Raw genomic sequence first — 57,671 nt, 5'->3', positions numbered from 1 at the left:
CACTTTTACCCGGAATATCTGGAAAACCTGTCCACCTGCAAATCTCCCCATGAAATGTTCGGAGCTCTGACTAAAACTTATTTTGCCGGGAAGCAGGGACTCGATCCCGAAAAAATCGTGGTAGTGGCAATCATGCCCTGTACGGCGAAAAAATTTGAGGCCAGCCGGCTGGAAATGGGCACCGGCAAATTTAAAGATGTGGACTGGGTCATAACTACCAGAGAACTGGCAAGAATGATCAGACAGGCGGGAATAGATTTCCGTGACTTGCCGGATGAAGATTACGACACTCCCATGGGGATTGCCAGCGGCGCCGGGGCGATCTTCGGTTCTACCGGAGGGGTGATCGAGGCGGCGGTGCGGACAGCGTATTATCTTACTTCCGGCCGGGAGATGGATGTTCTGGATTATGAGGAATTGCGCGGCTTTAGCGGATTAAAAGAAGCCTGGGTGGAATTGAAGGGGCGGCGGATCAAAGTGGCTATCGCGCATGGCACCGGGAACGCCAGGAAATTAATGGACAGGTTGAGAGCCGGCGAGCAATTTGACTATGCGGAAATCATGGCCTGTCCCGGCGGCTGTGTGGGAGGAGGCGGTCAACCGATATTCGGCACCAGGGAACATAAAGAGATATCGTTGGATTACCGCCACAACCGGGCTGATGCCCTGGACCGGATCGATTATTCGAAGAAGTTGAGGCGCGCCCATGAAAATCCGGCAGTAAAAAAAATTTATGAAGAATTCCTGGGCCGCCCGTTAAGCGACATGTCGAAAAAACTGCTGCATACTTATTTTACACCGCGTGGCGAGTCGCCGGGCTTTGATTTTGGAGGAGAGAAAGGTCGATTTGCCGGTCATGTAGAGGAGAATTTGCACCCGGTAACTTAGGATGTTTTTTATCTTTTTTGTAAATTAATTTTCATTTTATGACAGACAGGGGAGAGGAATTTATCATAAACCATCGAATATACTTTATTCGTAACCACTAAGGAGTCAGGAGTCTGAAGTCAGGATAAGAAATGAGGAGTTATCATCTCGAAATATTCTGAATTCTGACTATTAAATTCTGAATACCGGACATTAATAAATATTAACCTTATTTTTTAAACATCTTAATTTGAAGGGAGAAAAAAGTGGATTATAATTTGGTCAACAGCCGAATTGTTTTCGATTCAGATGATATTGTTGAAATACTTGAAGACTTGATAGATGATTACATTCTGATTGAACATTATTACGAGGAACAACTGATCGAAGCGCAAATAATCTATTTTGAAGATGTGGAGATTGATTATGAGCCGGGAGAAGCCGGCCAGTTTTTTAAACCAGAGTATGTAAAAGATGATTCCGGGAATCCGGAATTTTCATCCTTACTTAGAAATAATTTTGCCACCAGTTTATATATCAACGGTTCACTGGTGGAAATAGAAATAGAAAACGGGCGAATGGTGGGTTTTGTCGGAAGCAGGGGGGAATTTATCCTGCGGACCGGGGATGATAGCTATGTATTTTCCGCGTTATACAATCTAAAAATACCGCCTGAAGACGTGCCGGTGTTATTAAACGCTGTTATTGGAACACTAACGAATATACATGGTGAAGTTACTAGCAGCAAAATTGAAAACGAGTTGTTTGCTATTATCTCCGGCGTATGCCTTATGGCGATTTCAAAAATAAATGAACTTCCGCTAAATGACTATGAGCTTTATCTTTCGCATGACGAGATGCTTCTATTGGGATTGGCGTTGAATCTTACTATTGAAAATTCAGACAAGGATACGCAAAAAGTTATTCGATCCGTGATGGAGCAAATCAAATCCTACTTTCCGGAAATTGAACACATTTCACCGGAGAGTTTTGAACCACCCCCCAATATGGGGCAATTGCTTGATTTCAAAAAGCCCGAAAAACCGCCGGGAAAGTGAATCGAAAATATATTAGAACTAAAAGCCTTGTTATGAGAAATATGTAATATTAACCGTTGGCCCCGGAGGTGTAAGACCTGTGGCGACATCCTTATATGAGCAATACCAGGAACTGGGCGCTTTGGAAGCGGTATGTGTAGCTTTTTTTGATCTTGTTGATTCAACACATCTGAAAAAGCAGATGGGGCAATTACGTGGAGTTGACCTGGCCTTAAAGCACAATCAGGTTGCGGCAGAGGTCTGCCGGCGATTTAATGGTAGAATAATCAAACATATCGGGGATTCTATCATGGTTGTATTCAAAATTCCACTGGAAGGTATTCTCGCCTCCATCGAATTTGTTCAAACGATACATTTGAATCAATATCCCTTTCGTACCAAGGTTGGATTAGTGCATGGCATTGTCAAAAAAGTCGATATTAACGGATTGGATTATTTGGGAAACACGGTTGACCGGAGCGCCCGGCTGACAAGTCAATCCTTACCGAATCAAATATTAACTGACGAAACAACAATGGACATGATCAAACCTTTCCTGATGGACTTTGAACAATTGATTTCCCGGTATGTCGGCATGCGTGAGTTAAAAGGACTCGGGAGTATTCCTGTTTATGAGCTTGCTCTGGCGACCACCGGTTTTATTAATGAAGAGACCCTTGTTCCTGAAGTACAGTTTAACAACTCCAATGCCGTTACTGGTGTGGTGGGTAAAAAAACACGAAAAGCCGCCTCCCGTGCCAGAATTGAATTGCCCCCGTTGGCAGAACTGACGTCGGCGGCGTGCGAAGTTAAAGATGCGATGCTTGGTAAGATGCTGGAACAATGGACGCTGACAAGAGAAGATTTAGATAATATAGCTATAGGATATGAAAATATATGTCATACATTGGAAAAAGCTTATGATTTAAATATCGCCAGGCTGTCTTTTAGCGGCGCATTCGCGCGAGGTACGATGGTTAAACCGTTGGAGCCGGTAGAACTGATTGCGGTAATGACACCTCCTGCGGACCAGTACCGCGAGGTGAAAGATACCATGCAGCGTCTGGTTTACTTTCTGTCCCAAGGGTACCTTGATTCTGTAACTGTGAATAATAACAATATAGTTATTTCACTACAGGAAATAGAGTATATGATTACACCGGTACTGGCTGTGATAAATGACGGGCGAGGACAATTTATGGTTCCCAAAAGTGATTTCTGGATATCCGCCAACCCGGCCATCCCCGAACAGTGGATGGAGCAGGCGGTTAAGCGAAATGGTCCGACATTTTTACCGTTTATTCGCTTGCTGACAATGTGGCAACGGGTAAACTGCACGGTACTAAATCCTTTTCACCTGGAACTGCTAACCGATCTTATCGCTTCGCAGATTAAGCTGGAAATATCGTACGAATCGATTTATCAATGGTTTAGATACGTATATAATTATTACGGTAAAATAAAGAAGCCATATATCCTCGATCCCAGCAAATCGAATACTTATATTGACGAATATATATTTGCCAGTTCGCCGGTTTTTAATATTTTTTCCACTAATCTAACCAGCTCTTACAACACGACAATTCAAGGTGTTGCCTATCACCGCGCAGGCAAGAAAGGAAAGTCGGTGGCTAAGTGGAAAGAGCTTTTCGGGGAATACTGGCAGGCATGAAATCATGGCGGCAAGGTAGGCTTGCTTTGAATGCTTTAACGAATTAAAATGATAAAGAGTAATATCATAAAACCGGAGGGGTAAACTTGTACTCTGGGAAATTAAAGGAAGATATCCTGGATAAGCTTTTTGCAGCTGTATTAGTTTTAAAAGACATAGACGAATGTTATCAGTTTTTTGAAGATCTTTGCACAGTTGCGGAACTTAAGTCGTTGGCCCAGCGGCTTGAAGTGGCCAAGATGCTCATGGAAAACCGGACTTACGGAGAAATCACCCAGTGCACCGGGGCCAGTACGGCAACGATTAGCCGGGTGAAAAGGGCTCTGAATTACGGAGCGGATGGTTATAAGCTGGTTTTGGACCGGTTGAGAGAAGATTTATCTTGACAGGCCGCAGAAAGGGATTTATTATTTTATTGTGGTAGTATTTTAACGTATTGAAGAGGTATCGGGATGAGACATGAAATAATAAAAATAGTGAAAGCCGGAGATTCCTTATTAGATAAAATATTTATTAGGAAAACGGATAATCAAGAGAAAATTGCGGCGCGGGTCGCCGGTATTATTGCTTCAGTGCGAGCCGGAGGCGACGAGGCTGTATGCGAGTTTAACGCCGAATTTGGCGGGAGTAAGCTTGCGCCTGGGGAGTTAAAGGTTGCCAATGATGAAGTGGAGGCTGCTTACCGGTTCGTCGGCGATAGTTTCCTTGAGGCGCTTCGTCTTGCTTTACATAATATTACTGCTTACCATAAAAGACAATTGCAGCAATCATGGTTCGAGACAGGCGGTAAGGGAATTGTTTTAGGTCAAATGGTCAGGCCTTTGCGCCGGGTTGGTATCTATGTTCCCGGCGGCAAAGCGTCATATCCCTCATCAGTGCTGATGAACGCGGTGCCGGCAAGGGTTGCCGGAGTTCAAGAAATCGCCATGGTCACACCACCCGCCGGCGATGGGAAAATAGACCCCCACACTTTGGTGGCGGCAGCCGAGGCCGGGGTGAGTGAGATCTATAAAATTGGCGGAGCGCAAGCAATTGCCGCCCTGGCGTACGGAACGGCTGTTGTTCCCAAAGTTGATAAAATTACCGGTCCGGGGAATATTTACGTTACTCTAGCCAAACAACAAGTTTATGGACAGGTGGATATTGATATGTTGGCCGGGCCGAGTGAGGTGCTGGTTATTGCGGACGATACCGCCACCCCGTCTTTCGTGGCTGCCGACTTGCTGTCGCAGGCCGAACACGATGAAATGGCCTCAGTGGTCTTGCTGACCCCCTGCGGTGAACTGGCGCTCAAAGTACAAGCTGAAGTATTCAGGCAGGCGTCATTGCTTTCCCGCCGGGAGATAATCGAAAAATCCCTGGAAAATTACGGAGCTATAGTTGTGACCGAAAACCTGGAGCAGGCTTTTGACCTGGCCAACCACTTTGCTCCGGAACACCTGGAATTAATGATTACTGAGCCATTTAACTGGCTGAACAGAGTGGAAAATGCCGGCGCTGTTTTCTTAGGCCGCCATACTCCCGAGCCGGTTGGCGACTACGTGGCGGGACCGAACCATGTTCTTCCGACGGGAGGGACGGCACGGTTTTACTCAGCCTTGGGGGTTGATGCGTTTATCAAAAAAACCAGTTTGCTCTCTTATACGCCGGCCGCCTTAAATGAAGCCGGTGGCGCCATAGTCAAGCTGGCTGAAGTTGAAGGCTTATCCGCCCATGCCAACGCCGTGCGGGTGAGGATGCTTGAACATGAAGCAATAAAAGAAGATGAGGGCTGTTAAGATGGGATCAATTTTTGCAATCAACACCCTGGCACGGGATGACTTAAAAGTATTAATTCCCTATGATGCTCCCGCCTATCCAAACATGATCAGATTGGCCGATAATGAAAATCCTTTCGATTTTCCGGTTGAAGTAAAAAATAAAATCTTCCAGACCATTGTTCCTCAGGACTTCAATCGCTATCCGGACACAAATGCCTTCAAGCTGCGTGAAAAACTATCGTCTTATACCGGAGTCGCACCGGAAAACATTATGGTCGGCAACGGCTCGGACGAACTTATCCTGACGGTGATGCTGGCTTTTGGCGCTGGGGCGGCGTTTGCAGTGGCGACTCCGACCTTTTCCATGTACGGGATACATGGACGTATCGCGTTGTCCCGGGAATTAAAGGTTCCCCGCCTTGAAGATTTTAGCCTCGATGTCAAATCATTAATAAGAGCAGCGGCAAAACCCGAGGTGAAAATTGTTGTTATCTGCAACCCCAATAGTCCAACCGGCAACGCTGCTCCGCTGGATGTAATTGAGGAGATCCTGGTAAATACCAATGCCGTGGTGGTGGTGGACGAGGCCTATGGAGAATTCGGCGGTGAAACCGGTGCTCCTTTATTAAAAAACTATCCTAATCTGGTGATCCTGCGCACATTTTCCAAAGCACTCAGCATGGCCGGCATGCGGGTGGGATATCTCCTGGCGCGCGGTCCGGTTATGACAGAGTTGCTTAAAACAAAACCGCCGTATAACGTTAATTCTTTTTCTCAGGCGGCGGCAAGGGCTGTGCTTGATAACATGCCGCTTTTCCAGGAAAGAGTAAAAAGAATCCTGGCCGAGAGGGAACACCTTTTTTCCGCCCTGGCCGGGTTGCCCGGTATAGAGGTATTTCCCACCGAGACCAACTTTATTCTGTTCCGCACGGTGTTGCCGTCGAAGATGGTTTATGACGGTCTGCTGGAACGCGGTGTTTTAATCCGCTATTTAGATGACCCGGCCTTGTCACGCTGCCTCCGGGTGACAGTGGGGACTGAGCGGGAAAACGGGGTGTTCCTGAAGGCTCTTGGTGATATCCTGAAGACGTAAATTGAATTTGAAAGGTGAACTTTATGAGCAGATTACGCAAAGGCACGGTCAGTCGTAAAACCGGGGAAACCGAGATAAATCTGACTGTAGACTTAGATGGCACAGGAGCTTTCCGGATACAGACCGGGTTGCCGTTTTTCGAGCATATGCTGCAGCTCTTTGCCAAACATGCCAGCTTCGATCTGGAAATTGCGGCACAAGGAGATTTAGCTGTTGACGGGCACCATACCGTTGAAGACGCCGGTATCTGCCTGGGCCGCGCCATAAAGGAAGCTCTGGGCGGGAAACAGGGGATTAAGCGCTACGGCAGCGCAATCATCCCCATGGATGAAGCATTGGCTTTAGTTGCGGTTGATTTAAGCGGGCGGGGTTTTTTAGCTTTCGACGCGCCCATGCCGGCGCAGCGGGTTGGAGATTTTGAGACCGAGTTAGTTGAGGAATTTTTAAGGGCTGTGGCTATGAATGGTGAGTTTAATCTGCACGTCCGTTTGTTGGCGGGCAAAAACACCCACCATATTATTGAGTCGATTTTCAAGGCTTTAGGGCATTCTCTGCGGGAAGCCGTTGCCGCGAGCGGCATGAGCGGCATTCCAACCACAAAAGGAGTTCTATAAAGTTAGTTAGTATTTCTTTTCCAAAAGCTATGTTTGTTGGAGGATAAAATGATTGCTATTATAGATTACGGTATGGGAAATCTCAGAAGTGTGCACAAAGGTTTTGAGAAAGTTGGCGTCAAGACTGTTGTAGCTGTAAATCCGGGACAAATTGATGAAGCCGACGGGGTGGTTCTTCCCGGAGTTGGCGCTTTTGCCGATGCCATGGTCAACCTGCGGTCGGGCGGCATGGGTGATGCCATTCACCGGGCGGTTGAAGCCGGAAAGCCATTCCTGGGTATTTGCCTGGGACAGCAGCTCCTTTTTGAAACAAGTGAAGAGTGGGGAATCTCGGAAGGGCTTGGTATTTTCCCGGGGCGGGTGCGCCGCCTGCCGGAGGGGTTAAAAATACCGCACATGGGCTGGAACCAGTTGGAGATAAAACGTCCGGATCCGCTGCTAGAGGGTATTCCCGACCTTTCTTCATTTTATTTTGTCCATTCTTATTATGTAGACCCGGCCAAGGAGGAATTGGCCCTGGCGCTGACTGAGTACGGGGTGCGTTTTGCTTGTATTGTGGGGAAGGGGAATATATACGGAATTCAGTTTCACCCGGAAAAGAGCAGTACCCTGGGCTTAAAAATATTAGAGAATTTCGGGAGAGTGGTTGAAGGATGTTGATTATTCCCGCAATTGACTTGCGCGCCGGCAAGTGTGTGAGGCTGGTGGAGGGCAAGTTGGACCAAGAAACAGTTTATTCAAACGATCCGGTGGCCATGGCCGTTCACTGGCAGGAACAGGGCGCCCGCTGGCTGCACGTTGTTGACTTGGACGGCGCGTTTGCAGGCGCTCCCAAGAACATGGACGTAATCAGTGAAATATTGAATGCTGTCAATATGCCGGTGCAGATTGGCGGGGGGATAAGAAGTCTGGATACTGTGGAGCGCTTGCTGGAACTGGGCGCGACTAGGGTGATCCTCGGAACGGCGGCTATCTTGAGGCCGCAAATGGTTTCCGAGGCCTGCGGCAAATTCGGGGAGGCTATACTGGTGGGTATTGACGGGCGAAACGGGCGTGTGGCCATTGAAGGCTGGGGTATGACTGTGGAAAAGAGCACTCTGGAGCTGGCCAGAGAAATGCAGGACCGGGGCGTTCAAAGAGTTGTGTTTACGGACATCAGGCGTGACGGTACTCTGCAGGGACCAAACCTCGAAGCCACCGGGGAGCTTGCCCGGGCAACCGGCTTAAAGATAGTCGCTTCAGGCGGTGTTTCCACTGCGGATGACCTGAGGGCAGTAAAAAAATTAGAGCATCTGGGTATTGATTCAGTGATCATCGGCAAATCGCTTTATGCCGGAACCGTTACTTTGAAAGAAGCGCTGGCCATTGCCGCCGGGGAAGAAACGGAGGCGTAAATATGCTTCAGAAAAGGATTATTCCTTGTTTGGACGTTGCTAACGGCAGGGTTGTTAAAGGAACGAATTTCGTTAATCTGCGTGACGCCGGCGATCCGGTTGAATTGGCTGCTTTTTATGACCGGGAAGGGGCGGATGAACTGGTATTCTTGGATATCACAGCATCATTTGAAGAGCGCAAAACTACCCTGGATATGGTTTACCGTACTGCCGGCGAGGTGTTTATCCCATATACTGTGGGCGGCGGAATCAGCACCCTGGAGGACATTCGCGCCATCCTCACGGCTGGCGCGGATAAAGTGTCTGTCAATACAGCGGCGGTGAAGAACCCGAATCTGGTGGCGGAAGCCGCGGGTAGATTCGGCAGCCAGTGTGTCGTGGTTGCCATTGACGCCCGGCAGTCAGGACCGGCCAGCTGGGAGGTTTACATCCATGGGGGCCGTACGCCCACCGGGATCGATGCGCGGGAATGGGCTCAAAAAGTCGAATCGCTCGGAGCGGGGGAAATACTGCTCACCAGCATGAACCGGGACGGCACTAAAGACGGATTTGATCTCCCTCTGACCCGGACCATAGCGAGAGCGGTAAATATACCTGTAATCGCTTCCGGTGGGGTCGGTACTTTACAGCATATGGCCGAAGGTTTGACTGAGGGAGAAGCCGACGCCGCCCTGGCCGCTTCAATTTTTCACTATGGCGAGTATTCAATCCGGGAGACGAAGAAATACTTGCGGTCCGTTGGCATCGCAGTTAGAATCTAATTCACGTCCCTTGCGGCAAGATTGCGGCAAGTATGATAGTTTTTGCGTAACGGAGGTTATTTTATGGATTTAAACAGGATCAAATACAACGAGGCAGGCCTCGTTCCGGCCATAGTCCAAGACGCAGGCAACGGAGAGGTGCTGATGATGGCCTATATGAACCAGGCGTCTTTGGAAAAGACACTGGCCACCGGTGAAACCTGGTTCTGGAGCCGCAGCAGGAAGGTCTTCTGGCATAAAGGAGAAACCTCGGGCAACGTCCAGCGGGTGAAAGAGGTGTTCTACGACTGTGACCGCGACACTCTCCTGTTGAAGGTGGAGCAACAAGGAGCAGCCTGTCATGAAGGATACCGCACTTGTTTTCATTACCGGCTGGAACAGGACGGGACCGTTTCAGTGGTAGGTGAAAAATTGTTCGACCCGGACAAGGTATACGGGGCGCGATCCTAAACATTATTTTCATAATTGTTTGGAGGCATTCTCATGTCATTGTATCGTTTCTCCGGTAGGGAGCCGTTTATTGGTGCGGGAAGTTACGTGAGTGAACTGGCCATGGTTATTGGTGACGTCCGGGTTGGTGAAAACAGCTACATAGGGCACGGAGCCATCCTCAGGGGTGATTACGGGACTATCGTCATTGGTTCGGGGACCGCGATTGAGGAAGGCACAGTGATACACGCGCCGCCGGGCGGTACCTGCCGGATTGGACGGAGTGTAACCGCGGGGCACGGCGCGATAATCCACGCGGAAGATATTGCTGACTATGCTGTCATTGGCATGGGAGCTATTTTGAGCCTGCATGCCAAAGTCGGATACTGGGCTATTGTTGCCGAGGGAAGTGTTGTCAGGAATCGGCAGAGTGTGCCTGAAAAAGTTGTGGTAGCCGGTAACCCGGCCCGTATTATAAGAGAAGTTGAATCCAGAGACGTTGAATTTTGGACGTGGGGCAAGCAGCTATATGTTGATCTGGCTCAACAATATTTACGGGAAGGAATGGAAAAAATAGGTTTTAGTGCTGAGGGGTAATAAATGCCGCGTCCGCAAAAATGCAGGAGAGTTAACAGTTTCCGCATATTTTATGTTTAATCGTTATTCTTTTTATTTTCGTTATTGAGCTCCGGTTTACGTGCCGCCCGGCGCGGGACAAGAGGCATAATCTCTCTGATAAAATCTGAAAACCTTTTTCTGGCGTTGAATAGGTTTCCGTCACTAATCAGTATAAACGCCAGGCCGGCAAAAACTGTCATTCCCAGCAGCCACCCCAGCGCCTTCCATGAACCCCTGGTTGCCTCTGTGGACGCACTTGGGGCTGCCGGTCCTTGGGGAGCCGGAGAAGCAGTATTAATGCCAAGAGCTGGGGGCAGCGCTTCAGCAAACAGGGCGACGCCCCGTTCGGCTTCCTCCCTGGTGTTGGTGTAAGTACCTGCCTCGATAAGCAGAGCGGTGGGCAATAAATCCTGGTTATAGTTACCTTTCCCCACGAAAATTTCCTTTACCACCTTTGGATGGATATTATTTACAGCAGTCAGCATCTGTTTGGCAAAATCCAGATTTGCCGACATGCGCGGATTTTCCCGGCCTATTACAAGACGAAGTCTGGCCACGTTCTGACCACTGATTTTATCTCTATAAAAATTTGGATCAGGCACACCGTCACGGTGTACGTCAAACATTGCCACCGGGTTGTTGCTCAACAGTTTTACCGCCGTCCGCCGCGAACGAACATAAGCGTTATTGTCGTGCGGGTCATGCGGTGTTTGGTCGTAATCTACTCCCATCCCAGCTTTCCTTAAGCGCTCGGCTATGATCATGCCTACCTTGTAGATACCACCTTTGAAGTTTATGGAATCGGCGCCGTCGGAAGGTATGTACGACTCGTCGCTGTGAGTATGGTAAATGGCAAAGTTGGCCGGTGAAGACGGTTTGTTTGAGGTGTTATTATTAATTACCGGTATTTCCTGAGATGCGTAAAACTCATTATAGGCTACTATTTGCGGGTCCATACCCAAAAATCTTGCCGATGCCCGGTCGCCCTGCACCTTGTCCAGCCGATAGATCTTCCCTTCGGAAGTGTAAATTTCATCTCCTATGTATACAGCCCTGGACATCATTGACAGTACGTTTTCCTGCTCGTCAATGATGGTGGTAAACCTGCCCGGCGGGTATTCGGGTGCTTCTTCCGGTTGTTTCTGAAATAGCCCGGCAGTTGACTGGGCCGTAATTGAATTCTTCTTTACCACAAACGCATAACAGAAAGCAATAAGACAGAATATTACTATTAATGCTATCGCAAATAATCCTGAATTTTTTTTCAAGATCCCCATCCTCCCCCAAGTCAAAAAATAGACAAGCCGGATTTCCAGGTATTCATTTACCGTTGACTCCGCTTGCTGTTAGTATTCCGAATTATCAGCTGAATATATAGATGAAACGGGAATAAATTTTTGCATGTCGGAAAAGAGGAAGGTATTGAAGGAAGGCAATATTATCAAGAAAAGAATAACCCTATTGCTACGAGAAAAAGTGTGGAAAGAATAAGGAGGACATTCTTCCCCAAATAAGGCAACAAAGATGGAATATCGTCACAGTTTTTACTGACGCCAATAGTGGTATTTATCGCGAGCGGCAGACTAATCAATGCCACAAGGGTTAATAACGGCAGCAATTTCAGATAAACACTGATGATCAGCACAAGAAAGGCTCCAAAGTTTAAGGCGGAATAAATATAAGTATTTCCCTTAAGGTCAATTAAGGTCAGCAAGTGCCGGCGTCCTGCGGCGCGGTCGGCTTCGATATCCGGGAATTGATTCAGCAGCAGAAGATTGCTTACAAAAAAGAGTGGGATTAGAGAAACGGCCACGGATGTAACATCATAAAATCCCCGCATTACGAAATAAGTGCCCAGAACCATACAGGGTCCGAATCCCAACCCTGGCGCCAACAGGCACAGCAAGGGGGAACGGGTTATATACCGGGTGTATAAAACAATCAGTAATATCCCCGGGACGCCCACCAAGAGTATCTGCCAGCCCCGGGCAAACACTAAATAAAAACCCAGTATAATTGCTATACTCAAAGTCGCCAGGCCATAGTAAAGGGCGGCTTTGGAGGACATCTTCTTGCCAGGCAGAATACCACTGCCGCCGCTGAAAGGAGTTTTTAAAGTCATCTCATCAAGCCCGCTCTTGTAGTCACAATAATCATTCAGTATGTTCACTGAAGCATGCGCCGAAATGGCTCCAACCATGGCAATGACAAGATAGTAAAGGTTAATGCTGCCTGCCTTCCAGTACGCTGCGCCTGCACCGACCAGTACGCATGCTATGGACAGAATAATAAATTGAGGACGTGTTTCCAGTACATAGATCATTGTCTTGTTCATTTTGATTACCTCGTAAAATTACCTTCGAATAATAGTGTACTTTTTTAGCTTCCGCCGAACTTCGGGACTTCGGTGGGGGATTCTACCTCCCACCGAAGTCTGAATCCTAATCCCCATGATAATAAGATTTCAGTTTTAAATTTTACCACTATACATAGGCCTTAACAATATAGACTACTAAGTTTTCTAAGTCAATAAGCGGTAATGATAGAAAAAACGATCACATGTCTTTATACAATTACCACTTATTACACAGTGAATACTATCTCTTCCTCCTGTATAATTTGTTTATCCGGGATACGAGGAGGAGTTTTTTTGAAAAGAATAAAAAATATTGCTTTTATATTAACTGTTATAGTCGCTGTTTTAATATGCGCGTCTCCAATTCTAGCTCGGACATACATAATTCAAAAAGGTGATACTCTGTTTTCCATCGGCAAAAAATACGGGACAACGATAGATGAATTAAAAATTGCAAATAACCTCCACTCCGACATGATTTATCCCGGTCAACTACTCCGTATACCGCAGGGCAAGGTTTACATTCCATTTTCCGGCAATAACAACAGCCTCTATGTTCTGGGTTTCTATGTGGACAGAGAAATGGATCAGCCCAGTTCTTACAACAGTATGACGGCCAACAGCGAACTGATAAGCGCTGTTGCCCCGTTTTGGTACAGGCTTTCACCTGAGAACGGGATGGAAATATGGGAGCATCAAAGCGGTGATGAACCGGCCACTGAAGACAAAGTTGCTGTTATCGAAGAGGCTCGCCGGAACAACGTTCAGGCTTTGGTTCTGGTTCACAACTTGCTGTACGGCGGCCAGATCGACGCTAAAGAATTGGCCTCGGAGATGTTGGCTACTGCTGATACCAGGAGAACGTTCATCAGCCAGTTGGAAAGCTTGATCAAAAAATACGGTTATGACGGAGTCAACCTTGATATTGAAAATGTATACCTGTGGGACCGGGACAAGTTCTCCCTGCTGGTAAAAGAGCTGTACGAGAGGTTGGACAAGCAGGGTTACAAGGTTACAGTCTGCGTGCCGGCCAAAACGTGGGACGACCGTTCCAATACCTGGTCCGGCCCCTTTGACTACGGTGAGATTGGCCGGTATGCACATCATGTGATCATCATGTCCTACGACGAACACGGCTATTCCAGCGGGCCGGGTCCGATAGCTTCATCCGGCTGGGTTGAGAGTGTTGTGAAGTTCGCTGTGCAAAATATCCCTCCGGAAAAAATTCTCCTGGGCATACCCGGCTATGGCTTTGACTGGGAAACTGGTCAGGCTGGCCCGACTTATCTTTCCTACAGCCAGGCTATGGATATAGCGGTTTCCAGGGGAGCAGTCATACAATGGAACGAGGCCGGAAAAGTGCCGTACTTCTATTACTGGAACTATGGAAGAGAACACCAGGTATGGTTTGAAAACGCTTCCAGCCTGACCTGCAAGCTTGACATCGTTAACAGTTACACCCTTGGAGGTATTGCCGTCTGGCGGCTCGGTATGGAGGACCCGCGTATATGGAGCGTTCTAGGCACCAAAGTAGTTGCGGAGAAATAAACCCATAGGGAAGCTGAACTCAGAAGCCCTCGTTTTCCGCCGGCAGGCGATTCGAGGGCTTCGTTAGCAAATTGTTTCAAATATATTTCCGATATAACTCTTACCGGACGGCAACCCGGTATTCACGCAGCCAGACATCAACCTGGGCCAGGTAAGCGAGAAGCTGGGGGCCGCGCATGAGCTGGCCGAACCACGGCCGGTCGAAGACCATATCGCCGGACTGGGCCATGGAGCGGAGTTTGCCGGTGTTCACCAGCTGATGCAAGGGAGAGGTGCGGTCGTCAAGGATGCGCAGGACCCAATCCTTGACAGCAGTCAAGTAGGAAGGGTTATGTGTCTTCGGATATGGACTCTTGCGCCGTGTGAGCACATCATCGGGCAGAATGCCTTTGAGTGCCCGGCGCAGGATACCTTTTGCCATTCCGTCGCATGTTTTCATGGCCCAGGGAATGTTCCAGGCGTATTCGGCCAGGCGGTGGTCGCAATACGGCACTCTCACTTCAAGGCCGTTTGACATGCTCATACGGTCCTTGCGGTCAAGCAGGGTGGGCATGAATCGTGTTATACAAAGGTAAAAGATTTCGCGTATGCGTGCTTCGGCAGGCGGTTCACCCGCGAGGCGGGGCACTTCCGACAAAGCGTCGCGATAGCGTTCGTTCACGTATTCTTCAGGCTTGATCAGCTCAACCAGTTCGGGTGAAAGCAAGCCGGCCCTGTCCCGTATCATGCTGATCCAGGGAAACGTTCCGGACGCTAGCGCTTCTTCATTGTGAAACCAGGGATACCCGCCGAATATTTCATCCGCCGATTCACCGGACAGGGCGACCGTGGCTTCTTTTTTTATCTCATGGCAGAATAGATAAAGAGAGGAGTCCACGTCGGCCATGCCGGGCAAGTCGTTAGCCCGTACGGCTGATCCTAGCGCTTCGGCCAACTGAGGGGTGTCGATTAAAATTTTATGGTGGACCGTGCCGAAGGAATCGGAAACACGTCTCACCCACGGTTCGTCAGCGCCGGGTTCAAAGCGGTTTGGTTGAAAATGATGGTCGTTGCCGACATAGTCTACGGAATAAGTGTGAAGCGGTTCGAGGCCGGCTTGTTTGAACGCTCCCGCGGCAAGCGCCGTGATCGCGCTTGAGTCGAGGCCGCCTGACAGGAGGGTGCAGACCGGCACGTCCGCGACAAGCTGGCGTTTAACAGTATCCTGAAAGAGTTCGCGCACGTGAGCTGTTGTGGCGTCCAAGTCGTCTTCGTGTAGCCGGCTTTCCAGCGCCCAGTATTGTCTTATATGAATCCCGCCGCGGTTATAAGTCAGGCAGTGTCCCGGCCTCAGTTCCGCAACCCCGCGGAATACTCCGTGCCCCGGTGTGCGGGACGGCCCCATGGCAAAAATTTCGGCCAGGCCTTCCGCGCCCACTTCGGGACGGACCGCCGGGTGGGCAAGCAGTGCTTTCAGTTCGGAGCCGAAGAGAAAGGCGCTGCCGCGCTGTGTATAAAATAATGGTTTGACGCCGAGACGGTCACGGGCGAGAAAGAGGGTCTGGTCGGATTCACTCCAAATCGCAAACGCGAAAATACCGTTAAAACGTTCCACGCAAGCCGCGCCCCACTCCATGAAAGCGAACAGGAGCGCTTCGGTGTCTGAGTTTTGGGTAAGGAAATTATAGCCGCGTGTTTCCAGTTCCCGCCGCAAATCTAGCGTGTTGTACAACTCGCCGTTATAGGTGATCGTGTATGTGTGAGCCCCGCGCCGGCGGGTCATCGGTTGTCCGCCGCCCGCCGGATCAACCACGACCAGCCGGCGGTGGCCTAAAGCCGCGCGTGTCGAAAGCCACACTCCTGAGGCGTCCGGCCCGCGGTAGGCCAATGTTTCAATCATTGATTCCAGAGTGTGGCGCTGTTGATTTAGATCCTTTTCCCAGTCTATCCAACCTGTAATGCCGCACATCAGGCTTTCACGCTCCTTTTTATTCTTGGAACCTTGTAAATCAATGCTCTTTAAGTTATTAAACGACGGAAAACGGGCTGTAAAATAAAAAAGCGCGCGGAGTACTGAATTACTCACGGCGCCGTTGCCCGAGCTTCATATTGTTGTCGTACAACAATAATATATTCGGGCCAATTTTTAATGTGCTATTAAGTTAGTCTTTTTTCAGTGTATTCAAGAGCTGTTCTTTCAACTCATAGTACCGGGCAGTGTTTAAAAGCCCGTTTTGCGCCTCGCGGTGGTCGAATCCATAGGCTCTCCGGCTTATCGCGAGGACCGGCGGGGCTTGAATTCTTTTGGCGACAGCCATGCCGGTATATAGTTTCCACCAGCGCTCCAGGTCGGCGATAAACTCGCGGACGCTGGGGAAAAGCTGTTTGGCCAGGCCGGGCTGACAGCCGATTTTTTCTTCGAGGATACCCTGCCTGTACCAATCCAGGATATCTTCAGGCGCCGACCTGTTCCAAGCTTCCATAAAAGCATGAAACAAGTAATCATGGTACGGATAAAAAATCGGGTCGCCCTTGCCCTGTTCCACGGCTTGCTCAAAGGAAAGTTCCGCGCTGGGAACGATATCGATAGTTTTTTGGGGGATGACTTCCCTCTCGTATACATGTTCATTTAAATAACCGGCCAGAGCGTAGACCTGATGTTTCCAAAGATCGGCCAGAGCCGCCAGGAAGCCGGCCAGATCCCCGTATAGCGTGGAGTAACCCACGGTCATTTCACTCTTATTGGCATTGCAGACGAAACCGCCGCCAAAGGCCGCCGCCAGCCCGGCCAGAACCCGGGCTGAACGGTCGCGGGCCTGGATATTTTCAGCCGCGAAAGGAGTGACTGTAAGGTTGAATTGACGGCCGTTTTTCAGGTCGACTACCGGAGTATGGCTGATTTGTTTGATCGTATAATCGACTGATTCTTGAATAGGCATAACGGTATACTGACAGCTTAAATTCCGGGCCAGTTTAGCGGCCAAGTCCTTGGTGGTCGCGGAGTTGTATATGCTTGGCATATTTACGAGTAATATATTCTCCGGTCCCAGCACCTGCGTATACAAAGCGGCGCTGACAGCCGAGTCGATGCCGCCCGAAGCGCCGATCACCACTTTTTCCATGCCTATTGAACGTGTGAATTTGTCTATGCCGTAATTAAGAGCTTGATAAACACTGTCCATGCCCTGGTCGTCCGGCACTGTGACCGGAGAATGGTCTTCTCCCTTTTGGGTTAAGTCCAGGTCAATGCATTTCAACGTTTGGGTGAAAGGAGGGCAATAGTCGATTATTTCTCCCTTACCGTTATATATAGTGCTGAAACCGTCAAAAGTATAAACGGTTTTGCCGTTATTCTGCGTGCCCACGTTATTCACATAAATCAAAGGAACCCCGGTGCTTTCAACCTGTTTAGCAAAGACCCGGTTGCGTTTGTTGTTTTTGCCCAGGGTGAACGGCGAGGCGGAGATGTTCACAAACAGGTGCACCGGTCCATTCCGGTGAACAGACGCTATGGTTTTAACGCTGTAGTCCTCGCTCCAACCGTCTTCGCAAAGAATGCATCCAATATTGACAGACTCCCCGGCTATGTTCAGACGCACCGGTTGAAGCATGTCCTCGACGCTTTTCCCCAGTTCCGGGGCCAGCTTGCGCAGACTGTAGAAATGTCGGGTGTCATCAAATTCCCTGTAATTTGGTTGTAATGTTTTGATCCGGAAAGGGTAGGGGAAATTCTCATCACCACGCAGTTTGCCGTTTTGCGCGATAAAGAACGCGTTGTACTTGCGCACTCTGCCGTCGTCGCCGGTTTTGCTCCAATCTATTCCCACATTGCCGAATAAAACGCATAAGCCGGCGGAAGCTTCTGTGATCATGCGGCCATGTCTTTCGCAGTCCCGGAGAAAGGCTTGTTGTTCCCAGGTGTCACCAATCAGATAACCGGGGATGCACATTTCCGGAAATATAGCAATCTGGGCCTGCCGCCCACGTGCTTCTGCCAACATCTTCAGCATTGTCCGGGTATTTAGATCCGGTCTTCCGGGTATTACTTCCATTTGGCCTAAAGCTACTCTCAGCAAAAACCTCACCTCTGTCCAGCATATTACCTTACATTTTAGCACTCAGCAGGAATTGATCAAGCGGGTACTCATGAAAACGGGCAGCGAAAGGCTTTTTACGGACATTTATGGTTGCCCTAATCTAAAGAACGGTATAGGATTATAATAACAATTCCATAACGTTATTAATTATTTTTAGAAAGGGATTATATATGGATCTTATCGCTAATTTGAATCCTCCTCAGGTTGAAGCCGTGACCGGCGGGGACGGTCCGCTTTTGGTATTAGCCGGAGCGGGGAGCGGAAAAACCAGGGTGCTGACCAGCAGGGTGGCATACCTTTTAAAGGAAAAACGGATCCGGCCGCGCCATATTCTGGCAATAACCTTTACCAATAAAGCCGCCCAGGAGATGAGGGAACGAATCAACTCCATGGTTCCGGATATAGCCCGCGACTTGTGGATCTGCACTTTCCACGCCGCTTGTGTGCGCATTTTGCGACGCCAGGAGGAATTTTTCGGGCGGGACCGGAATTTTGTGATTTATGACGCGGACGACCAGTTGACTGTAATCAAGGAATGTCTTAAGGAGCTGAATCTGGACGATAAAAAATACCCGCCCCGGTCGGTGGCCTGGTCTGTGTCCCAGGCCAAGAATCAGTTGGTTGATGCTACCGATTTTGAGCGCCAGGCGATCAATCCCTTCAGTAAAAAGGTTTCCGAGGTATATTATCTATACGCGGAGAAACTCCGCCGCAACAACGCCGTTGATTTTGACGATTTAATCTTTTTTACGGTCAGGTTGTTCCAGAGTTACCCGCAGGTTTTGGCTTATTATCAGGAGCGGTTCCGCTACATCCTGGTTGATGAATACCAGGATACCAACCACGCCCAGTATGTGCTGGTGAACCTGATGGCCGGGACTCACCGGAACTTGTTTGTGGTAGGCGACCCGGACCAGGGGATTTACGGCTGGCGGGGGGCGGATATTAAAAATATTATGAGCTTTGAAAGAGACTATCCTGATGCCCGGGTAATTACCTTGGAACAGAACTACCGTTCCACAAGTTCTATCCTGGAAGCTGCCAACGAGATTATCCGCAACAACCCTGACCGCAAAGAAAAGCGCCTGTGGACGGCCCTCGGCGCAGGCGCGCCGCTGGTAGCCAGCTGCGGTATGGACGAGCGTGATGAAGCTGATTTCGTGGCCGGACAAATTCTTTATGCGAGAGACCGGGAAAACAGGAATTATAAAGATTTTGCCGTGCTTTTCCGCACCCATGCCCAATCCCGGGTAATTGAAGAAATATTTGTGCGGACAGGCCTGCCGTATACTATCATTGGTGGATTAAAATTTTATGACCGCAAGGAAATTAAAGACATCATGGCTTATCTCAGGGTGATTCTCAACCATTTCGATTCAGTCGGACTTGCCCGGATTATCAACGTGCCCAAGCGAGGTATCGGGCAAGCGTCTTTTAGTAAGATTATTGCTTTTGCCAGGGAGTTGAACATCGGCCCGGTTGCGGCACTCGCAAGGGTGGGTGAAATCCCCGGACTGTCGGGCAAGGTTCGCGATAAAGGGAAGGAACTGGGGGAGTTAATCAGGTACTTTTCTGAACAGTCATCGATAATGAGCGTTACCGAGCTGACGCGGGCGGTGATGGAGCAAACGGGCTACCGGCAGGAACTGCTGGCAGAAAATACGGTAGAGGCGCGAACCAGGTTGGAAAACCTTGATGAACTGTTGTCCGCTACCGGTGAATATGACCGTGGGGCTGATGATAACAATCTGCAGGGGTTTCTGGAAAATGTCGCCTTAGTTACCGACATTGATAAATATGATCAAGATACTGATCAGGTGGCGCTGATGACGCTGCATAGCGCGAAGGGGCTTGAATTTCCGGTGGTTTTTATCACCGGCATGGAAGAAGGAATTTTCCCCCACTCCCGCGCCTTGACGGAGCCAGATGAGTTGGAAGAGGAGCGGCGGCTTTGCTATGTGGGTATAACCAGGGCCATGGAGCGGCTTTATCTGACCCGCTGCTGGAAGCGAAATATCTACGGAGCCGTAAAATATAGCCAGCCGTCACGTTTTCTTGAAGAAATACCGCCGCATTTGTTGAACAGGGATGACCGGATCAACGGGGGTGAGTTCATGGATAAGAATGAATGGCGACAAAAGACCCCCCGCTCAGGTTTTGCCGGCGCCCCGCTTGTCAAGCCAAAGGAGAGCCGGAATTTAAACACCGCTGGACAATTGGCAATGGGTGACAAAGTCAAACATAAAAAATGGGGCATCGGTACTATTGTGGGAATTCAAGGTGACGGTGAAGAAGCCGTTTTTAAAGTGGCCTTTGACGGGGAGGGTATAAAAGATTTAATGGCCCGGTACGCTCCGTTGGAAATAGTAAATTAGAATAATCAGAAGTCAGGAGTCAGAATGGGAATGGCTTATTGTCTTGGAATTCTCTGAATGCTGACTCCTGACTACTTAAATAAATCAAGCACAGAATTTATTATCTATGATAAAATGAAATTGTATAATTATGGATAAGGTGGCTTTTGGCAATAATATAAGTATTGATGCACTGGAGGAGCTATGGACCGTCTCCTGGCTGTGGCCGTACTAACTGCTGTAATACATCTAGTAAATACCCTGACTTATTCGGTGCGCTTGTCCGGTGTGCGCACGCAGAGGCTGGCTACCGCTTTTTCTTTATTTAACGTTATTTTTTTGCTGGCCAGTACCGCCAATACTATCCAGGGACCGCTTCTTTCCTCAATTGTCGAGCGGGCAATCAATATTGGTCAAGCTCAGATTTCCGGTAATATTCCGGGGGACCAGCTTGTTAACCAGCCGGTTTACCAGGAACAGCTTGCTTTGCTTGATCATAATATCCGATTTGTTATTGCTGCGGCCACGGTGGGAACAATTGTTGGAACTGCTTTAATCCCGGCGTTTGTGCGTATTTTTATCCGTGCCATACTCCTTTTCGAAGAGAGCGGTTCCGTTCCAAGGATGATTGGTATGGTAATCATATCGCCACGCCGGTTGTTCAATCTTTCCCGGCAGTTATATTTCCCGCGGAGGAATTCGCTCAAGTTATTGACGGCGCGCCGGATAGCCTTGCCGAAGACTTTTTTGGTTCTGAATATTGTTGTTACGGGGGTTTATACTACCGGTGTGCTCTCAGCCTTGTACGCCGGGGCGCTTTTCCCCGACTTCCGCTCAACGGCTGCTCTCCTTTCAGCCGTAATAAACGGCATTGCCACCGTGCTTGCGGCCACCGTTGTGGACCCTACGGCAGCGTCCATTACTGATCAGGCCTTAAGGGGGGAGCGTAGCGAAGACGACGTCAAACAGATGGCCTTATATCTTTCTGTTACCCGGTTTTTAGGCACAGTTTTCGCGCAGTTTATCTTTTTACCGTCCGCTTATTTCATCAAACTCGTCGCTTCATGGCTGGCATAGCAGAAGTCAGAGGTCAGCAGTCAGCAGTCAACAGTCAACAGTTATTGCATTAGATGTGGCAACTTATAAGCTTAGATTGTTCTCCGGAGGTGCCGTTATGGAACAGAACATGGTGTTGACATTGGAGTCGGCCCGTGAACGGGCGGAAATATTACGCCGGGAATTGGAAACGCATAACTATAACTATTATGTGCTGGACGCTCCGGTTATTTCAGACGCGCAGTACGATAAAATGATGCGCGAACTGGAGCAAATCGAAGAGAAATTTCCGGTTCTGGTAACACCGTATTCCCCCACTCAGCGGGTAGGCGGGAAGCCCAGGGAAGGGTTCGTCACCGTGCGCCTCCTCTCTCCCATGCTTAGCCTGTCCAACGCTTTTGACGAAGGCGAGCTGCGGGACTTTGACAGGCGGGTACGGCAAGCGCTCGCAGGCGAAAACGTGGAATATGTTGTTGAACTGAAAATCGATGGTCTGGCTGTTTCTTTATATTATGAGGACGGTGTCTTTGTCAGGGGGTCTACCCGGGGCGACGGCGAAACAGGGGAGGATATCAGCGAGAATTTGAAAACGATCAGGAGCGTTCCGCTCCGGCTGCGCCGGCCCGTGCCGCGCTTGGAAGTAAGGGGAGAGGTTTTTATGTCCAAAAAATCTTTTTCCATGCTAAACGAAGCCAGGGAAGAAGCCGGCGAACCATTATTCGCCAACCCGCGCAACGCCGCTGCCGGAACACTGCGCCAGTTGGACCCGCGCGTCACCGCGTCACGCAAGCTGGATCTTTTTGCCTATGGTATCGGTTACAGCGAGGGGATCGACTTGCCGGAACACGAAGCGGTACTGAATTTATTGAGGGAAGAAGGCTTTAAAGTAAACTCCGAACACAAAATCTTCAGCACCATGGATGACTTGATTCAATACTGCTTTCGCTGGCAGAAAGAGCGTTTTAACCTATCCTACGCTATTGACGGGCTGGTGATGAAAGTAAACTCGCTGCCGCAGCAGGAGAGGCTGGGAGCAACCGCGAAAAGCCCGCGCTGGGCTATCGCCTATAAGTTTCCGCCTGAGCAAGCGGTTACCAGAGTAAAGAATATTTTTGTCCGGGTGGGCCGTACCGGTGTCCTTACGCCTGCGGCGGAACTGGAACCGGTGCGCTTGGCCGGTACTACGGTGAGCAAGGCGACTTTGCATAATGAAGACTATATAAAAGAGAAAGATATTCGTGTCGGAGATCTGGTGCTGGTCCAAAAGGCGGGGGATATAATTCCGGAAATACAGGCGGCGCTGCCTGACAAAAGAACAGGAGCGGAAAAGGTGTGGTCGATGCCGGCGGAATGTCCGGCCTGCGGTTCAAAAGTTGTGCGGGCCGGGGGTGAGGCGGCGGCACGCTGTACCGGAATGGCCTGCCCGGAACGGCTCTGGGAGGAGCTTATTCATTTTGCTTCACGCAACGCCATGGATATTACCGGACTTGGACCGGCAGTGATAGCGCAGCTGCTTTCGGCCGGCCTGATCGGCGACCCGGCGGATCTCTACGCCCTGCGCTATGAGGACCTGGCTCCTTTAGAACGTCTGGGTCCTAAGTCGGCCCGTAATCTCCTTGAAGCTATTGAAAAAAGCAAAAGCGCGTCGCTGGCCAGGTTGATCTTTGCCCTTGGCATACGTCACGTCGGCGAGCGGGCAGCCAAAATTTTGGCAGGAAAATACGGCTCTTTGGACAGGCTGATGTCCGCAGATCCGGAGGAGTTGGTGGATGTTCCGGAGGTGGGGCCTAAGATCGCCGGCAGTATAGTTGATTTCTTTGCCAACAGCCAGAACAGAATGGTTATTGACAAGCTGGTTGAAGCGGGTGTGAACACCCGTGCTAAAAGAGAAAGCCAGGGCGGCGGCCTTCTGGATGGAAAAATATTTGTGATTACCGGCACTCTGGAGGAGTTCAGCCGGCAGCAGGCGCAGGAGCTGGTCGAAAGCCTGGGGGGCAAAGTCACCTCAAGCGTGAGCCGCAACACCAGCTATGTGGTTGTGGGAGAGAATCCCGGATCGAAATATGACAAGGCCCTCGCCTTGGGAATTACGATATTAAATGAAAATGATTTTAAAAAAATAGTTGACGGGAATTAAATTATCAAAGTTATGTAAGACCATACGTGCGGGATATACCAGAAAATCTAAAAAGTGCTCAAACTTGCACGATTATTGCACATATTGGTATAATGTTGTAGGTTCATATTAGAAAGAAGGTGGATTCTTGATTACTGTAAAAGATGTTGACCATGTCGCTCTTTTAGGCCGGCTGGAATTGACCGCTGAAGAAAAGGAGATGTTTACCAGGCAGCTTAACGACATACTGGAGCATTTCCGGTCCCTGGAGCGTCTCAATACTGAAAATGTGCAGCCTACGGCGCACGTCCTGCCCCTGCAGAATGTTTACCGTGAAGATCTAGTAGGACAGCATATGCCCCGCGAAGACGCGTTGTCGAACTGTCCTGACCGGGAGGAAAACTATTTCAAGGTGCCCAAAATTGTCTAGTTGTTCAGGAGGTGTTGATAATTGCAGCTTTACCGGCTAACAGCCCATGAATTGCATGATCTTTTAATAAAAAAAGAAATATCAGCGGAAGAATTGAACATTGCTGTATTTGATCGGATCGAAAACGTTGAGGATAAAATTGGTGCCTATATTACCAGAACAAAAGAAAGTGCACTTGAGAGCGCCCGCGCGGTGGACAGGCAGATCCGCGATGGTGAGGCAATTACCCCGCTTTCCGGCATTCCCCTCGCTATAAAGGATAATATGTGCACCGACGGCTTGCGTACCACCGCCAGTTCGAAAATATTGTCCAACTTCATCCCGCCTTACAGCGCTACCGTGGTGAAAAAGCTTGAGGCCGCCGGCGCGACTGTGGTGGGAAAGACAAATTTGGACGAGTTCGCCATGGGTTCATCCACTGAAAACTCAGCCTTTTTTACTACAAGAAACCCATGGGATACAGAGCGGGTACCCGGTGGTTCCAGCGGCGGCTCGGCAGCCGCCGTTTGCGCCGGTGAAGCGGTTTGCGCCCTGGGCTCGGATACGGGCGGCTCCATTCGCCAGCCGGCTTCTTTTTGCGGTGTGGTTGGCATGAAGCCTACTTACGGGTCGGTTTCCCGCTATGGGTTAATAGCCTTCGCCTCGTCTTTGGATCAGATCGGACCGTTTGCCAGGGACGTGACCGACTGCGCCCTGATGCTTGAGGCTATCAGCGGACACGACCCCAAGGACTCCACTTCGGCAAACTATAAAGTGCCTGACTATGCCGCTTCTCTGATTAATGACGTGCGCGGCCTGAAAATAGGAGTTCCTGAAGAATACATGGCTGAAGGGATCTTGCCGGAGGTGCGCATCGCCGTTAAAAAAGCGATGCTGTTGTTGGAGTCACTGGGAGCGGTGGTGGAGTACACCACTTTGCCGCATACCGAGTATGCCTTGCCGACTTACTATATCATTGCGCCGGCTGAAGCCAGTTCAAATCTGGCCCGTTACGATGGTGTGCGGTATGGTTTCCGGGCGGCAGAAGCCGTAGACGTAATTGATATGTTTATGAAGTCCCGGAGCCAGGGTTTTGGCCCTGAGGTCAAAAGACGGATTATGCTGGGCACTTACACGCTTTCCGCAGGTTATTACGATGCCTACTACCTGAAAGCGCTGAAAGTGCGGACGTTGATCAAACAAGACTTTGACCGTGCTTTTGAAAAGTATGACGTACTCTTGTCACCTACATCACCTTCCCCGGCTTTCCGCTTCGGAGAAAAGGTTGACGATCCGCTGCAGATGTATTTATCAGACATTTGCACCATATCGGTCAATTTGGCCGGAATCCCGGGAATCTCGCTGCCTTGTGGCTTTGTGGACGGTATGCCGGTCGGACTGCAGCTGATGGGCAAGCATTTCGACGAAGGAACGTTGCTCCGGGTGGCTTACACCTTCGAGCAGAATACCGACTACCACAAGGAGTTTCCAAAGTTATAGCCTGAAATAATTTAATTAATTCTGACGTCTGACGTCTGACGTCAGACGACTGATTTGGGAGGGTTAAATTTGACCCAGTATGAAACTGTTATTGGTCTGGAAGTACACGTGGAATTGAAGACCAGGTCCAAAATATTCTGCGATTCCACCGCCGAATTCGGCAGTGAGCCCAATACTCACGTTTGCCCGGTCTGCATGGGGCTGCCGGGGGTGCTCCCGGTGGTCAATAAAAATGTAGTTGAGTATGCAATCCGCGCCGCGCTGGCGCTCAATTGCCGGATCGCAAGCTATTCCAAGTTTGACCGGAAAAACTACTATTATCCGGACATGCCCAAGAATTACCAAATATCCCAGTACGATTTGCCAATCGCCGAGCACGGCTACCTCAACATAGACGTAAACGGGGAAACGAGAAGGATCGGGATCACCCGCCTGCACATGGAAGAAGATACCGGCAAACTCGTGCACCAGGGAACTATTACCACCACGCCTTTTTCCCTGGTGGATTACAACCGGGCCGGGGTGCCTCTGATTGAAATTGTGTCCGAACCCGACCTGCGCTCGCCGGAAGAAGCGTACGAGTACCTCAATAAATTAAAGGCTATTATCCAGTATACCGGTGTTTCCGATTGCAAAATGGAAGAGGGCAGCCTGCGCTGTGACGCCAACGTTTCGGTGCGTCCCGCCGGCAGTAAGGAATTTGGCGTAAAAACAGAAATTAAAAACATGAATTCTTTTAAAGCTTTACAGAAAGCGCTCACTTATGAGGTGGAGCGGCAAATTGAGGTTGTAGAGGATGGCGGCCGGATTATTCAGGAAACCCGCACCTGGGACGAGGGAAAAGGTGTGACTCTTTCCATGCGCAGCAAGGAATACGCGCATGATTACCGTTACCTGCCGGACCCGGACCTGGTGCCGATGGTGATTGACCGGGAATGGGTGGACGAGATCAAGCGTTCGCTTCCCGAGTTGCCGGACGACCGCAAAGAGCGGTATGTCGGCGAGTTCGGACTGCCCGCCTATGACGCCATGGTGCTGACAAACACCAAGGAATTGGCCGATTACTTTGAAGCCTGCGTGGTTGCCTACTCAAACCCCAAGACAGTTAGCAACTGGGTGATGGGAGATCTCTCCCGGCTGCTCAACGCAAATAATACAGATATAACCGATTGCCCGATCAAGCCGGAGCAGCTGGCCGCCATGCTGCAATTATTAGAAAAGGGAACGATTAGCGGCAAAATAGCCAAAACAGTATTTGAAGAAATGTTCGCTTCAGGCAAGGATGCCGAAACCATCGTAAAAGAAAAAGGACTAGTCCAGATCAGTGATGAGGGTGCCATAGCGGCCATTGTGGATGAAGTTATCGCTAATAATCAAAAGTCGGTGGAAGACTTCCGGGCCGGCAAGGACCGCGCTTTAGGTTTCCTGGTCGGCCAGGTGATGAAAGCTTCCAGGGGCAAGGCCAATCCTGAAATGGTAAATAAACTGTTGAAGGAGCGTTTGAGTTAATATTTTATAATTAAAGTATTGACACTAACGTTTAGACTATATATATTTTAATAGAATGTGTTTCTTTTTGCTTAACGTATTTTATTTTATGTTAAGCATTTTTTCAATTTTTAGGTTTCAATAAGGGGGTGGTGGAGCTCACAGAACTAAGGAAGAAATTGAAGCGGACGCAAAGTTTGAGGAGTAAGGTTAAGCTTTCCCAATGTTGACGCAGGCTGTAATCTGAACGAAGTCACTGGAATTACGTGTTTGGCTATGACAACAGCTTGCAAGCCCACTTTTTTCAGAAATGCCGCTGGAATTATTTTTATTTCTTAAGGGACGGGCATAATTTGCCGGTCAACATTTATGAGCAGGTGGTATGATTCTGGAGTGGAAAAGTTTTTGTAATTGAATATGGTTTTGACTATTGTTATTGAAAATAACATGATAGGAGGATAAACATGGCAGAAAAATCCAACCAATCAATCTTCAGTATGGTAGATTCCACAGCTAATCCCGCCCCCCTTGGTTTATTGGGGTTTGGTATGACGACAGTACTTCTCAATTTGCATAATGCCGGCTTTTTTGCATTGGGTAGCATGATCCTGGCCATGGGTATTTTTTACGGTGGCATAGCACAGATTATCGCCGGATTAATGGAATGGAAAAAGGGTAACACTTTCGGCACTACCGCCTTTACTTCTTATGGATTGTTCTGGCTCTCGCTAGTTGGTTTGCTGGTTATGCCCAAAGTGAAATGGGGAGATGCCACTGAAAGCGTTGCTATGGGAGCATATCTTTTTATGTGGGGTCTTTTTACGGCGGTTATGTTTATTGGGACACTAAAAATCAATCGGCGACTTCAGTTTGTGTTTGGCTCTCTGGCCGTGCTGTTTTTCCTGCTTGCCGCAGGAGACTGGACTGGCAATGAGGCAATCACGCATATTGCCGGATGGGAAGGTATTATCTGCGGTTTTTCAGCTATCTACGCAGCCCTGGCTCAAGTGCTGGAAGAATTGTACAGCAAATCATAAGTAATGTGGAAGTTCCGGGTATTAAGCCAAAAATTAAGCGTTCAGGATAAATAGAAAGAGCGCTCCTAGCAAGGGTAGTGCTCTTTCTATTTTGAATCTCCATTGCGAACCCGTGGTTAGATAATTGATATGTCAATCTTTGTATACAATATTAGGGTTGTCATTAATGTCATTTTAGCTTTTAAGTTACATAATTTTATGATACTATTCACCTAGATAATTGTCGGGGTTTACCCATATTTTTAGTAATTATGGTTTACTGATTTTTAGCTGGTTGATTGAGGTGATTAAACAACGTGCAGAAAAGAAAAATAGTTATCGTAGACACAACCTTGAGAGATGGGGAACAAACAGCGGGGGTCGTTTTTGCCAACAGGGAAAAATTGCGGATTGCAAAGTTTCTGGATGAACTGGGAGTGGACCAGATCGAAGCAGGTATACCGGTTATGGGTGGGGATGAAAAAGAAGCTATCACGGCTATTTGCAAGGCCGGATTAAGAGCCAGCATCATGGGCTGGAACAGGCCGGTGCTCAAAGATATTGAAGCTTCTCTTGAATGTGGCGTAGATGCGGTGGCGATCTCTATTTCCACCTCGGATATCCATATCAAGTATAAGCTTAAAACTACCAGAGAGTGGGTAATTGAGCAAATGGTCAATGCCACTCGTTTCGCCAAAAAGGAAGGAATGGAGATATCAGTCAACGCGGAAGACGCTTCCCGCAGCGATATGGATTTTTTGCTCCAGTTTGCCAAGGCCGCCAAGGAAGCCGGCGCCAACCGCTTGCGGTATTGCGACACTGTCGGGATAATGGATCCTTTCACTATTAGCGAACGGATTAAACAGATTAGAGATAACGTTGACATAGACATTGAAATGCATACCCACAATGATTTCGGGATGGCTACCGCCAATACTATAGCCGGGGTAAAAGCCGGCGCCAATTACGCCGGGGTTACCATTATGGGACTTGGTGAGCGGGCCGGCAACGCCGCTCTGGAAGAAGTGGTAATGGCTTTAAAACACCTGTTTGATATCAACCTTAATTTCAAAACGGAAATGTTTGTTGAAGTGGCTGAATATGTGTCCCGCGCTTCAGGCAGGGAACTACCCGCCTGGAAGGCTATCGTAGGATCCAATATGTTTGCGCATGAATCCGGGATTCATTCCGACGGTATTATAAAAAACCCAAAGACATATGAAGCTTACGCACCTGAGGAAGTCGGCCTTGAACGCCAGATTGTGATCGGCAAGCATTCCGGTTCGGCGGCGTTGAGGTCAAAATTTGCTGAATACGGGATAATGTTAACCGAACACCAGGCACAGGAATTGCTGCCAAGTATCCGTTCTCATGCGGTTTCAATGAAGCGGCCGCTTTTTGATAAAGAACTGGTTTATTTTTACGAAGACTATTTTGGAAAGAGGGATTAACATTGGGCCAGACAATCATTGAGAAGATTCTTTCCAGTCACTGTGGCCAGACAGCCCGCGCCAACGAGATTGTGGTGGCGCGGGTCGACTACGTAATGGGTCAGGACGGCACCGCTCCTTTAGCAATTAACGCTTTTAATGATATGAACGGGAAGGAAGTCTTTGACCATGAAAAAGTTGCTTTTGTGATAGATCACAGCGCTCCCAGCCCGAATGAAGGAGTTTCCGCCCTGCATAAGTTGATGAGGGAGTTTGTCAGAGAAAAGATGTTTCGCCTTTATGACATCGGTGAAGGTGTGTGTCACCAGCTGATTCCCGAGAGCGGGGAGGTAGGGCCGGGCAGCCTGGTTATCGGCGCCGACTCGCACACCTGTACTTATGGAGCGCTGAACGCTTTCTCCACCGGAGTAGGTTCAACCGACCTGGCCGGCGGCTTGATCTCGGGACAGATGTGGTTTAAAGTGCCGGAGACTTTTAAATTCGTTTGTAATGGGACATTGCCGCCGGGTGTGTTTTCTAAAGATTTGATTCTTTATTTGATTGGGGATGTTACCGCCGACGGCGCTACTTACATGGCTGCCGAGTATGTTGGCGAAGCGATTGCCGCCCTATCCCAGGAGGCGCGCTTCACTATCGCCAACATGGCCATTGAAATGGGCGCTAAAGCCGGCTTGATGGAAGCCGACGATAAAACATACGACTGGCTGCGCAGATTCACCAAACGTGAATTTACCCAGGTGGTTGCCGACGGGGACGCGATATATGCTAAAGTACGTGAATATGATGTGTCAAAGCTTGAGCCCCAGGTGGCCAAGCCTCACAAAGTAGACAATGTCGCGCCTGTAGGCGATGTGGCAGGAAAGCCCATCCAGCAGGCGCTGCTCGGCACTTGTACCAACGGTCGGCTGGAAGACCTGCGTATTGCCGCCGGCATTCTCGCTAATCGCAAAGTCCACCCGGACGTCCGCATGATCGTGGCACCGGCATCCCGGCGGATATTCTTGGATGCCATGGCGGAAGGGATTATCCAGACTCTGGTAGAGTCCGGCGCGGCTATAGTTACACCCGGCTGCGGCCCTTGCGTGGGTACGCACAACGGTGTGCCTTCCGATGGTGAAACGGTTATCTCAACTGCCAACCGGAATTTCAAGGGAAGGATGGGTAACTCTAATGCTGAGATTTTCCTCGCCTCTCCCGCCACAGTAGCCGCCAGCGCTTTGACCGGGAAGATAACCGACCCGCGGGAATTCATATAATAAATAATTAATGTTAGAATAATTTGCAAAGTAGGTGTTTTTATGGAGTTTAGCGGAAAAGCCCATAAATTTGGCAACGATGTAAATACGGATTATATTATCTCAGGCAAATATAAATTTAAAACGCTTGATATGAAGGAACTGGCCAAGCATGTAATGGAAGACCTTGACCCGGATTTTTATGAAAAAGTTTCGTCAGGCGACTTTATTGTCGGTGGTTCCAATTTTGGTTGTGGTTCTTCCCGCGAGCAGGCTCCCCTGGCGATCAAATACGCGGACGTAAGTGCTGTACTGGCTAAATCGTTTGCCCGTATTTTTTACCGTAACGCTATTAATACAGGTCTGCCTGTGGTGGAGTGCGACACCGACCAGATTGACCAGGGGGATGAAATAGTTGTAGATCTGGCAGCCGGAGTGATCAATAATAAAACAAAAGGGAACACGATTCCAATCAAGCCGCTGCCGGCTGTAATGATCAAGATTTTGAACGACGGTGGTCTGGCTGCTCACTTCAGGAAATTCGGCGGGTTTAATTTTGGTTAATGATGAAAAAGCATTTTATCTATGCAGTGGTGAGGATAGAAAAATTGACTTAATATTTAACCGGATGGATGATTCCATCCGGTTTTTTGTCGCTTTGGGAAATGATGCTTTTTATGGTTTATGGGTAAGTATAAAAATTAATTTGCCAACCATACTAATAAAGAAAAATTTTCCGAGGAGTTGATTATCTTGGCTAACCCTACTAGATTCGGTGAAGGTGAGGCGCGGCTCAAAGCTATGAGTGAAGCTGATTACCCCGGTGGTGTTGTGGTAGATCCAACCCCGATTACCGCGGGGCAGGAGGTAACAGTTTTTTATAACGGCTTGCTTGGCAAGGAAGGAAACGGACAGGTTTACCTGCACTATGGTTATGGCCGGGATAAAGATTGGCGCGAGGTGCATGATATGCGAATGGAACATACCGGTTGGGGCTGGGTGAGTGATATTACCGTGCAAAACTTTGAAGGCAGGTTAAACTTTTGCTTCAAGGATAGCGCGAATAACTGGGATAATAATAATGGGGCAAATTGGAGCTTTCAAATTCATGACGGGAGTCAACGTTATTAGTGTTTATAAAACAATAGGTTTAAGGGGGTTTGAAATTATTGAGAGTGCTGATGTTGTCCTGGGAGTACCCGCCTAAAAGTGTCGGCGGTCTGGCTCAGCACGTTTATGACTTGACTAACGCTCTGACGGAAAATGGGGTGGATGTTCACCTGATTACCTCAGGCGGCCAGGGAACTCCCGCTTATGAAAAAGTGCACGGGGTTAAAGTCTACCGGGTTGAGCCGTATCAAATATCATCACCTGATTTTGTCACCTGGGTTGCGCAGTTTAACGTTGCCTTGCTGGAACGTGCTATTTCAATTTCAGGCGATTTGGGTGAAATCCACATCCTGCATGCCCACGACTGGCTGGTCGCTTATGCTGCGCGAGCGCTCAAACACTCTTGGAAGATTCCTTTGGTCGCTACCTTGCACGCTACTGAATATGGACGGAATCACGGCTTGCATAATGATATTCAAAGGCATATCAGCGATATCGAGTGGTGGCTCGCCTATGAATCCTGGCGGGTGATTTGCTGCAGCCATTATATGGAAGGCGAATTGAGACATGTTTTTCAGATTCCCCAAGATAAAATAAAGGTCATTCCAAACGGGGTCGACCACACTAATTTTAAAATCCGCGAGAGTAATGCCCGGCGCAGTGATTATGCCGCCCCTGATGAGCAGATAGTTTTCTATGTGGGCAGGCTGGTTAGAGAAAAAGGAGTTCAAGTTTTGCTGGACGCGGCGCCTGAAATTCTCGCTCATCATCCCCGGACCAAGTTTGTTATCGCAGGCAAAGGCCCCTTTATGGACTCTCTGAAGAGACAGGCGATGCTTAGCGGCATCGCGAACAGGGTGTACTTTACCGGGTACATAAATGACACAGTTCGGAACAACCTGTACGGTTGGGCAGACGTGGCTGTTTTCCCAAGTTTATACGAGCCTTTTGGGATTGTGGCCCTGGAAGCGATGGCCGCCCGGACACCGGTAGTGGTTTCCGACAGCGGCGGACTCGGTGAAATTGTCAACCATGGCATTGATGGTCTGAAAACATATACCGGTGACAGCCATTCCCTGGCGCAGAACATTTTGGCGATCCTAAAGCAGCCTCAGTTTGGTGATAAATTGAGAGAAAACGCTTATAGCCGGGTTTTAAACGAGTTTAACTGGGGGAAAATAGCCTGGCAAACAGCCTCAGTTTACCAGGAAGTGTGGGAAGCGCACCGGAGCGCTCCCCGGCTGCCAACCGGCCGGCAGGAAAAAATATTCGACCGGGTAGGCCGGATGCTGACCAGATATAGTTAGACGTGCAAACGGAGGGTATCTCATGAAGGCAATTATTATGGCCGGGGGTGAGGGGTCGCGTCTCAGACCGCTCACCTGCGGCAGACCCAAGCCGATGGTTCCGTTATTAAACAGGCCGGTTATGGCGCATATAGTTGAACTGCTGCAAAAAAACGGCATCACTGATATCGGTGTGACTCTGCAGTACCAGCCGGAAGCAATCCGCGATCATTTTTCCAATGGCGCGGAATACGGTGTGCATCTACAGTATTTTGTTGAGGAAACTCCTTTGGGAACTGCCGGCAGTGTTAAAAACGCGGCCGGTTTTCTCGACGAGACTTTCTTGGTGATTAGCGGGGATGCTTTAACAGACCTGGATCTTTCCCGGGCGGTGGAATTTCATAAAAAACAGGGTGCGATGGCTACATTGGTGCTTACCAGGGTTGATTGCCCGCTGGAATACGGGGTGGTGATCACCGGTAAGGACGGAAAAATAACTCAATTTCTGGAAAAGCCCGGTTGGAGTGAAGTTTTCAGCGATACGGTCAACACCGGGATTTACGTGCTTGAGCCGGAAGTGTTGGAATATTTCGCTCCCGGTCAGAAATTTGACTTCAGCCAGGACTTGTTTCCATTGCTTTTAAAGAATAAGAAGCCATTATTCGGCCTGGTTCTCTCGGGTTACTGGTGCGATATCGGGAATCTGACCCAATATTTGCAGGCACATCATGAAGCGCTGTCAGGTAAAGTAAACATTAATATTCCGGGTACAGAATCATCACCTGGTGTCTGGGTGGAGGAAGGGGCTTTCATCAATCCGCAAGCGTCAATAAAAGGCCCCGCCCTGATCGGGGCCAACTGCCAGCTGGATGCGGGCGTGATGATTGAACCCTTTACCGTACTGGGGCCTGGCTGCCTGGTTCGCGAGAGGGCGTCCATTAAAAGAAGCGTGCTCTGGAACAATGTTTACGTGGGAACAGGCGCGGCCCTGCGGGGCGCGGTGGTGGGCAACCGGGTTCAGGTACAGTCACAGGCCGGTATTTATGAAGGCGCGGTGGTGGGTGACGATTCTATTATCATGGAAAACAGTCTTTTAAAGCCTGATGTCAAGTTATGGCCTCACAAACTGGTGGAAACCGGTGCTACCGTGCGGCAGAGTCTGATCTGGGGGACGTGTTCCCCTAAGAAAATTTTTGGTTTCGAGGGGATCAGCGGACTCATCAACATGGAAGTCACCCCTGAATTTGCCGCCAGAGTAGGCGCCGCCTTTGGTTCTGTATCCGGAGTCGGGGCGCGTCTTGCCGTGAGTGGCGACAGTTACAACGCGTCACTAATGATCAAGGAGGCGGTAATCAGTGGATTGCAGTCGGCGGGTGCCGAGGTTTTGGATCTGGGGACAGGTATCACACCGATGCACCGTTACAGTGTACGTTCCCTGAATTGCAAAGGGGGTGTGCATATCAAGGTTTCACCTTTGACTCCGGACAAGCTGGTGATGATTTTTACGGACGCCCGTGGCGGGAACATCCCCAGAGGACTGGAGCGAAAGATTGAGAATGCGCTGGCCAGGGAAGATTTTCCACGGGTTGAAGCAAGCAGGATTAAATCGCCTGCAGTGGTGCATGACATGTCATCAAGTTATATTTCAGCCGTCTGTGTCGGGCTGAACGGAAACAGCTTGCGGGGAGCCGGGTTTAAACTGCTGTTGGGTTATGACAGAATCAACCTTGAAGCGTTTGTTGCCGGTCTATGTGGCGAGCTGGGGCTTTCCTTGGCAGATGACAGCCTTAAAGCGGGTTGCGCGGAATACCGCAGTTGGCGTTCCTGGCAGGAAATGCTGCCGTCTCTCGCCCGCACGGTTATGGAAACCGGCGCCGACGCAGGTGCGGTGCTGGATCCCAACGCCGACCGCCTTATTTTAATAGATAACAAAGGGCGGGTTGTACAAGACGATCTGCTTATTGCTTTAATCTCTTTGGTTATCCTGAAGGGGGGTGGAGGCTCAGTTGTGGTGCCGGTGACCGCTCCCAGGGCAATAGAGAAATTGGCGGAGCGCTATCAGGGCAGGGTGGTGCGGACCAAGACCGCCCTGCAGGACTTCTTGGATAAAGTGCTGATCGGTGGTGATGCAGGCCTGGAGGGAATATCCCAATTTTTCCTGCACTTTGACGCTCTTTCAGCTCTGGTTCGAGTTTTAGAGCTAATGGCGCGTCACGATACTTCTTTGTCGGAGATGCTGGATGAAATACCGTCGTTTTTTACAGACAGGCGGGAAGTTCCGGTTTCCTGGGAAGCGAAGGGCCGAGTGATCAGGTACCTGATTCAAGATCCTCCTACCAGCCGGTTGGAACTGCTGGACGGTGTGAAAGTCTATCACCGGGATGGCTGGGCTTTGGTGCTGCCGGACCCGGACGAGCCCGTCTGCCGGGTTTTCAGCGAAGGCAGCACTATGGAAATCGCCGAGTCTCTTACTGAATTTTATATTAATAAAATATCCGGTATCGCAGGTGTAAAAAATTAAAGCAGACCGGTGGAATGATATTTAAAGTGGAATGATATTTAAAATTGAAACGTGGTGGTTAAAATTCGCCCGATATGGAAAGGCGCGTTAAGCTTCGGCTTGGTTTACGTGCCTGTGAAGATATATGCCGCAACTGAGCAGAAAGACATCAAATTCAATTACCTGCATGAGAAATGTAAAAGTCCGGTGCAGTACAGGCGTTATTGCCCGTATTGCCAGGTTGAAGTGCCTATGGAGGAAATCGTCAGGGGGTACGAATACGAAAAGGGGAAATACGTTGTTATCAACGAGGACGACTTTGAAAAGCTGGCCGGCGCCAAAAGCGGCAGAAGCGTAGAAATCATGGATTTTGTCAATCTTGAGGAAATAGACCCGGTTTATTATGAAAAAGCTTATTACCTGGCTCCGGGCGACGGTGGCGCCAAAGTATATGAACTTTTTAGACGGGCCATGGCAGATACCGGCAAAGTGGCGGTGGCCAGAGTCGTCATACGCAACCGGGAAGCCTTGGCGGCAATCAGGGTGAGCAAGAATATCCTGGCAATGAGCACCATGCATTACCCGGATGAAATAAGACAGGCCGATGTGTTGCCGGAGTTTAATTACCAGGTTGACTTGCATGAGAATGAAGTGAAAATGGCGGTAAACCTGATCAACAGCCTGTCGGCTGAATTCCGGCCGGAAAAATACAACGATAAATACAGGCAGGCCCTTATGGAAGTAATTCAGGCCAGAATAGCCGGTGAAGCTGTGGCGGTGCCCGAAAAAGCGGAAACCGGCAAGGTTGTCGACTTGATGGAAGCGTTAAAAGCAAGCATTGAATTGGCCAGAGAAGAACGGGATAAAAAAGGAAAATCACAGAAAAAAGATCGGCCGGAAAAGACTGCGGCTAAGCGAAAAACATCTTAAAGCAGGTGTAACCGGTAATGAGCGGCGAAAATTTACCAGTGCTGCGTCCGATGTTGGCTGTAAGCGCGGAACCTTTTGACAGCGCCGCGTATTTGTATGAAGTAAAATGGGACGGCTATCGCGGCCTGGCTTATCTGGATGATCATACAGCAATCCGTTCCCGCAACCTGCTCGATATTACCGGCAGGTTTCCCGAGTTGGCCTATTTGCATAAAAAAGTGCGGCGATTGCCGGCAATTATTGACGGTGAAATTATTGTTTTAGAGCAAGGGAAACCTTCCTTTGCCGGGTTGCAGTTGCGCGGCAAGACGGCCCATTCCACTAAAAACAACAGGGCTTATTTGCACCCGGCTGTTTTTATTGCTTTCGACGTGTTGTATGCGGATGGTAAACCGGTAATGAAACTGTCCCTGGCTGAAAGAAAAGATATTTTGAAAGATATGATTTTGCCTGGAGATGATATTCTGCTGTCCCGGTATGTGCGCGGAGATGGAGTTAATTTTTACAACGCCTGCATCAAAGAAGGACTGGAGGGTGCTGTCGCTAAGAATTTGGCAGGTATCTACCTGCCGGGCCGCCGCTCGGCCTACTGGAAAAAGTTCAGAAACACCAGAGAGGCCGATCTGGTTATATGCGGCTATCAGCCGGGTGTGAACGGCCGGGGTCTGGGTTCACTAGTACTGGGCGGCATAAGGGACCGCGCATTGGTTTACCAGGGTAAGGTAGGGACAGGTTTTAATGACCGGGAAGCGGAAATCCTACTGGACGGATTGCGTAAAATTGAAACAGCTGACGCGCCTCTTGTAGACATCCCGGCAAATGAAAGCGGCCGCACCAGATGGGCGCGGCCCTTGCTTGTTTGTTCGGTGGAGTACCTGACCACTACGGCTGGCGGTTGTCTCCGGCATCCTGTCTATCGTGGCTTGCGCTGGGATAAAGCACCCGGCGAATGCCCGGCAGTGACGGGAGAATAATTGTTGCGGCACTAACTTGGCTGGTTAGTCAATTTATCAAATATTTGATTTATTACTCCACTTTCAATGTCGGTAAAACCGTTGCTTGAAAAGCTGTAGTTGCCACCGTTGGTTACGAAAATCACCCCGCAATTTTCATCAGGATCAAAATACATGTCGCTTAACAAGCCATAGGCCTCACCAGCATGTCCAACAAGTTGCCGCCCTGCTAATTGATCGGTAATGTGAAAGATTAACCCCATTTTTTTGTAAAAGCCGTCCATACCGTTGCCGGACCACTGCATCTGGTGCATTAAATCTGCCGTATCCTTGTTCAATATCCGCACGTCGTTATATACTCCGCCATTCATATGGGCAATCATGAATTTCGCCAGATCTGTCACGCTGGCTCTTACCGCGCCGGCGGGTCCGATATAATAGTTGCCCAAAGGCAATCCGTATTCTTTCTTTTGTGGTGTTTCACCTGCCTGATAGTTGTCATAAACAGGGACAATGCTGCCGCTGTCACTATAACGATAAAGAACGGCGATATTGTCAACATTGGCTATATCAGCCGCGTCATAAGCGGCATCCATTCCCAGCGGCTTGAATATGTGATTAATGGCATATTGGTCAAAACGTTCGCCGGAAATATTCTCTACCAGGCAAGCGATAATTCCCGCGCAAAAATTTGAGTAGTTGAAATTCGTGCCCGGCCTGTAATCACCCCAAGTCAAATCACTGTATGCAGTTCCGTTGCGCTCCAAAAGGTCCTTTAAGAGAGGCGGGTTTGCGGAATTCAAAGCCTTGTTGTAACCTCCCTCACTGCTTCCGTCCAGAATGCTGGACGTGTGTGTCAGCAACATTCTAAAAGTGATTTTGTCATTAGGATAATTAGGATTTCTGACTTCATACCCCAAATAATCACCTATATCATCGTCAAGTCCGAATTTGCCCTGTTCCCAAAGCTGCATCAGCGCGGTGGCGGTAATGGTTTTAGATACAGAAGCCAATCTGTAAATCGTATCAGGTGTGGCCTGCTTATTCTCTTCCAGATCCGACCACCCGTAACCGTTTGACCAGACAACCTGACCGTCTTTAACAAATGCCGCAGAAACCCCGATAATATTATATTTATTCATTTCCGCCAAAATAGCGCTATCTAATTCACTGTTCAAATTGCTATTAGATATATTGGGCTGAGAAATGGTATTAGCAGGTAATTCTAATGCATTTGCCAGCAATATATGTGAATTAGATAAATAAATAACCAAATATAATACTGATAATATAATGAACAAGGGTTTTTTGTTTAATAATTTTCTAGCAATTAAAAAATTATTTTTGGGATGATATTTATTAATGGCCAATCACTCCTCACGTTTTTTATATTATTATAGCTTTTATATTTGAACATTTTTTGAACAAACGAGTAATATTGTTCGAATATTATTAAATAATAAAAGTATGGATTGATATTCATACTTTTTAAGATAAGTACAAATATTTTTTATTATATCCAACTATAGGCAATAACCTGCTGTTTGGTATTTATATTAGCCACAATATGGTAACGCAATATTTCTAACGGGGCATTCGCAGGGACAAGTCAAGCGGATGAATACCTGGTTGTAATAATATAAGCGGAAAGTAAATGAGGTGTGACTTAGTGAAGGAATCCTATGTGAAGGTCAGCGACCGCGAGGTTAAGCTAACCAATCTTGATAAGCTGATCTGGCCTGAGGGACTGACCAAAGCCCATCTGGTCAAATATTACTCCGATATAGCGCCACACATCCTGCCGCATCTCTGCAACCGCCCGTTAGTGATGAAACGCTACCCGGACGGCCTGGACGGCGGGCCCTTCTACCAGAAGGAGTGTCCCGACTACGCGCCGGACTGGATCATCAGGCATCCGGTCGAACACTCCGAAAAGGTTGTGAACTACATTGTTTGCAACGACGCAGCCACCTTAGTTTGGTTAGCCAATCAAGGCTGTATCGAGATGCATGCCTGGCTTGCACGAATAGAAAATCTGGAAAGCCCGGATCTGGCTGTGATGGATTTGGACCCGGCTGAAGGGGCCACGTTTCATGACACGATGAAGGTTGCATTATTGGTGCGCGGCGTTTTGGAGCAATGCGGGCTGGCTGGTTTCCCGAAAACGTCCGGGGCCAGTGGATTGCACTTGTTTATCCCGATCAAACCGGTTTATTCATGGCAGGTTGTTACAAATGCAATGAAATTCGTGGCGGAAACTGTGACGGGAGTATGTCCAGACAAGGCAACTGTCGAGAGAAAAGTCGACAAGAGGGCGGGTAAAGTTTATCTTGATTACTTGCAAAACGGCAGGGGTAAGACAATGGCCTTTCAATACGGGCTGCGGCCTCTGCCCGGCGCTCCGGTATCAACTCCGTTAGACTGGAGCGAGGTGGAAAGAGGAGATATACATCCGCAAGATTTTAATATGAAAACAATATTTAACCGTATTGAAATACAAGGGGATATTTACGGCGAGGTGCTTAGCCGGAGACAGACGTTGGATGGATTATTGAAAATGGTTTAATTCTTTTTATACCATGATATGGTACCTGACAAATCTGAATTATTTTTCACGCATATAATGGTTATCTTAATTTTGTCAACCGTCTGTGGACCTGATTATACGTGAAGACCAAAGCGCAACTATAATTTAATCTTGGGGTTACCTGTATCGGTGTATGTTATAATTGGGATGTAAGTTGTTACAGTGTCCAATGGGAGAGTCGAGACGATATTATGATGAAGAATTCAAGCGCACTGCTGTAGAACTGACCTACAGCAGTGGAAAAACAGTCAGCCAGGTGGCTCGGGACTTGGGAATCAACGTCAATATGCTCGGCAGATGGCGGAGAGAACAGGCGAGCTATAATGATCGGGCCTTTCCCGGTATGGGGAAGCAAAGACGGGGCACCGATCTGGAAGAAGAGAACTGCCGCCTCAAAAAAGAGCTGGCAATCGCCCAGGAGGAACGGGACATCTTAAAAAGAGCCATGGCCATCTTCTCAAAGACACCGAAATGATCTATCGGTTCATCCGGGAGCACACGGGCGAGTTCCGTGTCGAGACGATGTGCCGAGTTCTAAAGGTATCCCGGATAGCATATTACCGCTGGATCGCCAGACCCGTAAGCCAGCGCAAGAAGCAGGATGAAATTATCAAGGAGCAGATCGTGAAGATCTATAACGAGAGCCGTAAGACCTACGGCAGTCCCCGTATCCGCCGGAAGCTGGACAAGTAGGGCATTCACTGTGGCAAAAAGAGAGTCGAACGGCTAATGAGAGAAGCCGGCATCCAAGCTATCCAAAAGCGCAAATTTAAGGTCACCACTGACTCTAAGCACAATCTGCCGGTGGCGCCGAATATCCTGGACAGAAACTTCGACGCCGGTAGCCCCAACATCACGTGTTTTTAATTTTCCGTAAACGCAATGGATAAGGGTGTCGCGCCCATGTTTTTCCAGGTAATAAATATCATCATAGTTTAAAAATACTCGTTCATTACCGAGGTTTATTATCATCCTGGATGTTTGCGATTAGATAACAGAGTTAGCCGGGCTGATTTTTGGTATTTGCATTGCCTGTTGAATGCACCGGATTGTATCCTTCACCCGCTCTTTTTTTATTGGCTTTGTAATATAACCGTATGCATAAAGGCGGAGGGCTTCATGTAAATATTTCTTTTGTGCTGTAATGAATACAATATACAAATTTGGCTTTTCATTACGCAGCTTTTCCACTAGTTCTATACCTTCCATGTCGTGCAGTTTAGTGTCCAACAAAACCAGGTCCGGTTCTCGTTCTTTGACAAGCTTAAGAGTATCTGATGCATTGTTTGCCGTTCCCACAAGTTCAATGCTATCCATTTCATTTAAGATAGAGCAGATTGACATTAATATTACTGTCTCATCGATAGTAGCTATAATCCTAAGTGGTGTCATATCTATGACCATTCCTTTCTGCGAAAGGCACAAAACGGGATGAAACCGTCGGCCCTTGCTGAAGTTTGTTGTACAATATCAGCGAGGATACCGGCATACTACAGAGCACGCGGAGGTGAGTGGGCCCAGCGTTTCGCTGACCGAATATCTATGTGTGTCGACCGCTCATTGAAGCACAAATAAGTGGGACATAGAGCCCGTAAACTTATCTTTGTAAAGACGCTACTCGTTTTTTGTGCGAGCGGTCAGTCCCTGTCGGTATCCTCGCATTCTTTTGCGAGGAGGTCGAATATGGCACTCAAAATCGTTTACCCGGTCTGCTGTGGAATCGACGTCCACAAGTCCTTCGTCGTCGCTTGTATCGCGACAACCGACGACAAGGGCATTACGACTTACAAACGGCGCCGGTTTTCCACCTTCTCAGGTGACCTCCGCCTGCTTGCGCAATGGCTTGCGGATCATGAATGCCGGGATGTTGCATGGAGTCTACGGGGAAATACTGGATTCCCGTCTACAACATGCTCGAATCGACCTGTACAGTGGTTCTCGCTCATCCCAAATACGTCAAAGCCATCCGCGGCAAGAAAACTGATATTCGGGACGCAAAGTGGATCGCCGACATCTTTAAGCACGACCTCGTTTCCGGCAGCTTTATCCCGCCCTTTGCCATCCGGCAGCTCCGCGATCTCATGCGCTATCGCGGCAAGCTGACCAACTTCTCCGTTGGCGAGAAAAACCGTGCCCAGAACTGTCTGACCGTTTCCAACATCAAGCTGGATGATGTGTTTTCCGACGTTTTCGGCAAAAGCGCTTCCGCTATCACCGATCAGCTCTTGCTGCATCCCGACGGCAGTTTTGACGTCGCTCCGTTTATGGACCGCCGCTGCAAGGCTTCTCCGGCAAAGGTTCAGGCTGCCATCGACGGCTTGATGTGCTCCGAGCAGGCTCAAAAGCTCAAAATCATCCGTTCCCACATGGATAGCTTGGAGCTTTGCAAGAGCAATCTTGAATCCGTCATTCTCTCGCTTGCTGAACAGTTCCTCGCTCAAATCGAGCTGGTCATGACCGTTCCGGGTATCCAACTGTTTTCCGCTATCTCCATTATCGCGGAAATCGGCGTGGATATGTCCGTGTTCCCAACGGCCAAGCACCTTTGCTCATGGGCTGGTCTTGTTCCGCAGAACAATGAGAGTGCCGGCAAGAAGAAGAGTACACGCATTGCCCGTTCCGGAGCTTACATAAAGCCGCTTCTGGTTCAGTGTGCTCTTACCGTCTGCAAGTCAGACAAGCACCCCGAAATCAAAAACCGTTATCTTGCGCTCAAAAAGCGTCGTGGGCACAAGAAAGCCATCATTGCCATTTGCAGGATGTTGTTGACCGCGATCTACGCCATCCTCAAAAAATCCGAAGTCTACAACCCCAATCTCTATAGAAAGGTGGTATCCCTCCCCGCTAACCGGGCTTTTACCATTGAGCAGGCTGTCGCTTTTGTTCAGCGTCACGGCTTTCTGGTCGTGGATTCCGATGGCGTTATCGCTTCTTAGTAGTGTTCCACATGCCTTCCCCAATTACTGTAACTTCGTTACGGTTCCTTTTTGTGTCCTTTATCCGCTTCTGTTAGGTGTGGTTTCAAACTTAATACCTCTTTCTAATTTTGAGTGGAAATTTTAATTTCTATAGAATCCACTAGAAAATCTAATAAGAAGTTTTTTTATTAAGACATTAATAATGTAATATGTAAAATTAACCAAGTCAAGGAAATATATTGTTATCATCTGTCGAATATTAGGGGTTGATGTAGAAGTATAAATAGTCGTATATTTACTTTTTTTAAAGGAAAGATTATTTAGAAAAAGAAATGTGGGGGACAGTATGCCCGAAAACCATCCTATTGAAGGATTAATGAAAACGGCCATGGAAAGTATCAGAGAAATGGTGGATGTTAATACGGTTGTTGGCGATCCTGTCGAGGCGCCGGATGGAACAGTAATCATTCCTGTTTCGCGTGTCGCCTGCGGCTTTGTGGCGGGAGGCGGCAATTTTGAATCCGGCCGGGATGCCAAGCAGAGTGAAGGAGATGCGCAAGGACCCGCTTTTGGAGGCGGGAGCGGCGCGGGAGTTTCAGTAAAACCAATTGGTTTTCTGGTCGTCGGCAATGGGCAGGTGAGAATGCTCCCGGTGGACGGGAATATGCTGGCTGATCGTTTAATCGACATGGCGCCGCATTTGCTTTCACAAATTCAGTCGATGTTGGGCTGTGGTGAATCCCAGGTGGAGGTCAAGGCAAATTCTGCTGCCCAACCGGCTTCGTCAACATCTACACAACCATTGCAGTAAACAAAAAACATTTTGTTTTAGGACATAACATTAAAAAACAGCCGTGCCGCTCAAGGCGGCGCCAGCAGAAGATGAGAATTTAATTTACATGGTATAGCGTTAATTGAAAAGGGATGCTTCCTGGCATCCTTTTTACCTGTTAATTACCCGTGCTAAAATAAAATTTTGCCGAAAAGCAGGAAGATGTTGTCTTTACCCCGAAAAGAAGGGCGAAAGAAATGCCGGGGGGAGAAAACTTTTGGAAGACAGAATATACTGGTTGGGATGGCAGTATCTTTTGCCTGGTTCGGGTAAGCGTGTTTGGTCGCTTATCGAATATTTCGGCTCGGTGAAGGCGGCGTGGGAGGCAACCGCTCAAGAGTTGGCGGGAGCACCGGGGGTGGGTGCTGAAGGAGCGGCCGGCTTGGCCCGGCGCAAAGCCGGGCTGGAGCTTGATGAGCTGGCCGCTAAATTATCATCTGCCGGAATTTCCTTCGTTTGCCACAACGAACCTGGTTATCCCGGAAAGTTGCTTTCAATTTATGACCCTCCTCCGGTAATTTTTGTGCGGGGTTTCCTGAAAGCCGCCGATGACCTCGCCGTGGCGGTGGTGGGAGCACGGAAACCCTCATCCTACGGCCAGCTGGTGGCGGAAAAGCTGGCAAGGGATTTGGCCGCCGTAGGGATAACTGTTGTTAGCGGTATGGCCAGAGGGATTGATACCATCGCGCATAAGGGAGCCTTGGCAGGCTGCGGCAGAACTATTGCCGTCCTTGGCTGCGGGCCGGATATAGTTTATCCCAGGGAAAACAAAAGAATTATGGAGCAGATAATGGAAAAAGGAGCCGTAATTAGTGAGTTTCCTCCCGGATCACCGCCTGAAGCCTGGCATTTCCCGGCCCGCAACCGTATTATCAGCGGTTTGTCTCTCGGCACTGTGGTGGTGGAAGCCGGTGAGAGAAGCGGCGCCCTGATTACGGCGGATTTTGCCCTGGAACAGGGCCGCGATGTCATGGCGGTGCCGGGGAATGTGGTCAGTCCCCTGAGCCGGGGACCGCACCGCTTGATTAAACAAGGGGCCAGGCTGGTTGAAGGCGCTGGTGATATCCTTGATGAACTCGGCATGGATAAACTTTTTCCACTCCCGGATTCAGATGGTGAAAGTTTGGTAAAAATGAGTAAGGAGGAAGAAGCGCTGTACCGCTTGCTTTCTCTAGAGCCGGTTTCCCTGGATGAATTGATTAACCAGTCCGGGCTTGTCCCCCAAAAAGTTATGGCGGCTTTAATGTATCTGGAAATAAAAGGTTTGACCAGGCAGTTGCCGGGTAAATTTTATACCCGGACGGGCCGGAATATGTTATAAAAGATTGGTGGGATAGATTAGTTTTTTAAAAATATGCTATAATAGGTGGCAATAAAAGCCAGGTGATATAAAATGAGGTGTGTTGTTTGTCAAAAACTTTGGTAATCGTAGAATCCCCGGCAAAAGCAAAAACGATAAGCAAGTTTCTGGGTAAAAAATATATGGTTAAGGCTTCCATGGGGCATGTGCGCGATTTGCCCAAAAGCCAGTTTGGGGTTGACATATCAAACGGATTCAACCCGAAATATATTACTATACGGGGCAAAGGCAATACTATTAAGGATTTGCGGGCGGCTGAGAAAAAAGCGGACCAGGTGTTGATTGCCTCCGACCCCGACCGGGAAGGGGAAGCCATTGCCTGGCATCTCCAGAACATTCTCGAAATACCTGATAATGAGCCTTGCCGTATTGAGTTTAACGAGATAACCAAGCAAGCCATTCGGAACGCCGTGACGCATCCCAGGGTGATTGACGCCGATCTGGTGAACGCGCAACAAGCCAGACGCATTCTCGACAGACTGGTAGGCTATAATTTAAGTCCGCTGCTATGGCGGAAAGTCAAGAAAGGGCTCAGTGCGGGACGGGTTCAATCGGTGGCCGTCAGGTTGATTTGTGACCGTGAAGAGGAAATAGAATCTTTCGAACCGGAGGAATACTGGACTCTTACCGGTAGTTTTATAAAAACGGGAAACGCCCCTTTTGAAGGGAGATTGTTTCGCTATTTAGGGGAAAAAATTGAAATAGGCAACGAGGAAAAGGTACGGGAAGTCTTGGCAAACCTTAAAGGCGCGGATTATACCGTAACTAAAGTCGCCCGTAAGGAAAAAAACCGCAGGCCCGCGCCGCCTTTTATCACAAGCACCCTTCAGCAAGAGGCGTACCGGAAGCTGAATTTTACTTCAAGGAAAACCATGATGATTGCCCAGCAGCTTTATGAGGGGCTTGATCTCGGGAAGGAAGGAACCTCCGGCCTGGTAACGTATATCCGCACCGACTCTACCAGGGTGTCGGAAACAGCCCGCGGTGAAGCGCATGATTATCTGCGTGAACGGTTCGGGGCAAGTTATGTAGGCAGGTATGCTGCAAAAACAGCGGGAAAAGGCAAGGTCCAGGATGCTCATGAGGCTATTCGTCCGACTTCGATTAACAGGGAGCCGGACTCAATTAAAAGTTTCCTGACTAATGATCAGTATAAGCTCTACAAACTGATCTGGTCCCGTTTTTTGGCCAGCCAGATGAGTCCGGCTGTTTTTGATACAACCAGTATTGAAATAAGCGCCGGGGATTATGTATTCCGGGCCACTGGCTCAATAATAAAATTCCCGGGCTTTATGAAAGTTTATACCGAGAGCAGGGATGATGGAGAAAAAGATGAGGAAAAACTGCTTCCGGAGTTGCGCGAAGGGGAAAGTGTGGAAGCGCGTTCCTTAACGCCAAAACAACATTTCACCCAGCCGCCGCCGCGTTACACGGACGCGACGCTGGTGAAGACCTTGGAGGAAAAAGGCATAGGAAGGCCGAGCACCTATGCTCCCATTGTTGAGACCGTTATTAAGAGAGGTTACGTGGTTAGGGATAAAAAACAGCTTTACCCTACGGAATTGGGCGCGACAGTGGTTGACTTATTAAAGAAACATTTTTTAAATATAATTGACATTGAGTTTACCGCGGGTATGGAAGAGGATCTGGACAGAATTGAAGAAGGCACGGTCAACTGGGTTCAAGTTCTTGACAAGTTCTATACCCCGTTTAATCAGACTCTGCTAAAAGCGGATAAAGAGATTGGCCGTGTTCAGGTGGCAGACCAAGTCACGGATGAAATTTGTGAGCAATGCGGGCGCAATATGGTGATCAAAATGGGCCGTTACGGCAAGTTTTTAGCCTGTCCGGGCTTTCCGGAATGCCGCAGCACAAGGCCGTTGTTAGAACCGACCGGTGTTGGCTGCCCGCGCTGTGAGGGAGAACTGGTTGCCCGGCGCTCAAAAAAAGGGAGAAAGTTCTACGGTTGCAGCCGCTACCCGGAATGTGATTTTACCATCTGGGATCAGCCAGCGAAAGAAAAGTGCCCCGCTTGCGGCGGCTTGATGGTTGAAAAAAAAGGGGCCGGGAACAAAATAAACCTGCGCTGTATAAATGAAAAATGCAGCCATAAGGTTGTCTCAAGTAATAAAGGTAAGAGCAGAGTGAAGAAAAACCCGAAAAACAAAGTAACCGGCAAAGAAATATTGTCGCAATAAGGTATAATTTATTGACGCGGCTGTTCAAGGAAACAAGGGAGGAATAATGGAAGAACGGGTGGTAACCGTTGTCGGAGCAGGTCTGGCCGGAGCCGAGGCAGCCTGGCAATTGGCAAACCGGGGAGTAAGAGTCAGGCTGTATGAAATGAGGCCGGGCAGGCAGACACCTGTGCATCGCACGGGGGATTTTGCGGAACTGGTTTGCAGCAATTCCTTGCGCGCGGCTGCTTTGACAAACGCGGTCGGTCTTTTGAAAGAAGAGATGCGCCTGCTTGATTCTCTCATTATGGAGTGCGCCGGAGAAACAAAAGTACCGGCCGGCGGCGCGCTCGCCGTTGACCGCGATACTTTTGCCGGCCGGGTTACTGAGAAATTGTCCGCGCATCCCATGGTGGAAATTAACCGTGAAGAGATTCTGCGGATTCCTAAAGACGGGGTGGTTATCTTGGCCACCGGGCCGCTCACGGCGGAAGCCATGGCAAGGAGCATTAGAGAGTATACCGGAGAAGAGTATTTGTATTTTTATGACGCTGTCGCTCCAATTGTAACGTATGAATCTTTAAATATGGAGAAGATATTTCGTTCCAGCCGTTATGATAAAGGCGAGGCGGCTTACTTAAACTGCCCGATGAACAAGGAAGAGTATGAAATATTTTGGAATGACCTGGTGCATGCCGCGAAGGCGCCGCGGCATGCATTTGAGCAGGAGAAACATTTTGAAGGATGTATGCCTGTAGAAGCTTTGGCGGCGCGCGGCCAGGAAACTCTTTTATACGGACCGCTCAAACCAGTCGGCTTGACTGACCCGCGCACAGGCAGGAGACCTTATGCGGTTGTACAATTAAGACAGGATAATATTGAAGGAACATTGTTTAATCTGGTAGGTTGCCAGACCGCTCTGAAATGGAACGAGCAGAGCCGGGTTTTCCGGCTAATTCCCGGGCTTGAAAGCGCGGAATTCGCCAGGTTCGGAGTGATGCACAGGAACACGTTTATTAACGCCCCGGTATTGTTGTTGCCTACTTTCCAGTGTAAAAAACGACTGTCCCTTTTTTTCGCCGGCCAAATAACCGGTGTGGAAGGATATGTCGAGTCTGCGGCATCCGGTTTGATGGCAGGGATAAACGCGGCGCTGCTGGTTAGCGGCAGGGAACCGGTTGCTTTCCCGCGGGAGAGCGCGCACGGTTCATTGGCGTATTACATTACTACCGCTGATCCGTCTCATTTTCAGCCGATGAATATCACTTTCGGTCTTTTCCTCAGCCAAAAGGCAAAAATCAAGGATAAAAAAGAGCGCTACCGGTTGATTGCCGAAAAAGCGCTGGAATCTATAAAGAAGTTCAAAGAAGCCGTTGTTTAAAAAGGGATTGCCATGTACAGCTACATTGACAACTTTTTAATTTACTTGAAAACAGAAAAAAATGCCTCTCCGAAAACAGTGGAAAACTACCAGAAAGACTTGTTTCATGGCTTGGAGTTTATTTCTCGTCAGATTAATAAAAAAGATTGCGTTATTCACCCGGCGGACCTGGACCACCGAATTTTTCGCAGCTTCCTTGCTTACTCGCAAAAAAAAGGCCTTTCGCGAGCTACCATTGCCAGGCGCCTGGCGGCCTGGCGGTCGTTTTACCGCTACTTGAAGCGGGAGGAAATAGTTGAGGAAAACCCTGTGGCAAAGCTGTCCAACCCTCGTTTGGATAAGCGCTTGCCTCGTTTTTTGTATGAAAATGAGGCAAAACTGCTGGTAGAAGCGCCTGATTCGGGGAATTCGCTGGGGATGCGTGACCGGGCAATCCTGGAGACCCTGTACGCCGGAGGGTTGCGGATTAACGAACTGGTATCCCTGAATCAAGGTGATCTGGACCTTGGCGCGGGGTACGTCCGGGTAATGGGTAAAAGAGCGCGTGAAAGGCTGGTGCCTTTAGGCTCGCAGGCGGTAAACGCTCTGTCGCGTTACTTAAAGGATGCCCGCCTGCAATTATTGAGTATCGCTTCCGGCAGAAAAACGAAAGGCGCTGAGCAGGCTCACGCTGAAACCATGTTTGCCGCTAAAATACCGTCCTTATCTTTGAATAGTGCTGTTTTTCTTAACCGGTGGGGTGAAAGGCTATCAGAGCGGGGAGTACGTAAAATAGTTGACAAGTATGTAAAAAAGGTCAGTATTGAAAGGAAAATAAGCCCGCACACGCTCCGCCATTCCTTTGCCACTCATTTATTGAACGCCGGGGCGGATCTTCGTTCAGTTCAGGAAATGCTTGGCCATATCAGCCTGTCCAGCACACAGATTTATACACATGTTACGGGTGAGAGATTGAAGCAAGTTTATCGAAAAGCCCATCCCCGGGCGGAGGAGTGAGTTAGCGGTTTGCGGACCGTTGCTTGCATTATTGATTCTTAAGGTGAAGGGAGTATGACAATGTTTCACGCTACGACAATTGTTGCGGTAAAAAAGGATGGGAAAGTAGCAGTCGCCGGTGACGGGCAGGTTACTTTCGGCCAGAATACGGTTATGAAAAAAGGAGCCAGGAAAATAAGGCGACTGTATAAAGATAAAGTCGTGGCCGGATTTGCCGGTTCCGTTGCGGATGCCTTTACCTTGTTTGAAAAGTTCGAGGGGAGGCTGGAGGAATACCACGGCAACTTGCAGCGGGCGGCAGTTGAATTGGCGAAGGAGTGGCGTACTGATAAGATTTTGCGTCGTCTGGAAGCGCTTTTGATTGTGGCCGGCAAGGAAGATTTGTTGATCATATCCGGAGGGGGCGAGGTAATCGAACCTGACGACGGTGTGGCGGCTATCGGTTCCGGAGGTCCATACGCGTTGGCGGCGGCGCGCGCTCTGCTCAGGCACACTCAGCTGAACGCCGGCGAAGTTGCCGGGGAGGCGCTGGCCATAGCCGCGGAAATATGTGTGTATACCAATGACAATATCATTGTTGAAGAAGTATAATGTGTCTCGTAATAACTTAGGAGTCAGGAGTCAGAATGTGGGATGGTTTATCGTCTAGAAGCATACTGAATACCTGAATAGTAATTATGTTTTATAAATATTCTAACGTCATATTCTAACGTCAGATATCTGGCATCAGACGACCGATATGGGAGGTTAAGAAATGGAAGAGCTAACACCGCGGCGCATTGTTGAAGAACTTGACAGATATATCGTTGGTCAGGGAAAGGCTAAAAAAGCTGTTGCCGTGGCCTTGCGCAACCGCTACCGGCGCAAAAAGTTGCCTGAAGATTTCAGGGATGAAGTAATCCCGAAAAATATCTTAATGATCGGTCCGACCGGCGTTGGCAAGACCGAAATAGCCCGCCGCCTGGCCAAGCTGGTAAAGGCTCCTTTCGTCAAAGTGGAAGCGACGAAGTTTACCGAGGTAGGATATGTCGGCAGGGATGTTGAGAGCATGATCAGGGACCTTGTGGAAACGGCGATCAGAATGGTCAAGCAGGATAAACTGGTGGAAGTAGAGAGTAAAGCTATGAAGATCGCCGAAGAGAAAATAATTGAACTGCTGGCGCCGTATCCGGTACCGGAATCTCCGCCGCGCAATCCTCTGGAAATGCTTTTTGGCGCCGCAAAACCTAATGAACAGAGCGACACCCCCCAGGACCAAAAGTTCAAACGGATCGATTTTGAAAGAGACATGTTGAAGGAAAAGCTGGCAAAAGGCCAACTGGAAAATGAAATCGTGCAGATTGAAGTCGAGGATAACAAACCTCCTATGGTGGAGGTATTTACCGGTTCGGGCATGGAGGAAATGGGTGTTAATATTCAGGATATGCTCGGTGGTTTTTTGCCGAAGAAAAAACGCAAGCGTAAAGTAACCGTGGGGGACGCCAGAAAGATCCTGGTGCAGCAGGAAGCACAAAGATTGATTGACATGGATGAAGTTACGTCAGAATCAATAAGACGGGTAGAAGAAGATGGTATCGTTTTCCTGGACGAGATTGATAAAATCGCCGGACGGGAAGGATATGGCCCGGATGTATCCAGAGGCGGAGTGCAGCGTGATATCCTGCCGATTGTTGAAGGCTCAACTGTTGTAACAAAGTACGGTCCGGTTAAAACCGACCACATTTTATTTATTGCCGCAGGGGCCTTTCATATTTCCAAGCCGTCAGATTTGATTCCGGAACTTCAGGGACGTTTCCCGATCCGTGTTGAACTTGAGAACCTCACCTGTGAGGATTTTCAACAGATTTTGACAGAGCCCAGGAACGCGCTGATTAAGCAGTATACCGAATTATTGGCCACAGAAGGATTGTCGGTTAAATTTTCAAAAAATTCACTTGAAGAAATCGCAAAAATAGCTTATACTGTTAATGAACAAACAGAGAATATTGGAGCTCGCCGCTTGCATACAATCTTGGAAAAGCTTTTGGAAGATCTGTCTTTTGAAGCGCCTGAGCTCAGTAATAAAATAATTGAAATAGGTCGTGAACAAGTTGTAGAAAAATTGGTTGATGTGGTTAAGAATGAGGATTTGAGTCGGTATATTTTATAAGGAGGACATAACGACAAGGATGCATAACTTGCTCGCGAAGACACGCGCTATCAATAAACTGGTTTTGAAATCGGTAGGACACGCTGTAGATTTTAATATAGTTTCCAGTATTCTTAGTAAGAATATTGAAGCAAGTATTTATATACTTGATCAGCGTGGCAAAGTTTTGGGATATTCTTATCTTAAAGGCTGGGTTTGTGACATTATGAGAGAGATTGTGGAAGGCCGCGGTGGGTTTCCCGAAGAGTATAATGAGAATTTAATGAAAATAAATGAAACCTCCGCTAACTTCAGCCAGGTTGGCAACGCATGTGTTTTTAATCAAAAACAACCATGTCGTTTTAACAATAAAATCACTACTATGGTGCCAATCGCCGGACCTGGTTCCCGTCTCGGCACTCTGGTACTGGCTAGATTCGGCAGCCACTTTACTGATGAGGACCTTATTTTAGGGGAGTACGCGGCAACGGTGGTAGCTTTGGAAATACTCCGTTCGCGGGCTAAAAAAATTGAGGAGGATGCCCGTAGTCGCGCGGCTGTGCAAATAGCCCTGGCCACCTTGTCATATTCCGAGTTGGACGCCATCCAGAATATTTTCGAGCAGCTCGGCGGTGATGAAGGATTGCTGGTAGCCAGCAAAATAGCCGATCGGGTAGGCATCACCAGATCTGTTATAGTAAATGCCTTGCGCAAATTTGAAAGTGCGGGTGTTATCGAATCTAAGTCTCTTGGCATGAAAGGCACATATATCCATGTTTTAAATGAACACTTATTGGAGGAACTGGAAAAACTCAGCACTGCGAAAAATAAGGGAATGTAATCCTGATGTGTTTAAAATATTGCCGCCCCGGCTTGCACCGGGGTGTTTTTTATGGTAGAATACGGCTTAGTGTGAATTACACACGTTACTGGATTCAGGTAAGGGTGCCCAGGTTAGGGACTTACCGGAGATGAAGGCAGCGGAGGAACAAACCATAGCGGGGGGAGGTGTTTATCAGATGGGTGTAATATCTATGAAGCAGCTATTGGAGGCAGGTGTTCACTTCGGACATCAAACAAGACGCTGGAATCCTAAAATGGCTCCTTATATTTTTACAGATCGTAATGGCATCTATATCATAGATTTACAGAAAACGGTCAAGAAAGTGGAAGATGCTTATAATTTTGTCAAACAGCTTTCCCTTGAAGGTGATTCTATTCTTTTTGTCGGCACGAAAAAGCAGGCCCAGGAGTCGGTGCGGGAAGAAGCAGAACGTTGCGGTATGTTTTATGTGAATCAGCGCTGGCTTGGAGGTATGCTCACTAATTTCCAGACTATCAGACGCAGGATTGACCGCCTGCATGAACTGGAAAACATGGAAGCAAACGGGACAATGGAAGTTCTTCCAAAGAAAGAAGTAGCCCAATTAATGCATGAGAAGGAAAAATTACAAAAATTTTTAGGCGGCATTAAAGATATGCGACGGCTGCCGGGAGCGTTGTTCGTCGTAGACCCCCGCAAAGAGCGTATTGCCGTTGCGGAAGCGCGCAAGCTGGGCATCCCTATTGTGGCCATTGTAGATACCAACTGCGACCCTGATGAGGTGAATTATATTATCCCGGGAAACGATGATGCAATCAGGGCGGTTCGCCTCTTAACAGGTAAAATGGCGGAGGCTGTTCTCGAAGGCAAGCAGGGAGAACAATTAGCGGAATAAGCTATATCCAGGCGGGGGCTGTTTTTTCGGGAAACCCCTGCCTTCTTTCTTCCATAAAAGTTCTTATTTGAATGTTTTAAGGGTAATTTTGGATATAATATATAAGTATGAATAGATGTTAACAAAGGAGGAGCTTTACTATGTCTGCTATATCGGCCAGTTTGGTTAAAGAACTGCGGGAGCGCACCGGAGCGGGGATGATGGACTGTAAAAAAGCCCTTAGTGAAAATAATGGTGATATTGAAAAAGCTGCCGATTATCTTAGGGAAAAAGGATTGGCGGCCGCAGCAAAGAAAGCCGGCCGGATTGCCGCGGAAGGTTTGATTGAATCTTACATACATGGAGCCGGACGAATCGGTGTAATGGTAGAGGTGAATTGCGAAACTGATTTTGTGGCTAAAACTGATGAATTCAAAGCTTTTGTCAGGGAGATAGCAATGCAGATTGCTGCCGCAAAGCCCGAATACGTTAATAAGGAGGACGTACCGGCGGAGATAGTGGATAAAGAACGTTCTATACTGCGTGCCCAGGCGCTGAACGAAGGCAAGCCGGAGAAAATAGTTGACAAAATGGTGACGGGCCGTATAGAAAAATACTATAAAGAAGTATGTTTAATGGAACAGCCTTTTATCAAGGATCCGGATATTACCGTTAAACAAATGCTGACAGAAAAGATTGCGAAAATTGGTGAAAATATTAATATCAGACGTTTTACCCGCTATGAGTTGGGCGAGGGAATTCAGAAAAGGCAGAATGATCTCGCCGCTGAAGTTGAGGCAGCTACACGTAATATAGGAAAATAATTTATTATAAGAGGATGATTTTTTATCCAAATAAATGCGTTAAATGGAGGCTTGCCTTGTATGGTATCACCGAAGTACTGGCGCATAGTATTAAAGCTAAGCGGGGAAGCTCTGGCCGGCTCTTTGGGTTATGGTATAGATCCTGATGTGGTGAATACTATCGCCAGACAGGTTAAAGAAGTAATGGAATCCAGGGTGCAATTGGCGGTGGTGGTAGGGGCAGGAAATTTCTGGCGCGGGATTGCCGGCAGCGCCAAGGGTATGGACCGGGCAACGGCTGATTACATGGGAATGCTGGCTACGGTGATGAATTCCCTTGCCTTGCAAGACGCTCTGCAAAAGCATGGGGTCGACACACGCACTCAGACTGCTATCGAAATGAGAGCGGTGGCCGAACCCTATATCAGGCGCCGCGCAATCAGACACATGGAGAAAGGCAGAGTGGTAATTTTTGCCGCTGGTACCGGCAACCCGTATTTTTCCACCGATACAACCGCAGCCTTGCGGGCGGCTGAAATTGAGGCGCAGGTTATTTTGATGGCGAAGCAAGTGGACGGCGTTTATGATGCTGACCCGCTGAAAAACCCGGATGCAAAAAGATTCAAAGAACTTTCCTATATCGAAATGATCAACCGTGGCCTTGGTGTTATGGATTCCACTGCGGCTTCGTTGTGCATGGATAACAAGATACCGTTAATTGTTTTTAATTTAAACAAAGAAGGAAACATAAAAAAAGCGATCCTTGGAGAAAAAATAGGAACTTATATCGGGGGTGAGTTTAATGGCAAAAGAGATTGTTAGTGAATCCGAAAGCAGCATGAAAAAAACCGTTGAGGTAGTAAAGAAAGAATTTGCCTCTTTGCGGGCAGGTCGTGCCACACCAGCGCTATTGGATAAGGTTATGGTCAACTATTACGGTACACCGACACCTATCAACCAACTCGCTAATATTTCAGTGCCAGAAGCCAGACTCCTGGTAATTCAGCCATGGGATAAAAACTCTTTGCCCGAAATTGAGCGGTCTATCATGAAATCCGATCTAGGCATTCCGCCTACCAGTGACGGCACGGTAATCAGGCTTGCCATACCTCAGCTGACCCAGGAAAGGCGGGCTGATTTGATGAAGGTTATTAAGAAAAAAGCGGAAGAAGGCCGGGTGGCGGTGCGAAACATTCGCCGCGACACCAATGAACAACTTAAAGCGGCGCAAAAAGAGGGCAAGTTGTCTGAAGATGAATTAAAACGCCGCCAGGATGAAGTCCAGAAAATAACCGATCGTTTTGTAAAAGAAATTGACCAGCTTTTGTCAACAAAAGAACAGGAGATAATGCAGGTTTAGATGAACGGTCGCCTTGATCTCGTTGGTCTTCCTTTAGACGATGCTCTTGAACGTTGCAAGGAACTGGGGCTGGCTGTCGATGTTTTAATCACCCGCCCTGTTCGAGGGTGGATATCTAGTGACAGACTGCGTGTTGTGCGATATAATTTTGTTGTTTCAGGTGAAGTAGTGCTGACTGCAGTCTTCGAATATGCAAAGAAAGGAGGTAGTGAGGGTGGCTTACAAGATAACTGATGAATGCGTGGCATGTGGTACATGCTTGGATTCCTGCCCGAATGAGGCAATTATTGAAGAAGATGATGCTTGTAAAATCGATCCGGAAAAGTGTGAGAATTGTGGTGTCTGCATAGACGCCTGTCCTACTGGAGCTATTATTGAAGAGTAATGGACCAGCCCCCTCACCTATACGAGGGGGTTGTTTATATGGTAAAATATGTACAACCGGCGATTCTGGAGGGCTTTATTGCTATGATTAATCGAATTGTCAACTTTTGGCGTAAGAGAGAGTCTGATGAATCAGGGCTGGAAGTGCAGGACTTGCTAAAAATTATTGATAAAAAAAGATTGCCCAAGCATATTGCTATTATCATGGATGGAAATGGACGCTGGGCGCAAAGGCAAGGGCTGCTGCGCACCGCCGGTCACAGAGCGGGAGCGGAGACCCTCAGGGATATAGTTGAATTGTGCTGTGAATTGGGAATCCAGGTGTTGACTATATATGCGTTTTCTACGGAAAACTGGAAGAGACCCCGGGAAGAAGTAATTATTCTGATGGATTTACTGGTGGAGTATCTTAATAAGGAAAAGAAAGAACTTAATAAGAAAGGAGTGCGTGTCAACCCGATCGGCAGGTTGAATGAATTGCCGCAACCGGCCAGGGATGCCCTGGCTGATGCTGTGAAATTAACCTGTGAAAATAACAGGCTTATATTAAACATCGCCTTGAATTACGGGGGACGCACAGAAATTATCGACGCCATCCGGGCAATCGCCACCGGTATAGAAACAGGTCGTTATAAAGCCAGTCAAATTGACGCGGATTTGCTCTCAGACCACTTGTATACTGCCGGCCAGCCTGAGCCCGATCTTTTAATCCGGCCTTCCGGGGATTACCGGATAAGCAATTTTTTATTATGGCAGATGGCTTATACCGAATTTTGGTTTACTTCCACATTATGGCCCGAATTCCGGCGCTATCACTTGCTGTGCGCCCTGGTTGACTATCAGCGGCGGGAGCGCCGTTTTGGCGGTTTAAAACAGAATGTTTAACATATATAAAACAGCCTGACAGGTTGGTGAAGCCGTGCTCCTGCAGAGAATTATTAGCGCCTTAGTGGGTGTGCCCTTGATTGTCCTGGCTGTTTGGCAGGCAGGCATACCATTGTTGCTGTTAACTGGAATAATTGTTTTTCTCGGGTTGAGAGAAATGTCGGAGATGCTTTCCCGATTGGGGATAAAACCGTCATTCTGGCTGGCCCAGGCCGGAGGTTTAATATTGCTCGGCGGCGCATATCTTTATCATGACGGCTATCCTGGTCCTACCATTACTATCATTTTATTCCTGGAGCTTATCGCGATAGTGGCTTTTTACCCGCGTTATTCACTGCTGGACATTGCGGGTACTCTGATGGGAACGCTTTATGTGGGCTTGATGTGCTATTTTTATCTTATTAGTACCCTTCCCGACGGGGGGACCTGGCTTATTTTTATGTTTGCCTGTACGTGGGCCAGCGATACTTTTGCTTTTTTTATCGGAAAAGCTTTCGGCAGAAAGCGAATCGCTCCGGTGATAAGCCCTAAAAA

General features: G+C 48.5%; 55 protein-coding genes and 1 pseudogene (2 of these 56 cut by a window edge). 50 read left to right on the top strand and 6 right to left on the bottom strand.

What is annotated here, in order from left to right; translation table 11 throughout:
- The 12 genes from L9W92_RS07145 to L9W92_RS07090 all read left to right on the top strand — a co-directional run.
- On the top strand, positions 1 to 888 hold the final stretch of the coding sequence (locus L9W92_RS07145) for an NADH-dependent [FeFe] hydrogenase, group A6 (protein ID WP_240083055.1). The gene continues 1,008 nt to the left of window position 1, outside the view; 888 of the gene's 1,896 nt are visible here — the last part of the coding sequence; its start codon lies off the left edge, out of view; it ends in the stop codon at positions 886 to 888.
- Positions 889 to 1,133: 245 nt separating this feature from the next.
- Positions 1,134 to 1,925, top strand: coding sequence for a hypothetical protein (locus L9W92_RS07140; RefSeq protein ID WP_240083054.1), 792 nt, complete (start codon positions 1,134 to 1,136; stop codon positions 1,923 to 1,925).
- A gap of 79 nt (positions 1,926 to 2,004) precedes the next feature.
- Positions 2,005 to 3,576: an adenylate/guanylate cyclase domain-containing protein gene (locus L9W92_RS07135; protein ID WP_240083053.1), complete on the top strand. Its 1,572-nt coding sequence runs from the start codon at positions 2,005 to 2,007 to the stop codon at positions 3,574 to 3,576.
- Between the two features lie 86 nt (positions 3,577 to 3,662).
- The gene (locus tag L9W92_RS07130) at positions 3,663 to 3,962 is read left to right on the top strand and encodes a YerC/YecD family TrpR-related protein (protein ID WP_240083052.1); all 300 of its coding nucleotides are present in this window, start codon (positions 3,663 to 3,665) and stop codon (positions 3,960 to 3,962) included.
- Between the two features lie 66 nt (positions 3,963 to 4,028).
- Positions 4,029 to 5,354 (top strand): histidinol dehydrogenase, encoded by a 1,326-nt coding sequence (gene hisD, locus L9W92_RS07125; RefSeq protein WP_240083051.1) that lies wholly within the window; start codon positions 4,029 to 4,031, stop codon positions 5,352 to 5,354.
- 1 nt (position 5,355) lies between these two features.
- Positions 5,356 to 6,429 (top strand): histidinol-phosphate transaminase, encoded by a 1,074-nt coding sequence (gene hisC / locus L9W92_RS07120; protein ID WP_240083050.1) that lies wholly within the window; start codon positions 5,356 to 5,358, stop codon positions 6,427 to 6,429.
- 23 nt (positions 6,430 to 6,452) lie between these two features.
- Positions 6,453 to 7,043: an imidazoleglycerol-phosphate dehydratase HisB gene (gene hisB, locus L9W92_RS07115; RefSeq protein ID WP_240083049.1), complete on the top strand. Its 591-nt coding sequence runs from the start codon at positions 6,453 to 6,455 to the stop codon at positions 7,041 to 7,043.
- A gap of 48 nt (positions 7,044 to 7,091) precedes the next feature.
- A complete protein-coding gene (hisH, locus tag L9W92_RS07110; RefSeq protein WP_240083048.1) occupies positions 7,092 to 7,703 on the top strand; it encodes an imidazole glycerol phosphate synthase subunit HisH in 612 nt (203 codons plus the stop codon).
- Positions 7,697 to 8,437 (top strand): 1-(5-phosphoribosyl)-5-[(5-phosphoribosylamino)methylideneamino]imidazole-4-carboxamide isomerase, encoded by a 741-nt coding sequence (gene hisA / locus L9W92_RS07105; protein ID WP_240083047.1) that lies wholly within the window; start codon positions 7,697 to 7,699, stop codon positions 8,435 to 8,437. The genes hisH and hisA overlap by 7 nt, the downstream gene beginning before the upstream one ends.
- Positions 8,438 to 8,439: 2 nt before the next feature.
- Positions 8,440 to 9,198 carry an imidazole glycerol phosphate synthase subunit HisF gene (gene hisF, locus L9W92_RS07100; protein ID WP_240083046.1) on the top strand — a complete coding sequence of 253 codons (759 nt, stop codon included), beginning with the start codon at positions 8,440 to 8,442 and terminating at the stop codon, positions 9,196 to 9,198.
- A 63-nt stretch (positions 9,199 to 9,261) separates the two neighbouring features.
- Complete coding sequence (gene hisI / locus L9W92_RS07095) at positions 9,262 to 9,648, top strand: phosphoribosyl-AMP cyclohydrolase (protein ID WP_240083045.1); 387 nt, start codon at positions 9,262 to 9,264, stop codon at positions 9,646 to 9,648.
- Between the two features lie 33 nt (positions 9,649 to 9,681).
- Positions 9,682 to 10,224, top strand: coding sequence for a gamma carbonic anhydrase family protein (locus L9W92_RS07090; protein WP_240083043.1), 543 nt, complete (start codon positions 9,682 to 9,684; stop codon positions 10,222 to 10,224).
- 56 nt (positions 10,225 to 10,280) lie between these two features.
- Here L9W92_RS07090 and spoIIP read toward each other — a convergent pair whose 3' ends face one another.
- Positions 10,281 to 11,522, bottom strand: coding sequence for a stage II sporulation protein P (gene spoIIP / locus L9W92_RS07085; protein WP_376741796.1), 1,242 nt, complete (start codon positions 11,520 to 11,522; stop codon positions 10,281 to 10,283).
- 164 nt (positions 11,523 to 11,686) lie between these two features.
- Positions 11,687 to 12,580 (bottom strand): prenyltransferase, encoded by an 894-nt coding sequence (locus L9W92_RS07080; protein WP_240083041.1) that lies wholly within the window; start codon positions 12,578 to 12,580, stop codon positions 11,687 to 11,689.
- A 315-nt stretch (positions 12,581 to 12,895) separates the two neighbouring features.
- On the opposite strand from L9W92_RS07080, the gene L9W92_RS07075 reads away from it, so the two are divergent.
- Positions 12,896 to 14,149 carry a glycoside hydrolase family 18 protein gene (locus tag L9W92_RS07075; protein WP_240083040.1) on the top strand — a complete coding sequence of 418 codons (1,254 nt, stop codon included), beginning with the start codon at positions 12,896 to 12,898 and terminating at the stop codon, positions 14,147 to 14,149.
- A 100-nt stretch (positions 14,150 to 14,249) separates the two neighbouring features.
- Here the strand turns inward: L9W92_RS07075 and asnB are convergent, their stop codons facing one another.
- On the bottom strand, positions 14,250 to 16,097 hold the full coding sequence (gene asnB, locus L9W92_RS07070) for an asparagine synthase (glutamine-hydrolyzing) (protein ID WP_240083077.1): 1,848 nt from the start codon (positions 16,095 to 16,097) through the stop codon (positions 14,250 to 14,252).
- A 193-nt stretch (positions 16,098 to 16,290) separates the two neighbouring features.
- A complete protein-coding gene (gene nadE, locus L9W92_RS07065) occupies positions 16,291 to 18,180 on the bottom strand; it encodes an NAD(+) synthase (protein WP_240083076.1) in 1,890 nt (629 codons plus the stop codon).
- 215 nt (positions 18,181 to 18,395) lie between these two features.
- On the opposite strand from nadE, the gene pcrA reads away from it, so the two are divergent.
- The 16 genes from pcrA (at position 18,396) to ligD (L9W92_RS06985) (ending at position 37,650) form a co-directional block, all read left to right on the top strand.
- On the top strand, positions 18,396 to 20,600 hold the full coding sequence (gene pcrA / locus L9W92_RS07060; protein WP_240083039.1) for a DNA helicase PcrA: 2,205 nt from the start codon (positions 18,396 to 18,398) through the stop codon (positions 20,598 to 20,600).
- A gap of 183 nt (positions 20,601 to 20,783) precedes the next feature.
- On the top strand, positions 20,784 to 21,656 hold the full coding sequence (locus L9W92_RS07055; protein ID WP_240083038.1) for a lipid II flippase Amj family protein: 873 nt from the start codon (positions 20,784 to 20,786) through the stop codon (positions 21,654 to 21,656).
- A 97-nt stretch (positions 21,657 to 21,753) separates the two neighbouring features.
- The gene (gene ligA, locus L9W92_RS07050; protein WP_376741795.1) at positions 21,754 to 23,772 is read left to right on the top strand and encodes an NAD-dependent DNA ligase LigA; all 2,019 of its coding nucleotides are present in this window, start codon (positions 21,754 to 21,756) and stop codon (positions 23,770 to 23,772) included.
- A gap of 127 nt (positions 23,773 to 23,899) precedes the next feature.
- Entirely contained in the window at positions 23,900 to 24,181 is a 282-nt protein-coding gene (gene gatC, locus L9W92_RS07045; RefSeq protein WP_240083037.1) for an Asp-tRNA(Asn)/Glu-tRNA(Gln) amidotransferase subunit GatC, read from the top strand.
- A 21-nt stretch (positions 24,182 to 24,202) separates the two neighbouring features.
- Complete coding sequence (gene gatA, locus L9W92_RS07040; RefSeq protein ID WP_240083036.1) at positions 24,203 to 25,660, top strand: Asp-tRNA(Asn)/Glu-tRNA(Gln) amidotransferase subunit GatA; 1,458 nt, start codon at positions 24,203 to 24,205, stop codon at positions 25,658 to 25,660.
- A gap of 69 nt (positions 25,661 to 25,729) precedes the next feature.
- On the top strand, positions 25,730 to 27,169 hold the full coding sequence (gene gatB / locus L9W92_RS07035) for an Asp-tRNA(Asn)/Glu-tRNA(Gln) amidotransferase subunit GatB (RefSeq protein WP_240083035.1): 1,440 nt from the start codon (positions 25,730 to 25,732) through the stop codon (positions 27,167 to 27,169).
- A gap of 443 nt (positions 27,170 to 27,612) precedes the next feature.
- Positions 27,613 to 28,185: an acetate uptake transporter gene (locus L9W92_RS07030; RefSeq protein WP_240083034.1), complete on the top strand. Its 573-nt coding sequence runs from the start codon at positions 27,613 to 27,615 to the stop codon at positions 28,183 to 28,185.
- 296 nt (positions 28,186 to 28,481) lie between these two features.
- On the top strand, positions 28,482 to 29,615 hold the full coding sequence (nifV, locus tag L9W92_RS07025) for a homocitrate synthase (RefSeq protein WP_240083033.1): 1,134 nt from the start codon (positions 28,482 to 28,484) through the stop codon (positions 29,613 to 29,615).
- A gap of 2 nt (positions 29,616 to 29,617) precedes the next feature.
- Positions 29,618 to 30,871: a 3-isopropylmalate dehydratase large subunit gene (locus L9W92_RS07020; protein ID WP_248285904.1), complete on the top strand. Its 1,254-nt coding sequence runs from the start codon at positions 29,618 to 29,620 to the stop codon at positions 30,869 to 30,871.
- Between the two features lie 42 nt (positions 30,872 to 30,913).
- Positions 30,914 to 31,414 (top strand): 3-isopropylmalate dehydratase small subunit, encoded by a 501-nt coding sequence (locus L9W92_RS07015; protein WP_240083032.1) that lies wholly within the window; start codon positions 30,914 to 30,916, stop codon positions 31,412 to 31,414.
- Positions 31,407 to 31,598, top strand: coding sequence for a hypothetical protein (locus tag L9W92_RS07010; protein WP_240083031.1), 192 nt, complete (start codon positions 31,407 to 31,409; stop codon positions 31,596 to 31,598). The genes L9W92_RS07015 and L9W92_RS07010 overlap by 8 nt, the downstream gene beginning before the upstream one ends.
- Positions 31,599 to 31,603: 5 nt before the next feature.
- A complete protein-coding gene (locus L9W92_RS07005; RefSeq protein WP_240083030.1) occupies positions 31,604 to 31,981 on the top strand; it encodes a carbohydrate-binding protein in 378 nt (125 codons plus the stop codon).
- A 44-nt stretch (positions 31,982 to 32,025) separates the two neighbouring features.
- Positions 32,026 to 33,267 (top strand): glycosyltransferase family 4 protein, encoded by a 1,242-nt coding sequence (locus L9W92_RS07000; protein ID WP_446676303.1) that lies wholly within the window; start codon positions 32,026 to 32,028, stop codon positions 33,265 to 33,267.
- A 22-nt stretch (positions 33,268 to 33,289) separates the two neighbouring features.
- Positions 33,290 to 35,767, top strand: coding sequence for a mannose-1-phosphate guanyltransferase (locus tag L9W92_RS06995; RefSeq protein ID WP_240083028.1), 2,478 nt, complete (start codon positions 33,290 to 33,292; stop codon positions 35,765 to 35,767).
- A 63-nt stretch (positions 35,768 to 35,830) separates the two neighbouring features.
- Positions 35,831 to 36,676, top strand: coding sequence for a non-homologous end joining protein Ku (gene ku / locus L9W92_RS06990; RefSeq protein ID WP_240083073.1), 846 nt, complete (start codon positions 35,831 to 35,833; stop codon positions 36,674 to 36,676).
- Positions 36,677 to 36,693: 17 nt separating this feature from the next.
- Complete coding sequence (gene ligD, locus L9W92_RS06985) at positions 36,694 to 37,650, top strand: non-homologous end-joining DNA ligase (protein WP_240083027.1); 957 nt, start codon at positions 36,694 to 36,696, stop codon at positions 37,648 to 37,650.
- 11 nt (positions 37,651 to 37,661) lie between these two features.
- Here the strand turns inward: ligD (L9W92_RS06985) and L9W92_RS06980 are convergent, their stop codons facing one another.
- Positions 37,662 to 38,807, bottom strand: coding sequence for a serine hydrolase domain-containing protein (locus L9W92_RS06980; RefSeq protein ID WP_240083026.1), 1,146 nt, complete (start codon positions 38,805 to 38,807; stop codon positions 37,662 to 37,664).
- Positions 38,808 to 39,298: 491 nt separating this feature from the next.
- On the opposite strand from L9W92_RS06980, the gene ligD (L9W92_RS06975) reads away from it, so the two are divergent.
- The 4 genes from ligD (L9W92_RS06975) (at position 39,299) to L9W92_RS19305 (ending at position 41,083) form a co-directional block, all read left to right on the top strand.
- Positions 39,299 to 40,195, top strand: coding sequence for a non-homologous end-joining DNA ligase (ligD, locus tag L9W92_RS06975; protein WP_240083025.1), 897 nt, complete (start codon positions 39,299 to 39,301; stop codon positions 40,193 to 40,195).
- Between the two features lie 163 nt (positions 40,196 to 40,358).
- Positions 40,359 to 40,691, top strand: a complete 333-nt coding sequence (locus L9W92_RS06970; RefSeq protein ID WP_240083024.1) for a transposase — start codon at positions 40,359 to 40,361, stop codon at positions 40,689 to 40,691.
- Positions 40,688 to 40,909, top strand: coding sequence for a hypothetical protein (locus L9W92_RS06965; protein ID WP_240083023.1), 222 nt, complete (start codon positions 40,688 to 40,690; stop codon positions 40,907 to 40,909). The genes L9W92_RS06970 and L9W92_RS06965 overlap by 4 nt, the downstream gene beginning before the upstream one ends.
- Before the next feature lie 36 nt (positions 40,910 to 40,945).
- A complete protein-coding gene (locus L9W92_RS19305; RefSeq protein WP_376741794.1) occupies positions 40,946 to 41,083 on the top strand; it encodes a hypothetical protein in 138 nt (45 codons plus the stop codon).
- Between the two features lie 120 nt (positions 41,084 to 41,203).
- Here L9W92_RS19305 and L9W92_RS06955 read toward each other — a convergent pair whose 3' ends face one another.
- Positions 41,204 to 41,620 (bottom strand): LytR/AlgR family response regulator transcription factor, encoded by a 417-nt coding sequence (locus L9W92_RS06955; protein WP_240083021.1) that lies wholly within the window; start codon positions 41,618 to 41,620, stop codon positions 41,204 to 41,206.
- Between the two features lie 279 nt (positions 41,621 to 41,899).
- Between L9W92_RS06955 and L9W92_RS06950 the strand changes: the two are divergent.
- From L9W92_RS06950 to L9W92_RS06870, 17 genes and pseudogenes are all read left to right on the top strand, one after another.
- Positions 41,900 to 43,152: pseudogene (locus L9W92_RS06950) on the top strand (IS110 family RNA-guided transposase).
- A 328-nt stretch (positions 43,153 to 43,480) separates the two neighbouring features.
- Entirely contained in the window at positions 43,481 to 43,945 is a 465-nt protein-coding gene (gene ytfJ / locus L9W92_RS06945; RefSeq protein WP_240083020.1) for a GerW family sporulation protein, read from the top strand.
- A gap of 238 nt (positions 43,946 to 44,183) precedes the next feature.
- Positions 44,184 to 45,287: a DNA-processing protein DprA gene (dprA, locus tag L9W92_RS06940; RefSeq protein WP_240083019.1), complete on the top strand. Its 1,104-nt coding sequence runs from the start codon at positions 44,184 to 44,186 to the stop codon at positions 45,285 to 45,287.
- Between the two features lie 86 nt (positions 45,288 to 45,373).
- Complete coding sequence (gene topA / locus L9W92_RS06935) at positions 45,374 to 47,524, top strand: type I DNA topoisomerase (RefSeq protein ID WP_240083018.1); 2,151 nt, start codon at positions 45,374 to 45,376, stop codon at positions 47,522 to 47,524.
- A gap of 46 nt (positions 47,525 to 47,570) precedes the next feature.
- The gene (gene trmFO, locus L9W92_RS06930) at positions 47,571 to 48,884 is read left to right on the top strand and encodes a methylenetetrahydrofolate--tRNA-(uracil(54)-C(5))-methyltransferase (FADH(2)-oxidizing) TrmFO (RefSeq protein ID WP_240083017.1); all 1,314 of its coding nucleotides are present in this window, start codon (positions 47,571 to 47,573) and stop codon (positions 48,882 to 48,884) included.
- Between the two features lie 12 nt (positions 48,885 to 48,896).
- Positions 48,897 to 49,880 (top strand): tyrosine recombinase XerC, encoded by a 984-nt coding sequence (xerC, locus tag L9W92_RS06925; protein WP_240083016.1) that lies wholly within the window; start codon positions 48,897 to 48,899, stop codon positions 49,878 to 49,880.
- Positions 49,881 to 49,940: 60 nt separating this feature from the next.
- The gene (hslV, locus tag L9W92_RS06920) at positions 49,941 to 50,471 is read left to right on the top strand and encodes an ATP-dependent protease subunit HslV (RefSeq protein ID WP_282442313.1); all 531 of its coding nucleotides are present in this window, start codon (positions 49,941 to 49,943) and stop codon (positions 50,469 to 50,471) included.
- Between the two features lie 163 nt (positions 50,472 to 50,634).
- Complete coding sequence (gene hslU / locus L9W92_RS06915; RefSeq protein ID WP_240083014.1) at positions 50,635 to 52,029, top strand: ATP-dependent protease ATPase subunit HslU; 1,395 nt, start codon at positions 50,635 to 50,637, stop codon at positions 52,027 to 52,029.
- A gap of 19 nt (positions 52,030 to 52,048) precedes the next feature.
- Positions 52,049 to 52,849 (top strand): GTP-sensing pleiotropic transcriptional regulator CodY, encoded by an 801-nt coding sequence (gene codY / locus L9W92_RS06910; RefSeq protein ID WP_240083013.1) that lies wholly within the window; start codon positions 52,049 to 52,051, stop codon positions 52,847 to 52,849.
- A gap of 178 nt (positions 52,850 to 53,027) precedes the next feature.
- A complete protein-coding gene (gene rpsB, locus L9W92_RS06905) occupies positions 53,028 to 53,726 on the top strand; it encodes a 30S ribosomal protein S2 (RefSeq protein ID WP_240083012.1) in 699 nt (232 codons plus the stop codon).
- 140 nt (positions 53,727 to 53,866) lie between these two features.
- Complete coding sequence (tsf, locus tag L9W92_RS06900; RefSeq protein ID WP_240083011.1) at positions 53,867 to 54,529, top strand: translation elongation factor Ts; 663 nt, start codon at positions 53,867 to 53,869, stop codon at positions 54,527 to 54,529.
- 60 nt (positions 54,530 to 54,589) lie between these two features.
- Positions 54,590 to 55,330, top strand: a complete 741-nt coding sequence (pyrH, locus tag L9W92_RS06895; protein WP_240083010.1) for a UMP kinase — start codon at positions 54,590 to 54,592, stop codon at positions 55,328 to 55,330.
- Entirely contained in the window at positions 55,311 to 55,868 is a 558-nt protein-coding gene (gene frr / locus L9W92_RS06890; RefSeq protein WP_240083009.1) for a ribosome recycling factor, read from the top strand. The genes pyrH and frr overlap by 20 nt, the downstream gene beginning before the upstream one ends.
- The gene (locus tag L9W92_RS06885; protein WP_240083008.1) at positions 55,869 to 56,102 is read left to right on the top strand and encodes a hypothetical protein; all 234 of its coding nucleotides are present in this window, start codon (positions 55,869 to 55,871) and stop codon (positions 56,100 to 56,102) included.
- Complete coding sequence (fdxA, locus tag L9W92_RS06880; protein ID WP_240083007.1) at positions 56,083 to 56,253, top strand: 4Fe-4S ferredoxin; 171 nt, start codon at positions 56,083 to 56,085, stop codon at positions 56,251 to 56,253. Before L9W92_RS06885 ends, fdxA begins: the two co-directional genes overlap by 20 nt.
- A gap of 83 nt (positions 56,254 to 56,336) precedes the next feature.
- A complete protein-coding gene (gene uppS, locus L9W92_RS06875; protein ID WP_240083072.1) occupies positions 56,337 to 57,137 on the top strand; it encodes an undecaprenyl pyrophosphate synthase in 801 nt (266 codons plus the stop codon).
- 34 nt (positions 57,138 to 57,171) lie between these two features.
- Positions 57,172 to 57,671 carry the 5' portion of a phosphatidate cytidylyltransferase gene (locus L9W92_RS06870; protein ID WP_240083006.1) on the top strand. 289 nt of this gene lie beyond the right edge of the window, so the window shows 500 of its 789 coding nt (coding positions 1–500); its start codon is at positions 57,172 to 57,174; the stop codon falls past the right edge of the window.

Source organism: Pelotomaculum terephthalicicum JT (assembly GCF_022410535.1).
GTDB lineage: Bacteria > Bacillota > Desulfotomaculia > Desulfotomaculales > Pelotomaculaceae > Pelotomaculum_D > Pelotomaculum_D terephthalicicum.
The sequence above is the reverse complement of the archived record's forward strand: the minus strand, read 5'-3'. Positions and strand labels throughout refer to the sequence as shown.

Coding starts and splice junctions, on each gene's coding strand:
- hisD (WP_240083051.1), top strand. CDS start 4,029: ATGAGACATGAAATAATAAAAATAGTGAAAGCCGGAGATTCCTTATTA.
- hisI (WP_240083045.1), top strand. CDS start 9,262: ATGGATTTAAACAGGATCAAATACAACGAGGCAGGCCTCGTTCCGGCC.
- L9W92_RS07055 (WP_240083038.1), top strand. CDS start 20,784: ATGGACCGTCTCCTGGCTGTGGCCGTACTAACTGCTGTAATACATCTA.
- L9W92_RS06885 (WP_240083008.1), top strand. CDS start 55,869: ATGAACGGTCGCCTTGATCTCGTTGGTCTTCCTTTAGACGATGCTCTT.
- uppS (WP_240083072.1), top strand. CDS start 56,337: ATGATTAATCGAATTGTCAACTTTTGGCGTAAGAGAGAGTCTGATGAA.
- hslV (WP_282442313.1), top strand. CDS start 49,941: ATGTTTCACGCTACGACAATTGTTGCGGTAAAAAAGGATGGGAAAGTA.
- spoIIP (WP_376741796.1), bottom strand. CDS start 11,522: ATGGGGATCTTGAAAAAAAATTCAGGATTATTTGCGATAGCATTAATA.
- L9W92_RS07015 (WP_240083032.1), top strand. CDS start 30,914: ATGGAGTTTAGCGGAAAAGCCCATAAATTTGGCAACGATGTAAATACG.
- ligA (WP_376741795.1), top strand. CDS start 21,754: ATGGAACAGAACATGGTGTTGACATTGGAGTCGGCCCGTGAACGGGCG.
- hisC (WP_240083050.1), top strand. CDS start 5,356: ATGGGATCAATTTTTGCAATCAACACCCTGGCACGGGATGACTTAAAA.
- hslU (WP_240083014.1), top strand. CDS start 50,635: ATGGAAGAGCTAACACCGCGGCGCATTGTTGAAGAACTTGACAGATAT.
- trmFO (WP_240083017.1), top strand. CDS start 47,571: ATGGAAGAACGGGTGGTAACCGTTGTCGGAGCAGGTCTGGCCGGAGCC.
- rpsB (WP_240083012.1), top strand. CDS start 53,028: ATGGGTGTAATATCTATGAAGCAGCTATTGGAGGCAGGTGTTCACTTC.
- L9W92_RS06965 (WP_240083023.1), top strand. CDS start 40,688: ATGATCTATCGGTTCATCCGGGAGCACACGGGCGAGTTCCGTGTCGAG.
- tsf (WP_240083011.1), top strand. CDS start 53,867: ATGTCTGCTATATCGGCCAGTTTGGTTAAAGAACTGCGGGAGCGCACC.
- asnB (WP_240083077.1), bottom strand. CDS start 16,097: ATGTGCGGCATTACAGGTTGGATAGACTGGGAAAAGGATCTAAATCAA.
- L9W92_RS07030 (WP_240083034.1), top strand. CDS start 27,613: ATGGCAGAAAAATCCAACCAATCAATCTTCAGTATGGTAGATTCCACA.
- ytfJ (WP_240083020.1), top strand. CDS start 43,481: ATGCCCGAAAACCATCCTATTGAAGGATTAATGAAAACGGCCATGGAA.
- nadE (WP_240083076.1), bottom strand. CDS start 18,180: ATGGAAGTAATACCCGGAAGACCGGATCTAAATACCCGGACAATGCTG.
- codY (WP_240083013.1), top strand. CDS start 52,049: ATGCATAACTTGCTCGCGAAGACACGCGCTATCAATAAACTGGTTTTG.
- L9W92_RS07090 (WP_240083043.1), top strand. CDS start 9,682: ATGTCATTGTATCGTTTCTCCGGTAGGGAGCCGTTTATTGGTGCGGGA.
- L9W92_RS07080 (WP_240083041.1), bottom strand. CDS start 12,580: ATGAACAAGACAATGATCTATGTACTGGAAACACGTCCTCAATTTATT.
- L9W92_RS19305 (WP_376741794.1), top strand. CDS start 40,946: ATGAGAGAAGCCGGCATCCAAGCTATCCAAAAGCGCAAATTTAAGGTC.
- frr (WP_240083009.1), top strand. CDS start 55,311: ATGGCAAAAGAGATTGTTAGTGAATCCGAAAGCAGCATGAAAAAAACC.
- L9W92_RS06995 (WP_240083028.1), top strand. CDS start 33,290: ATGAAGGCAATTATTATGGCCGGGGGTGAGGGGTCGCGTCTCAGACCG.
- hisB (WP_240083049.1), top strand. CDS start 6,453: ATGAGCAGATTACGCAAAGGCACGGTCAGTCGTAAAACCGGGGAAACC.
- hisF (WP_240083046.1), top strand. CDS start 8,440: ATGCTTCAGAAAAGGATTATTCCTTGTTTGGACGTTGCTAACGGCAGG.
- L9W92_RS06955 (WP_240083021.1), bottom strand. CDS start 41,620: ATGGTCATAGATATGACACCACTTAGGATTATAGCTACTATCGATGAG.
- ligD (WP_240083027.1), top strand. CDS start 36,694: ATGAGCGGCGAAAATTTACCAGTGCTGCGTCCGATGTTGGCTGTAAGC.
- hisH (WP_240083048.1), top strand. CDS start 7,092: ATGATTGCTATTATAGATTACGGTATGGGAAATCTCAGAAGTGTGCAC.
- pyrH (WP_240083010.1), top strand. CDS start 54,590: ATGGTATCACCGAAGTACTGGCGCATAGTATTAAAGCTAAGCGGGGAA.
- xerC (WP_240083016.1), top strand. CDS start 48,897: ATGTACAGCTACATTGACAACTTTTTAATTTACTTGAAAACAGAAAAA.
- pcrA (WP_240083039.1), top strand. CDS start 18,396: ATGGATCTTATCGCTAATTTGAATCCTCCTCAGGTTGAAGCCGTGACC.
- hisA (WP_240083047.1), top strand. CDS start 7,697: ATGTTGATTATTCCCGCAATTGACTTGCGCGCCGGCAAGTGTGTGAGG.